General features: G+C 60.4%; 48 protein-coding genes and 2 tRNA genes (2 of these 50 running past the window's edge). 25 read left to right on the top strand and 25 right to left on the bottom strand.

All coding sequences use genetic code 11. The features are described from left to right. The 4 genes from rimM to HBO23_RS23630 all read left to right on the top strand — a co-directional run. A protein-coding gene (gene rimM, locus HBO23_RS23645) for a ribosome maturation factor RimM (protein ID WP_003175898.1) crosses the window boundary here: on the top strand, positions 1-427 show its 3' portion. 110 nt of this gene lie to the left of the window's left edge; 427 of the gene's 537 nt are visible here — the last part of the coding sequence; its start codon lies beyond the left edge, outside the window; its stop codon occupies positions 425-427. Beyond that, positions 409-1,182: a tRNA (guanosine(37)-N1)-methyltransferase TrmD gene (gene trmD / locus HBO23_RS23640; protein WP_017139725.1), complete on the top strand. Its 774-nt coding sequence runs from the start codon at positions 409-411 to the stop codon at positions 1,180-1,182. Before rimM ends, trmD begins: the two co-directional genes overlap by 19 nt. A gap of 45 nt (positions 1,183-1,227) precedes the next feature. Next, positions 1,228-1,578 (top strand): 50S ribosomal protein L19, encoded by a 351-nt coding sequence (gene rplS / locus HBO23_RS23635; RefSeq protein ID WP_003175895.1) that lies wholly within the window; start codon positions 1,228-1,230, stop codon positions 1,576-1,578. An 82-nt stretch (positions 1,579-1,660) separates the two neighbouring features. Beyond that, complete coding sequence (locus HBO23_RS23630) at positions 1,661-2,074, top strand: acyl-CoA thioesterase (protein WP_016977715.1); 414 nt, start codon at positions 1,661-1,663, stop codon at positions 2,072-2,074. Between the two features lies 1 nt (position 2,075). Here HBO23_RS23630 and HBO23_RS23625 read toward each other — a convergent pair whose 3' ends face one another. Then, the gene (locus HBO23_RS23625) at positions 2,076-3,884 is read right to left on the bottom strand and encodes a sodium:proton antiporter (RefSeq protein WP_170039929.1); all 1,809 of its coding nucleotides are present in this window, start codon (positions 3,882-3,884) and stop codon (positions 2,076-2,078) included. Between the two features lie 107 nt (positions 3,885-3,991). Here HBO23_RS23625 and xerD point away from each other — a divergent pair, with 107 nt between their 5' ends. The 6 genes from xerD to HBO23_RS23595 all read left to right on the top strand — a co-directional run bounded on the left by xerD (position 3,992) and on the right by HBO23_RS23595 (position 13,940). Beyond that, positions 3,992-4,888 carry a site-specific tyrosine recombinase XerD gene (xerD, locus tag HBO23_RS23620; RefSeq protein WP_099549352.1) on the top strand — a complete coding sequence of 299 codons (897 nt, stop codon included), beginning with the start codon at positions 3,992-3,994 and terminating at the stop codon, positions 4,886-4,888. Positions 4,889-5,028: 140 nt separating this feature from the next. Then, a complete protein-coding gene (locus tag HBO23_RS23615; RefSeq protein ID WP_017139728.1) occupies positions 5,029-5,760 on the top strand; it encodes a thioredoxin fold domain-containing protein in 732 nt (243 codons plus the stop codon). A gap of 129 nt (positions 5,761-5,889) precedes the next feature. After that, a complete protein-coding gene (locus HBO23_RS23610; RefSeq protein ID WP_017139729.1) occupies positions 5,890-7,194 on the top strand; it encodes a homoserine dehydrogenase in 1,305 nt (434 codons plus the stop codon). Positions 7,195-7,260: 66 nt separating this feature from the next. Further along, a complete protein-coding gene (gene thrC / locus HBO23_RS23605; protein ID WP_017139730.1) occupies positions 7,261-8,670 on the top strand; it encodes a threonine synthase in 1,410 nt (469 codons plus the stop codon). 111 nt (positions 8,671-8,781) lie between these two features. Next, positions 8,782-12,360, top strand: coding sequence for a transporter substrate-binding domain-containing protein (locus tag HBO23_RS23600; RefSeq protein ID WP_170039927.1), 3,579 nt, complete (start codon positions 8,782-8,784; stop codon positions 12,358-12,360). A gap of 335 nt (positions 12,361-12,695) precedes the next feature. Beyond that, on the top strand, positions 12,696-13,940 hold the full coding sequence (locus HBO23_RS23595; RefSeq protein ID WP_138449277.1) for an EAL domain-containing response regulator: 1,245 nt from the start codon (positions 12,696-12,698) through the stop codon (positions 13,938-13,940). Here HBO23_RS23595 and HBO23_RS23590 read toward each other — a convergent pair. Next, positions 13,909-14,571, bottom strand: coding sequence for a response regulator transcription factor (locus tag HBO23_RS23590; protein WP_170039925.1), 663 nt, complete (start codon positions 14,569-14,571; stop codon positions 13,909-13,911). The genes HBO23_RS23595 and HBO23_RS23590 overlap by 32 nt on opposite strands. 207 nt (positions 14,572-14,778) lie before the next feature. Here HBO23_RS23590 and HBO23_RS23585 point away from each other — a divergent pair, with 207 nt between their 5' ends. Further along, positions 14,779-15,063, top strand: coding sequence for a DUF3509 domain-containing protein (locus tag HBO23_RS23585; protein WP_026013896.1), 285 nt, complete (start codon positions 14,779-14,781; stop codon positions 15,061-15,063). 196 nt (positions 15,064-15,259) lie between these two features. Here the strand turns inward: HBO23_RS23585 and HBO23_RS23580 are convergent, their stop codons facing one another. Next, positions 15,260-16,132, bottom strand: a complete 873-nt coding sequence (locus HBO23_RS23580; protein WP_017139735.1) for a TIGR02285 family protein — start codon at positions 16,130-16,132, stop codon at positions 15,260-15,262. Continuing rightward, positions 16,132-17,331 carry a CaiB/BaiF CoA-transferase family protein gene (locus HBO23_RS23575; protein ID WP_169985191.1) on the bottom strand — a complete coding sequence of 400 codons (1,200 nt, stop codon included), beginning with the start codon at positions 17,329-17,331 and terminating at the stop codon, positions 16,132-16,134. Before HBO23_RS23575 ends, HBO23_RS23580 begins: the two co-directional genes overlap by 1 nt. Positions 17,332-17,479: 148 nt before the next feature. Here HBO23_RS23575 and HBO23_RS23570 point away from each other — a divergent pair, with 148 nt between their 5' ends. Continuing rightward, positions 17,480-18,022 carry a YaeQ family protein gene (locus HBO23_RS23570; protein WP_099549357.1) on the top strand — a complete coding sequence of 181 codons (543 nt, stop codon included), beginning with the start codon at positions 17,480-17,482 and terminating at the stop codon, positions 18,020-18,022. A gap of 209 nt (positions 18,023-18,231) precedes the next feature. Then, positions 18,232-19,941 carry a single-stranded-DNA-specific exonuclease RecJ gene (recJ, locus tag HBO23_RS23565; protein ID WP_017139738.1) on the top strand — a complete coding sequence of 570 codons (1,710 nt, stop codon included), beginning with the start codon at positions 18,232-18,234 and terminating at the stop codon, positions 19,939-19,941. Between the two features lie 164 nt (positions 19,942-20,105). Here recJ and HBO23_RS23560 read toward each other — a convergent pair whose 3' ends face one another. From HBO23_RS23560 to HBO23_RS23545, 4 genes are all read right to left on the bottom strand, one after another. Next, positions 20,106-21,392 carry an AcvB/VirJ family lysyl-phosphatidylglycerol hydrolase gene (locus HBO23_RS23560; protein WP_138452077.1) on the bottom strand — a complete coding sequence of 429 codons (1,287 nt, stop codon included), beginning with the start codon at positions 21,390-21,392 and terminating at the stop codon, positions 20,106-20,108. Continuing rightward, entirely contained in the window at positions 21,392-24,034 is a 2,643-nt protein-coding gene (mprF, locus tag HBO23_RS23555; RefSeq protein WP_017139740.1) for a bifunctional lysylphosphatidylglycerol flippase/synthetase MprF, read from the bottom strand. The genes HBO23_RS23560 and mprF overlap by 1 nt, the downstream gene beginning before the upstream one ends. A gap of 280 nt (positions 24,035-24,314) precedes the next feature. Then, positions 24,315-24,391, bottom strand: a tRNA-Met gene (locus tag HBO23_RS23550). A 207-nt stretch (positions 24,392-24,598) separates the two neighbouring features. Then, a tRNA-Met gene (locus tag HBO23_RS23545) sits at positions 24,599-24,675 on the bottom strand. A 279-nt stretch (positions 24,676-24,954) separates the two neighbouring features. Here HBO23_RS23545 and dinB point away from each other — a divergent pair. Further along, positions 24,955-26,013, top strand: a complete 1,059-nt coding sequence (dinB, locus tag HBO23_RS23540) for a DNA polymerase IV (RefSeq protein ID WP_099549358.1) — start codon at positions 24,955-24,957, stop codon at positions 26,011-26,013. A gap of 132 nt (positions 26,014-26,145) precedes the next feature. Here dinB and HBO23_RS23535 read toward each other — a convergent pair whose 3' ends face one another. The 4 genes from HBO23_RS23535 to HBO23_RS23520 all read right to left on the bottom strand — a co-directional run bounded on the left by HBO23_RS23535 (position 26,146) and on the right by HBO23_RS23520 (position 31,046). Further along, the gene (locus HBO23_RS23535; protein WP_017139742.1) at positions 26,146-27,099 is read right to left on the bottom strand and encodes a hypothetical protein; all 954 of its coding nucleotides are present in this window, start codon (positions 27,097-27,099) and stop codon (positions 26,146-26,148) included. A 20-nt stretch (positions 27,100-27,119) separates the two neighbouring features. Next, complete coding sequence (locus HBO23_RS23530; protein ID WP_017139743.1) at positions 27,120-28,835, bottom strand: proline--tRNA ligase; 1,716 nt, start codon at positions 28,833-28,835, stop codon at positions 27,120-27,122. 272 nt (positions 28,836-29,107) lie between these two features. Continuing rightward, positions 29,108-30,640: an AmpG family muropeptide MFS transporter gene (locus HBO23_RS23525; RefSeq protein ID WP_017139744.1), complete on the bottom strand. Its 1,533-nt coding sequence runs from the start codon at positions 30,638-30,640 to the stop codon at positions 29,108-29,110. A 43-nt stretch (positions 30,641-30,683) separates the two neighbouring features. After that, entirely contained in the window at positions 30,684-31,046 is a 363-nt protein-coding gene (locus tag HBO23_RS23520) for an MGMT family protein (RefSeq protein WP_026013897.1), read from the bottom strand. 148 nt (positions 31,047-31,194) lie between these two features. Here HBO23_RS23520 and HBO23_RS23515 point away from each other — a divergent pair, with 148 nt between their 5' ends. From HBO23_RS23515 to groL, 5 genes are all read left to right on the top strand, one after another. Further along, entirely contained in the window at positions 31,195-32,202 is a 1,008-nt protein-coding gene (locus HBO23_RS23515; RefSeq protein WP_017139746.1) for a DUF481 domain-containing protein, read from the top strand. A gap of 125 nt (positions 32,203-32,327) precedes the next feature. After that, entirely contained in the window at positions 32,328-33,059 is a 732-nt protein-coding gene (locus HBO23_RS23510; protein ID WP_017139747.1) for a HugZ family protein, read from the top strand. A gap of 66 nt (positions 33,060-33,125) precedes the next feature. Then, positions 33,126-33,602 (top strand): FxsA family protein, encoded by a 477-nt coding sequence (locus HBO23_RS23505; protein ID WP_016975517.1) that lies wholly within the window; start codon positions 33,126-33,128, stop codon positions 33,600-33,602. A gap of 247 nt (positions 33,603-33,849) precedes the next feature. Continuing rightward, a complete protein-coding gene (locus HBO23_RS23500) occupies positions 33,850-34,146 on the top strand; it encodes a co-chaperone GroES (protein WP_017139748.1) in 297 nt (98 codons plus the stop codon). 49 nt (positions 34,147-34,195) lie between these two features. Next, positions 34,196-35,842: a chaperonin GroEL gene (gene groL / locus HBO23_RS23495; protein WP_017139749.1), complete on the top strand. Its 1,647-nt coding sequence runs from the start codon at positions 34,196-34,198 to the stop codon at positions 35,840-35,842. Positions 35,843-36,036: 194 nt separating this feature from the next. On the opposite strand, the gene HBO23_RS23490 is transcribed toward groL, so the two are convergent. The 4 genes from HBO23_RS23490 to HBO23_RS23475 form a co-directional block, all read right to left on the bottom strand. Beyond that, positions 36,037-36,414, bottom strand: a complete 378-nt coding sequence (locus tag HBO23_RS23490) for a hypothetical protein (protein WP_138454142.1) — start codon at positions 36,412-36,414, stop codon at positions 36,037-36,039. Positions 36,415-36,735: 321 nt separating this feature from the next. Further along, positions 36,736-38,031, bottom strand: coding sequence for an ATP-binding protein (locus HBO23_RS23485; RefSeq protein WP_017139750.1), 1,296 nt, complete (start codon positions 38,029-38,031; stop codon positions 36,736-36,738). Further along, the gene (locus tag HBO23_RS23480; RefSeq protein ID WP_017139751.1) at positions 38,024-38,719 is read right to left on the bottom strand and encodes a response regulator transcription factor; all 696 of its coding nucleotides are present in this window, start codon (positions 38,717-38,719) and stop codon (positions 38,024-38,026) included. The genes HBO23_RS23485 and HBO23_RS23480 overlap by 8 nt, the downstream gene beginning before the upstream one ends. Before the next feature lie 77 nt (positions 38,720-38,796). Beyond that, positions 38,797-40,746 (bottom strand): LTA synthase family protein, encoded by a 1,950-nt coding sequence (locus HBO23_RS23475; protein WP_170039923.1) that lies wholly within the window; start codon positions 40,744-40,746, stop codon positions 38,797-38,799. 200 nt (positions 40,747-40,946) lie between these two features. On the opposite strand from HBO23_RS23475, the gene colR reads away from it, so the two are divergent. From colR to HBO23_RS23450, 5 genes are all read left to right on the top strand, one after another. Next, a complete protein-coding gene (gene colR, locus HBO23_RS23470; RefSeq protein ID WP_003175870.1) occupies positions 40,947-41,630 on the top strand; it encodes a two-component system response regulator ColR in 684 nt (227 codons plus the stop codon). Continuing rightward, complete coding sequence (locus HBO23_RS23465; RefSeq protein ID WP_017139753.1) at positions 41,620-42,900, top strand: HAMP domain-containing sensor histidine kinase; 1,281 nt, start codon at positions 41,620-41,622, stop codon at positions 42,898-42,900. Before colR ends, HBO23_RS23465 begins: the two co-directional genes overlap by 11 nt. Positions 42,901-43,089: 189 nt before the next feature. After that, positions 43,090-43,770: a class I SAM-dependent methyltransferase gene (locus tag HBO23_RS23460; protein WP_017139754.1), complete on the top strand. Its 681-nt coding sequence runs from the start codon at positions 43,090-43,092 to the stop codon at positions 43,768-43,770. Positions 43,771-43,774: 4 nt separating this feature from the next. After that, positions 43,775-44,494, top strand: coding sequence for a lipopolysaccharide kinase InaA family protein (locus HBO23_RS23455; protein ID WP_017139755.1), 720 nt, complete (start codon positions 43,775-43,777; stop codon positions 44,492-44,494). Then, on the top strand, positions 44,491-44,718 hold the full coding sequence (locus HBO23_RS23450) for a hypothetical protein (RefSeq protein ID WP_017139756.1): 228 nt from the start codon (positions 44,491-44,493) through the stop codon (positions 44,716-44,718). The genes HBO23_RS23455 and HBO23_RS23450 overlap by 4 nt, the downstream gene beginning before the upstream one ends. 56 nt (positions 44,719-44,774) lie before the next feature. On the opposite strand, the gene HBO23_RS23445 is transcribed toward HBO23_RS23450, so the two are convergent. From HBO23_RS23445 to HBO23_RS23435, 3 genes are read right to left on the bottom strand one after another with little or no spacing between them, the layout of a single operon-like run. Continuing rightward, positions 44,775-45,875, bottom strand: coding sequence for a DUF1513 domain-containing protein (locus HBO23_RS23445; protein WP_026013899.1), 1,101 nt, complete (start codon positions 45,873-45,875; stop codon positions 44,775-44,777). A 2-nt stretch (positions 45,876-45,877) separates the two neighbouring features. Continuing rightward, positions 45,878-46,942 carry an imelysin family protein gene (locus HBO23_RS23440; RefSeq protein WP_017139758.1) on the bottom strand — a complete coding sequence of 355 codons (1,065 nt, stop codon included), beginning with the start codon at positions 46,940-46,942 and terminating at the stop codon, positions 45,878-45,880. A 31-nt stretch (positions 46,943-46,973) separates the two neighbouring features. Further along, positions 46,974-48,401 (bottom strand): di-heme oxidoredictase family protein, encoded by a 1,428-nt coding sequence (locus HBO23_RS23435; RefSeq protein WP_170039921.1) that lies wholly within the window; start codon positions 48,399-48,401, stop codon positions 46,974-46,976. A gap of 139 nt (positions 48,402-48,540) precedes the next feature. Between HBO23_RS23435 and HBO23_RS23430 the strand changes: the two genes are divergently transcribed. Beyond that, entirely contained in the window at positions 48,541-49,104 is a 564-nt protein-coding gene (locus tag HBO23_RS23430; RefSeq protein WP_017139760.1) for an NAD(P)H nitroreductase, read from the top strand. A 119-nt stretch (positions 49,105-49,223) separates the two neighbouring features. Here HBO23_RS23430 and HBO23_RS23425 read toward each other — a convergent pair whose 3' ends face one another. The 6 genes from HBO23_RS23425 to HBO23_RS23400 form a co-directional block, all read right to left on the bottom strand. Then, on the bottom strand, positions 49,224-51,362 hold the full coding sequence (locus HBO23_RS23425; RefSeq protein WP_169985179.1) for a methyl-accepting chemotaxis protein: 2,139 nt from the start codon (positions 51,360-51,362) through the stop codon (positions 49,224-49,226). A 139-nt stretch (positions 51,363-51,501) separates the two neighbouring features. Next, positions 51,502-51,903 (bottom strand): YbaN family protein, encoded by a 402-nt coding sequence (locus tag HBO23_RS23420; protein WP_017139762.1) that lies wholly within the window; start codon positions 51,901-51,903, stop codon positions 51,502-51,504. A gap of 182 nt (positions 51,904-52,085) precedes the next feature. Further along, entirely contained in the window at positions 52,086-52,694 is a 609-nt protein-coding gene (locus HBO23_RS23415) for a biliverdin-producing heme oxygenase (protein ID WP_017139763.1), read from the bottom strand. Positions 52,695-52,829: 135 nt separating this feature from the next. Beyond that, positions 52,830-55,394 (bottom strand): TonB-dependent receptor, encoded by a 2,565-nt coding sequence (locus tag HBO23_RS23410; protein ID WP_170039919.1) that lies wholly within the window; start codon positions 55,392-55,394, stop codon positions 52,830-52,832. 115 nt (positions 55,395-55,509) lie between these two features. Then, on the bottom strand, positions 55,510-56,478 hold the full coding sequence (locus HBO23_RS23405) for a FecR domain-containing protein (RefSeq protein ID WP_170039917.1): 969 nt from the start codon (positions 56,476-56,478) through the stop codon (positions 55,510-55,512). Positions 56,479-56,552: 74 nt separating this feature from the next. Further along, positions 56,553-56,963, bottom strand: the 3' portion of a protein-coding gene (locus HBO23_RS23400; protein ID WP_056858662.1) for a sigma-70 family RNA polymerase sigma factor. It continues 108 nt past the right edge of the window; 411 of the gene's 519 nt are visible here — the last part of the coding sequence; its start codon lies beyond the right edge, outside the window; the stop codon is at positions 56,553-56,555.

Below are 56,963 nucleotides of genomic sequence, written 5' to 3'. Positions count from 1 at the left end.
AAACCTGTTGCAGTACAAAACCTGGACGCTCAAGCGCGAAGGTAGTGTGAAGCAGGTCGAGCTGGTCAGTGGACGCGGGAGCGATAAGTTCCTGGTCGCAAAGCTCAAGGGTCTTGATGACCGTGAAGAAGCTCGTCTTCTGGCCGGTTATGAGATCTGCGTGCCGCGCAACCTGTTCCCTGAATTGACCGACGGCGAGTACTACTGGTACCAGCTGGAAGGTCTGAAGGTTATTGATCAACTGGGGCAATTGCTCGGGAAAATCGATCATCTTCTGGAAACCGGCGCCAATGATGTAATGGTGGTCAAGCCTTGCGCTGGCAGCCTGGATGATCGCGAACGCCTGTTGCCCTATACCGAGCAATGCGTGTTGGCCGTCGACCTGGCCGCGGGCGAGATGAAGGTGGAATGGGATGCGGACTTCTAAGCGTGGCTAATTTGCGCATTGAAGTGATCAGTTTGTTTCCCGAGATGTTTTCCGCCATCAGCGAGTACGGCATCACCAGTCGGGCGGTGAAACAGGGGCTGTTGCAGCTTACCTGTTGGAACCCGCGAGACTACACGACGGATCGACATCACACTGTGGACGATCGCCCATTTGGCGGTGGCCCGGGCATGGTGATGAAGATCAAGCCCCTGGAAGATGCGTTGGTCGAGGCCAAGGCAGCAGCCGGGGAGAAGGCGAAGGTAATTTACCTGTCCCCTCAAGGCCGTCAGCTGAAACAGGCAGGCGTGCGCGAACTGGCGAATGAGGAGGCCTTAATCCTGATTGCCGGTCGCTATGAAGGCATTGACGAGCGTTTTATTGAAGCGCATGTCGATGAAGAGTGGTCGATTGGGGACTATGTCCTGTCTGGCGGCGAGCTGCCGGCGATGGTCCTGATAGATGCGGTTACACGACTGCTGCCTGGAGCTTTAGGGCATGCGGACTCCGCGGAGGAAGATTCCTTCACGGATGGTTTGCTGGATTGCCCGCACTACACCCGACCGGAGGTGTATGCGGATCAGCGTGTTCCCGACGTATTGCTAAGTGGCAATCACGCACACATCCGGCGTTGGCGTTTACAGCAGTCCCTTGGTCGGACCTATGAACGACGCGCCGATCTTCTGGAAAGCCGCTCGCTTTCTGGAGAAGAGAAGAAGCTGCTCGAGGAATACATCCTCGCGCGGGACGATAGTTAACAACGTATCGATGGTAGGTCCATTGACTTACCTTAGGAGCACAGCATGACTAACAAAATCATCCTTGCACTCGAAGCAGAGCAGATGACCAAAGAGATCCCTACCTTTGCCCCGGGCGACACTATTGTCGTTCAGGTGAAAGTGAAGGAAGGCGACCGTTCGCGTCTGCAAGCGTTCGAAGGCGTGGTAATCGCCAAGCGTAACCGTGGTGTGAACAGTGCTTTCACTGTTCGTAAAATCTCCAACGGTGTTGGCGTAGAGCGTACTTTCCAGACCTACAGCCCGCAAATCGACAGCATGGCCGTTAAGCGTCGCGGTGACGTACGTAAAGCCAAGCTGTACTACCTGCGTGACCTGTCCGGTAAAGCAGCTCGCATCAAGGAAAAACTGGCTTAAGTCCAGCTTCCCGATGCAGAAAAAAGCAGCCTACGGGCTGCTTTTTTGTGCCTGAAATTTGTCTGTTTACCGGTATTTGCCCATGACCACCCGCCTCGAAGAAATCCAGCGTCGCACCGACCTGTCCGTCACCCACGTGACCAAAGCCGTGTTCCCGCCGACCACCAACCACCACAACACCCTGTTCGGCGGCACTGCGCTGGCGTGGATGGATGAAGTGTCGTTCATCACCGCCACGCGCTTTTGCCGCTTGCCACTGGTGACCGTGTCCACCGACCGTATCGACTTCAACCACGCGATCCCGGCCGGCTCCATCGTCGAGTTGATCGGCCGCGTAATCAAAGTGGGTAACACCAGCCTCAAGGTCGAGGTTGAAGTATTCGTCGAGAGCATGAGTGCCGATGGCCGTGAAAAGGCGATCCAGGGCGTGTTCAGTTTTGTCGCGATTGATGCTGACAAACGCCCTGTGCCGGTATTGCCTGGTTTTGCCGACTGACTTATTCGGCTGTGTTGTTTTCTGGTTGAATCACGGCCAGCAAGGTCCAGCCAGCTACGGGTTTCAAGCTGCTGTCCGGGGTCACCACGTGTACCCAGCCTGCGGTATCGCGGGCAAACAGCAGCGTCGCGCGGTCACCATGCAGCGCCTGGTACTGTTCCCAGCTGAAGCCTTCGGTCAGGTTGGTGCTATACAGCTCTGCACCTTGGCCCAGCAGGCTCGCAAGTTTGGTGTAACTCAGGGGTTGGCTGCCCAGCAAATGGCCACGGTGCTCGTGGCTGGCCCGGTGCTTATCGGTGCGACGGCTTTCCTGGCTGCTGGCCAGGGCGAACAGACGATGCCCAAAATCGTGGCGAAAGCGCATGGCGGCCAAAGTGTTCAGTTCGCCCGAAGGTGAGAGCGCCAGCAAATGCCCGAGGCCGACCAGATCCAGATGCGATTCGGCATGCTGTGATGCCGGGTTGCCGAAGTAAGTGGGTAGCCCTTCCATTCGGCTGGCGCGGATGTTTTCCCAACTGGAGTCGGTCAGCAGCACTCTGCTGCCCAGTTGTTGCAAGGCTTTGCCCAGGATGCGCGCCGGGCCGTTCGCGCCGACGATCAGGAAGCCGCTGGGCGCAGGCTCGGCGACTTTCAGCAGGCGTGCCAGCGGGCGTGCCGTGGCGCTTTGCAGGACAACGGTGCCGATAATCACGGCGAATGTCAGTGGCACCAATAACAGTGCGCCTTCATGACCGGCCTCATCCAGGCGAATGGCGAAAATCGCCGACACGGCTGCGGCCACGATCCCGCGTGGTGCAATCCAGGACAACAGGGCACGTTCACGCCAGTTCAGGCCGGAACCAAAGGTCGAAAGCGCGACGTTCAAAGGTCGTGCAATAAATTGAATGATCAGTAACAGGATCAGTACGAACGGCCCCAAGGCAATCAGGGCGTTCAGGTCCAGGCGCGCGGCCAGCAGAATGAATAACCCGGAAATCAGCAGGACGCTGAGGTTTTCCTTGAAATGCAGGATGTGGCGTACGTCAACGCCCTTCATATTGGCCATCCACATGCCCATCAACGTCACGGCCAGCAGGCCGGACTCATGCATCACCGCGTTGGAGGCGATGAAAATTCCCAGAACGCCAGCCAGCGTAGCCAGGTTATGCAGGTATTCCGGCAGCCATTGCCGGCGCATGATCTGCCCCAACACCCAACCACCGGCGACTCCGAACAGGCTGCCGCACAGGATCACGCCGCCAAAGGTCAGCAGGCTGTGACTCAAGCCGTCGCCTGACGCGCGAGCGATAATAAAGCTGTAGACCACCACGGCGAGCAGCGCACCAATCGGGTCAATGACAATGCCTTCCCAGCGTAAGATATTGGCGATCGAGGCTTTTGGCCGCACGACACGTAACATGGGCACAATCACGGTAGGCCCGGTCACCAGTGTCAAAGTGCCGAAAAGCAGGGCGAGCATCCAGTCAAAACCCAGCAGCCAGTGGGTAGCCAGGGTAATGACGGCCCATGTCGACAGGGCGCCGACCGTGACAAGGCGATGCACGACGCTGCCGATCTCCTTCCATTCCGAAAGGTGCAGCGTGAGGCTGCCTTCAAACAGGATCAGTGCCACGGCCAGGGATACCAATGGCATCAGCAACGGACCGAACATTTCCTGAGGGTTCAGCCAGCCCAGCACCGGCCCTGCCAGGATTCCGCTGACCAGCAGAAACAGAATGGCGGGAAGTTTCAGGCGCCATGCCAGCCATTGGCAGGCCAACGCGGCCACGCCAATGCCACCAAATGCCAGCAGAATCTGTTGTTCGCTCATTGAAGCTTCCTGTTCCTTGAAATAGCGGGCTATGAAAGACTAGTGCCCGTTGTAACAGTTCACTAAATAATTTGCGCAAAGCCCTGTGCTGCGCTGCTTGAGTGCCCATGCCCGCCATTGACCATCCCCTGATCGACCGCTTCCTCGACGCCCTGTGGCTGGAAAAAGGCCTGTCGGACAACACCCGCCAGGCTTATCGCAGCGACTTGGCTTTGTTCAATGGCTGGTTGCAGGACAAAAACCTTGAACTGATCAATGCCGGTCGTGAGTTGATCCTCGATCACCTGGCCTGGCGCCTGGAGCAGAATTACAAGCCGCGTTCCACGGCGCGATTTCTCTCGGGCGTACGTGGGTTTTATCGCTATTTGCTGCGGGAAAAGCTGATTGCTGTCGACCCGACCCTACAAATCGACATGCCCCAGCTCGGTAGGCCATTGCCTAAATCCTTGTCGGAAGCTGACGTCGATGCCTTGCTCGCCGCCCCCGATCTGAGCGAAGCCATCGGCCAGCGCGACCGCGCCATGCTTGAGGTCTTGTATGCCTGCGGTTTGCGCGTGACCGAGCTGATCAGCCTGACCCTGGAGCAAGTCAACCTGCGCCAGGGCGTGTTGCGCGTGATGGGCAAAGGCAGCAAGGAGCGGTTGGTGCCGATGGGCGAGGAGGCGATTGTGTGGGTGGAGCGCTATATGCGTGACGCCCGCAATGAGCTGCTTGGTGGGCGACCCAGCGATGTGCTGTTCCCCAGCCTGCGCGGCGAGCAGATGACTCGCCAGACCTTCTGGCACCGTATCAAGCACCAGGCCAAGGTCGCCGGGATCGGCAAGGCGCTGTCGCCGCATACCTTGCGCCATGCATTCGCCACGCATTTGCTCAACCACGGCGCGGATTTGCGCGTGGTGCAAATGCTGCTGGGCCACAGCGACTTGTCCACAACCCAGATCTACACCCATGTGGCACGCGCACGCTTGCAGGAGATGCACGCCAAGCACCACCCGCGCGGTTGAAAGCCGCCAATTTGTCCCGCCATCGGCTGCCCTGGCGCCCAACTGTGGTAGGCTTTGCCGGTTAGCAAAGGGGACGGCCACTGCCCGCGTTTCCAAGCGGTGTTCCACAGCCGTCCCTGCATCTGCCTTCAGGAGTTCCCATGCGCTTGACCCAGATTATTGCCGCCGCAGCGATTGCGTTGGTTTCCACCTTTGTTGTCGCCGATGACGCCGCCGAACAAACCATTCGCAAGAGTTTGGCGGACCTGAAGCTCGACACCCCGATCGAAAGCATCAGCGCCAGCCCCATGGCCGGCCTGTATGAAGTCAAGCTCAAGGGCAGCCGTGTGCTGTACGCCAGTGCCGATGGCCAGTACATCGTCCAGGGCTACCTGTTCCAGCTTAAAGACGGCAAGCCGGTCAACCTGACCGAGAAGGCCGAGCGCCTGGGCGTGTCCAAGCTGATCAACGGCATTCCGGTGGCTGAGACCGTGGTTTACCCAGCCATTGGCGAGACCAAGACCCACATTACCGTGTTCACCGACACCACGTGCCCGTACTGCCACAAGCTGCACGCCGAAGTGCCTGCGCTGAACAAGGCCGGTATCGAAGTGCGCTACGTCGCGTTCCCGCGCCAGGGCCTGGGTTCGCCGGGTGACGAGCAACTGCAAGCCGTATGGTGTTCGGCCGACAAGAAATCGGCCATGGACAAAATGGTCGATGGCAAGGAAATCAAGGCGGCCAAATGTGCCAACCCGGTTTCCAAGCAGTTCGCCCTCGGCCAGTCGATTGGCGTGAACGGTACACCGGCCATCGTTTTGGCTGACGGCCAAGTGATTCCGGGCTACCAGCCGGCGCCACAAGTTGCCAAACTGGCACTGGGTGCGAAGTAAGCAGTCATCGTCGAGCCTTTGACGATCATGCCCCGTCGAACAGTCGACGGGGCATTAATTGAGAGCCGCAGTTGTGCGGCTGTTTACCACGGCCGACCTTGAGTCGGCCGTTTCATGGGGAGTTCTTCAGTGAAACCGGTCAAAGTAGGCATCTGTGGGTTAGGGACCGTCGGTGGCGGCACCTTGAACGTACTTCAGCGTAATGCTGAAGAAATTTCCCGCCGTGCAGGGCGTGGGATTGAAGTGGCGCAAATTGCCACGCGTACGCCAAAGCCTCAGTTCCAAACGACCGGTATTGCGATTACCAACGATGTCTTCGCTGTGGCCACCAACCCTGAAATCGATATCGTCATCGAGCTGGTTGGCGGTTATACCGTGGCCCGCGAGCTGGTGCTGCTGGCCATCGAAAACGGCAAGCACGTGGTCACCGCCAACAAGGCGCTGATCGCCGTACACGGCAACGAGATCTTCGCCAAGGCGCGTGAAAAGGGTGTGATTGTCGCGTTCGAAGCCGCCGTGGCCGGTGGCATCCCGGTGATCAAGGCGATCCGTGAAGGCCTGTCTGCCAACCGTATCAACTGGGTGGCCGGTATCATCAACGGCACCGGTAACTTCATCCTCACCGAAATGCGCGAGAAGGGCCGCACCTTCGAAGACGTGCTGGCCGAAGCTCAAGCCTTGGGTTACGCCGAAGCCGACCCGACCTTCGACGTGGAAGGCATCGACGCAGCGCACAAGCTGACCATTTTGGCGTCCATCGCCTTTGGCATTCCGCTACAGTTCGACAAGGCCTACACCGAAGGCATCACCAAGCTCACCACCGCCGACGTGAACTACGCCGAAGCCCTGGGCTACCGCATCAAGCACCTAGGTGTGGCGCGCAGTACCCCGGCCGGTATCGAATTGCGTGTACACCCGACGCTGATCCCGGCTGACCGCCTGATCGCTAACGTCAATGGCGTGATGAACGCCGTGATGGTCAACGGTGACGCCGCCGGCTCCACCCTGTTCTACGGCGCTGGCGCCGGCATGGAGCCGACCGCTTCGTCGGTGATCGCCGACCTGGTAGACGTGGTTCGCGCCATGACCAGCGACCCGGAAAACCGCGTGCCGCACCTGGCCTTCCAGCCGGATTCGCTGTCGGCCCACCCGATCCTGCCGATCGAAGCCTGTGAAAGCGCTTACTACCTGCGCATCCAGGCCAAGGATCACCCAGGCGTGTTGGCCCAAGTGGCCAGCATCCTCTCGGAGCGTGGCATCAACATCGAGTCGATCATGCAGAAGGAAGTCGAGGAACAAGACGGCCTGGTGCCGATGATCCTGCTGACCCACCGCGTGCTCGAGCAGCACATCAACGATGCCATTGCCGCGCTTGAAGCGTTGCAGGGCGTGGTTGGGCCGGTGGTGCGCATCCGTGTTGAACACCTGAACTAATCGTTTAGCGGCAAGGGCCCCACACGTTCGGCGGCCCTTGTTCAGAATGCTCTAGAGGAGCCAGTCATGCGTTATATCAGCACCCGCGGCCAGGCACCGGCCCTGAACTTCGAAGACGTTTTGCTCGCCGGCCTTGCCACTGACGGCGGCCTGTACGTGCCGGAAAACCTGCCACGTTTCACTCAGGAAGAGATCGCCTCGTGGGCCGGCCTGCCGTACCACGAACTGGCGTTCCGGGTGATGCGCCCGTTTGTTACCGGCAGCATTCCTGATGCGGACTTTAAAAAGATTCTGGAAGAAACGTATGGCGTGTTTTCCCACAACGCCATCGCACCCCTGCGTCAACTGAACGGCAATGAGTGGGTGCTGGAGCTGTTCCACGGCCCGACCCTGGCGTTCAAGGACTTCGCCCTGCAACTGCTCGGTCGCCTGCTCGACTACGTGCTGGAAAAACGCGGCGAGCGTGTGGTGATCATCGGTGCCACCTCCGGTGATACCGGCTCGGCGGCCATCGAAGGTTGCAAGCACTGCGAGAACGTCGACATCTTCATCCTGCACCCGTACAAGCGCGTGTCGGAGGTGCAGCGTCGCCAGATGACCACCATCTTCGGTGAGAACATCCACAACATCGCCATCGAAGGCAACTTCGATGACTGCCAGGAAATGGTCAAGAACAGCTTCGCTGACCAGAGCTTCCTCAAAGGTACGCGTTTGGTGGCGGTGAACTCGATCAACTGGGCGCGGATCATGGCCCAGATCGTCTACTACTTCCACGCCTCCCTGCAGTTGGGCGGCCCGGCGCGTTCGGTGTCGTTCTCGGTGCCGACCGGCAACTTTGGCGACATCTTCGCCGGTTACCTGGCGCGCAACATGGGCCTGCCGATCAACCAGTTGATCGTCGCCACCAACCGCAACGACATCCTGCACCGCTTCATGAGCGGCAACCAGTACGTCAAGGAAACCCTGCACGCCACGCTGTCGCCATCGATGGACATCATGGTCTCGTCGAACTTCGAACGCCTGCTGTTCGACATGCATGGTCGCAACGGCGCAGCCATTGCCGGTTTGATGGACACCTTCAAGAGCGGCGGTGGTTTCAGCGTTGATGAAGAGCGCTGGACCGAAACCCGCAAGCTGTTCGACTCCCTGGCCGTGGACGATGCGCAAACCTGCGAAACCATCGCCGAAGTCTATGCGCAGACCGGCGAGCTGCTCGACCCGCACACCGCTATCGGTGTGAAGGCCGCACGCGAATGCCGTCGCAGCCTGGACATCCCGATGGTGATTCTGGGCACCGCCCACCCGGTCAAATTCCCGGAAGCGGTGGAGAAGGCCGGCGTTGGCAAGGCGCTGGAGTTACCGCCGCACCTGGCTGACCTGTTCGAGCGCGAAGAGCGCTGCACCGTGCTGGCCAATGATCTGAAAGCTGTGCAGGCGTTTGTCAGCCAGCATGGCAATCGCGGCAAGCCACTCTGATTCATCAGTGGCTGCGCGGCAGATCAAGCCCGTCTTCGTGACGGGCTTTTTCATTCTGGCGGGCCATACTTGCGCAGGCGCTTAACCCGAAGACTCAAGGAAACCCAATCGGTGCATGCAGTAATCCAATGGACGGTGCGTTTGGCGTGTGTGCTCTTGCTTGGCCAAGTGCCAATGGGCCTGGCCGCCGTCAGCCTGCCTTTCAAACTGGTGCCGGCGTTTATCCCGCTGGAGCCGTTGCCGCTGGCGCCGGCGCAGCAGCAGTGGCTGGCAGCCCATCGGACCTTGAAGGTGGGGATTTCCATTGATGACTATCAGCCGATTGATATCACCCGCGACCGCAATCGCTACCAGGGCATCAGTGCCGATTACCTGAGCCTGGTCGGTGCGCGCCTGGGTGTGTCGATGCAGGTGCTCGGTTTTGCCGAACGCGCCCAGGCGGTCGAGGCGTTGCGCAACGGTGCCATTGACATTCTCACCAGCGCCAATGGCTATGAGCGTGATGTACCCGGTTTGCAGTTTACCCGCGACTACATGCCCGACCGGTCGGTAGTAGTACTGTGTCGCGACGATAGCCAGGGCGACGATCTGACGGGCAAGAAGCTGGTGTTGCTCGATGGCTATGCCAACGTCAAGAACGTGCATGCCGCCTACCCCGGCAGCCACATCATGCTTGCGCCCAACCTCTACAGTGGGCTGGAGGCGCTCAATCAGGGCGACGCCGATGCGTTTATCGGCAACGAAGTCATCGTGCGCGCCTACAAGTCGCTGCGGCCTTACCTGAGGTTGCAGATCAAAGAAGAAAGTCGCTTGCCCCCGATCGGCTTCGCGTTTGCCACTCGCCAGGCCGACCCGTTGCTCGGTGCCATGATGGACAGCGCGCTGGCGAGCATCGATGAGTCGGTGCAGCGCGAAATTCTCGCGCGCTGGACCACCGGACTGGGTGTCGGTTTTGGTGTTGAGCGCATTGCGCTGTCGGCCTCGGAGCGGGCGTGGGTGTTGCAGCACCCGCATGTGGTGGTGGCGGCCCAGCAAATGTCGCCTTACGTGTTCAGGGACAAGGACGACCGCTGGGTGGGCTTGAACGTTGACCTGCTCAACCGGATTTCGCGCATGACCGGTTTACAGTTTGTCTTCGAGGAGGCGCATTCCACTGCGCAAACCCTGAGCTGGCTGGAAACGGGCAGGGCGGACATGAACACCACCTTGGCCGAGAATCAGGAGCGCCAGGCGCTGCTCAACTTCAGCCACAGTTTCGGTGGCTCTGGCTGGGTGTTTGTCGAGCCTGCTGATGCGGCGCCGCTGACCGGCCTGGATCAGTTGGCCGGCAAGGTGCTGGTGCTGCCGGCACGGCATGTACTTGAGCCCTACATTCGCCAGGCGTACCCGCAGATCAACCTGCGCTTGGTCACTGATTACACCCAGGCCCGTGACTGGGTAAGACGCGGCGAAGCGGCTGCCACGCTGCAAACAGAAGTGGAAGTGCAGAGTTACCCACAGGATGGCCTGCGCATTGGCCGCAGCGTCGATGGCAAGTGGTCGGCCAACAGCCTGTCGGTGCGCAAGGACCAGCCTGAACTGTTGAGCATTCTGAACAAGGCGCTGGAAGCCTTGCCGGTCGCCGAGCTGAGCGCCTTGCGCCTGCGCTGGATCGGCGCGGTGGCGATTCCGGTGCCGGCCTGGCAGCGTGTCCCTGCCTGGGCTTACTGGACGGTGGCCATGGCGATCCTGTTTGTGCTGGTGTCGCTGGTGTGGAACAGCCGGCTCAAGCGCCAGATCCACCAGCGGCTGGAGGCTGAGCGTCGGCTCAATGACCAATTGGCCTTCAAGCGCGCCTTGCTCGACGGCATGCCCAACCCGCTATTCGTGCGCGACCTGGCCGGGCGCCTGGTGACCTGCAACAAAAGTTATGAACAGCAATTGGCAACTCGCCTTGAAAAGATCGAGGGCCTGACCTTGATGGAAAGCGCGGTGATGCCCGAACTCACCGCCGCGCGCCTGCATGCAGGCCATATGGTGCAACTGGCCACGCAACAACCGCTGTTTGTCGACCGGGAGCTGGAACTCAACGGCGGCAGCGTTCACGTGTACCAATGGACTGTGCCGTTCTTTGACGCCGAGAACCGTTTGCAGGGGTTGCTGGGTGGCTGGATCGACATCAACGAGCGCAAAGTCCTGGAGCATCAATTAATGGACGCGCGTCAGGCCGCCGACGAAGCGAACTACGCCAAAAGTGCGTTTCTCTCAACCCTGAGCCACGAGATTCGTACACCGATGAACGCCATCATCGGCTTGCTCGAACTGGAGCAGGAACGCTGCCTGGCAGCCGGCCAGCCTGTGTCCGACGCCTTGCAGGTAGCCCATCGCTCGGCACGTGAGCTGATTGCGTTGATGGGCGACAGCCTGGACCTTGCCAAGATTGAGTCGGGCCATATGCAACTGGCACCGCAATCGACTGAGCTGAAGGGCTTTTTCGAAGGTATCCAGCGCTTGTTCGAGGCCACGGCGCAAAAAAAGGGCCTGCACCTGACCCTGGCGTTTGACCCGGCAGCCCAGGGTTATTACTGGTTTGACCCGCTGCGCTTGCGCCAAGTGATGCACAACCTTTTGGGCAATGCGCTCAAGTTTACTCAGCACGGCGGGGTGCGTATCAGTGTCGATTGCCGGCACGATGAGGCCGGCGCCGAATACCTGCACCTGTGCGTGGAAGACAGCGGTCCGGGGATTGGGGCCGATCAGCAAGCGAGGATGTTCAAGCCGTTTGTGCAGATGAGCGCTTCGACCGCGGCCGAGCATGGCGGCACTGGCCTGGGTTTGAGTATCTGCCAGCAGTTGGTGGAGTTGATGGGCGGTAGCATTCACCTCAACAGTGTCGTGGGCGCAGGTACGGTGGTGTGCATCGACCTGCACCTGGCGCGGATCAGCACTGACGACGTACCGACACCCTTCGGTGCTTCATTGCCGCCTGCCGGTCGCAGCCTGTCGGTGCTGGTGGTCGATGATCTGGCGGCCAACCGTCTGGTACTGGTGCAGCAGTTGGAGTTCCTCGGCCATCAAGTGGTCGCCGTCGATTCAGCGCAGGGCGCGTTGCAGGCATGGTCGCAGCAACGCTTTGACGTGCTGGTCACCGATTGCCAGATGCCGGGCATGTCCGGCTATGAGCTGAGCCAGGCGATCCGACGGATTGAAGCCACTGAGCAGTTACCGCGTTGCGCAGTGATCGGTTGCACCGCGAATGCCATGCAGGATGAACAACAGCGTGGCAACGAAGTCGGCATGGATGAGCTGTTGGTCAAGCCGATCACGTTGCAGCGCTGGGCTCAGGTGCTGGCAGAACGGGCGGCGCCACGCTCTTTTGATATCCAGACCCTGCGCACCATGACCCAGGCTGAAGGGCCGGTGCTGCACAGCATGCTGCAAGAGTTGGCCAGGAGCCTGGACCGCGAGCATGAAGTGATGGAGGTGGCCTTGGTCGAGCAAGACATGGCGCGCTTGAATGCTGCGTTGCATCGGCTCAAGGGCATTTGCTCTCTGGTCGATGCGCTGCCGCTGGCCAAGGCGTGCATGGCCCTGGAGAGCTGCGCACGTGAGGCGCGCGGCAGCGAACTTGAGGCGCCGTGGTCAAGGTTGTCCCAGGCGTTGATGGTGTTCCGTCGCGACCTGCAACCCTACCTGGACGCTCGCATTTAGGGTCATGGCTTTCAGCTGTTTGGCTAATCCCCCTCATTCGAGGACGAACCCTTTCACTGTGGCGAGCAGGCTTGCCCTGCGTTGGGCTGCGCAGCAGCCCCAGCCCGCTACGACTGACGCACCGGATAGCCTGAATGGGGGCGGCTTCGCCACCCAACGCAGGGCAAGCCTGCTCGCCACAGGTTGCCTTTTGCCGGTTCCATTTCTCAATTGCCTTACTTGACTGCGTCAGCCCAAAGACCTTGAACGGCATAACGTTTAGGACACGTCCTATGGGGCGCCCTGCAGCTTTTGGTTACTGTGCCGGTCTTTGCCCGCTGCCGACAGAGTTGCCCATGCGTTCCCTCAAAGTGCTGATCCTTGAAGACAACCCGTTTCAACTGATGGCGCTGCACCAGATGCTCAATGCCAACGGCGTGTTCAACGTACTCACCGCCGAAACGGTCGACGCCGCGCGCCAGTCACTGGACAGTGCCGGCCCGGTGGACATTGCCATTTGCGATCTGTACCTGGAGCAGGGCGATGGCCTGGAGTTGATCCGCGAACTGGCCGAGCGCAGCCTGGCCCAGGTGCTGATCCTGCTCAGCAATGCCGAACCGGACGTGCTCGAAGGCGTGGCCAATATGGCGCGGCAACAAGGGCTGAATGTGCTGGCGTGCTTGCCCAAGCCGGCGTCGGCCAAGCTGGTCGGGCAAGTGTTGATGGACTGCCAGGCGCGCTTGCGTGCGGGGCCGCCGGTGACCTCATGGGCGCGGGTGCGTCATCTGCTCGACCTGAGCGAGCGCGAGCCGTTGCCACCCTCGGCGGACGTCAGCCAGGCCAGCATCGCGCGCTGTGGCCGGGTTTGGTATCAGCCTATCGTCAGCCAGGCCGGCGTGCTGCAACGGGTCGAGGCCCTGGCCCGTTGGCAATCTAATGAAAATGAGCTGCTGTTGCCTGACGACTTTTTGCCGGTGCTGGAGTTTGCCGGCATGGAAGAGGCCTTCACTTGGCACGTACTGGAGCAGGCACTGGGCCTGGCTGGCCAGGTCATGGGCCAGACCGGGCAACTGCTGCCTGTAGCGGTGAATATTCCCGGGCGCATGCTGGAGCGACCGCACTTTCCCCAAGTACTGCAAGGCCTGCTGCAACTGCACGGCGTGCCGGCCCATGGGCTCACCTTGGAGTTGGTGGAGACCTCACGGTTAAAAACCGACAGTGCCCACCTCACCGGGCTGCTGCGCTTGCGGATGATGGGGTGCAAGTTGTCCATTGGTGATTTCGGCGTCGGCGGCACCAGCCTGCAGAGCCTGCTGGCGTTGCCCTTCACTGAGCTAAAGATCCCTCCGGTGTTTGCCAGTGGCATGGCCGAGGATGATCGCAAGGCTGCCGTGGTGGCGGGTGCCATGAGCATGGCTGCGCACTTGGGCATTGGCGTGGTGGTGACCGGGGTGGAAAGCGCCGCCGATTACCATGCCGTCGGAGAATTGGGCGCGGCCTGGTTGCAAGGCTGTTTTATCGCGCGGCCAATGGAGGTCGAGGCGCTCAAGCAATGGATCGCGTTTCAGGCTATGCCAGTCCGTGTTCCTGCACATAGATAAACAGCGCGGCATCGTTGCCCAGGCCCAGCTTGCGCATGGCGCTGACCTTGTGCGCGCTGACCGTCTGCTTGCTGCGATGCAGTTGCGCGGCGATCTCGCCCACCGCCAACCCGGCAGCCAACAGGCGGATCACCTCCAGTTCCCGAGGTGACAGCTGTTGCTGCGACTGCAGGTGGTCGGTGCCGACTTCGCCGGCAAGGCTCAGTGCCTGGCGAATGGCGTGGGCCACATAAGGACGCCCTTGCCGCACGTGGTGAATTGCTTGCGGCAGCTCATCGGCCAAGCTGGCCTTGCTCAGCAGGCCCATGACCCCCAGTTTCAGAATGGAATGAAACAAGCCGGCGTTATTGAGCATGGTCACCACCACAATCGGCAACCCGGGATAGTACCGACGCAACTGTTCTATCAGGCGCAGCCCGTCGGCCTGAGGCTCGGCGGGCATCATGAAATCGGTCACCAGCACATCACAGGCACAGGTCTGCAGCTGTTCAATCAGGGCTTGGGGCGAATTGGCCTCGGCGACGATGCGTACCCGTTCGTCACGCTCCAACACGGCGCGCAAACCAATCAGAAAAATCGGGTGGTCGTCGGCGAGGACGATGCGCAGTGGCGCTTCAGACGCGGCTTTCAAGGCAGGCTCCCAGGATAATCCAGGGATTCTAGCCTGTTGGAGGTTGTTTTCTCTCTGTCATCTTTGCCGTGCATGCTCGGTTGACTCGGGCAGACGACGATACAAAAGGTCGAACTTTCTGCTGCGGGCACGGGTCACTTGAATGTCAGCACCTTGGTGACATTTTTGTTTTTCGAACTTTATTCGAATGATTGAGTGGTGATCGAGATGGAAAGTATCAGCCTATTGCTCGAAGAAGCACTGAGCCCTTATCAGGTTACGTTGACCACCTCGGGTGTGCAGGGCGAGTGCCTGGTGACCGTGAAGAACCCGGCTGGCGCTATTGTCGTCGAGCGGGAAGTCGATCGCGCGCAATTGACCGATAAGCGCGTGCTGGTGGATGTGGTCGATTGCCTGCTGCGCGACCTTAAAATCGCCGAAGGGCGCCTGGAACCCTCGGTTATCGCCGCCTTGCGCAACGCCGCACAGACTCGCGGCAGCGTGATCGCATGAAGAATTGTTTAATTGGCGAAACTTCCTACGCCATGCCCGGTCAGATTTTTTAACGGCAAGAGCAAACATTGTGCTCCGGTGTTTGTGGCTTGTTGTACTGGTCTTTGTAGGCCACGTTTAACCCCGAAGTGTCTCCCCACTCTTCGGGGTTTCTTTTTGCCTGGGATTTGCCTCGCTGAGGGTCAGGTCTCGGTGCTCAGGGCTCGGGAGAGTCGAGGAAGAAACTCGGGTTGTGCGACAAATACTGTTCACGCATCACTGGGTCCAGCCACGAGGCGTAGGACTGTTGCACCTGCTCCAGTGGAATCTCGCCCAATGCCTGATCGATTCGCTGCATGGCCTGGCGACCTTGCGGCGTGTTGGAGCAAGCGATATGCGTGCGTTGGTAAGGCGCTGAGCCCTTGATGGGAAAGAACAGCAGGTCGTGGGCCGCAATTCCCTGTTGCTGGGCGTGATAGCGGATTTCCGGCGGGTAACCCAGCACCGCCTCCAGCCGCCCCAGGCGCTGCATCTGCAACAGGCTGCCAAGGGCGTCATTGCCGTAATGCAGGGCCAGGGTGTGCGGGTCGGCGTGCTTTAGCTGTTCATCGACGGCGGGGCCGTAACTGCGTTCGGCAGTGGCGCCAATGCGCGCCGTATGGGATTTGAGAAAGGCTTGCAGGTCAAACTGACCCTCGACGATATAGGGCGCCATGGCCGCCTGGTGGCTGCGCTGGATCGTCACCCCATTGCTGACCGTCACGAATGCCTGGGCGGAAAATACCACGTACTGGGCGCGCTCCGGCGTCCACAGCAGCGATGGGTCACAGGTCAGGGATTGAGCACGCAACATTTGAATGCCGCGCGCGCGGTTGACGTGCATCACTTGATGACGATACTCCGGCAGGTGCTCCCTGAGCATCGGCAACAGTTGGTCGAGTGCGCCCTGGTTTTTTTGCGGGCCTTCGAAGATGGTCATTGGCGGCAGGTCGCGCAGCAGCCAGGTCAGTGTGTCCTCGGCCTGAGCCGAGAGCGACCAGCCGCCGAGCAGCGTGCTTACAAGGAGCAAGCGGACGTACGGGCGAACCATCAGATCGCGCCATCCTCACGCAAACGGGTGATGGCGGCGGCGTCGTAACCCAGCTCATTGAGCACCGTGCTGTTGTGCTCCCCTAACTGCGGCCCAACCCATTCGCAACTGCCCGGCGTCTCGGAGAGCTTGGGCACGATGCCTGGCATCTTGAAGTCCTTGCCACCTGGCAGCTGCGCCTTGAGGAACATTTCCCGGGCCAGAAACTGCGGGTCGCCGAGCATGTCTTCGGCGCTGTAGATACGGCTGGCGGGTACTTCGGCCTTGTTCAGTTGCTCGACCACTTGCTCCAGCGGCAGCGAGTTGACCCACCGATCAATCACCCCGTAAAGCTCGTCACGGCGGCTGTCACGCCCGTCATTGCTGGCCAGGGCCGGGTCATTGGCCAAATCGTCGCGGCCGATGGCGCTCATGAAGCGCTTGAAGATGGCATCGCCATTGGCGCCGATCTGCACATGCTTGCCGTCAGCACTGGTATGAATCGAGGAAGGCGTGATGCCGGGCATGATGTTGCCGGTGCGCTCGCGGATAAACCCGAACACGTCGAACTCCGGGATCATGCTTTCCATCATCGCGAAGATGGCTTCGTACAGCGCCACATCCACCACTTGGCCGAGCCCGCCGTTGACCTCACGGTGACGCAACGCCATCAGCGCGCCGATCACCGCCCACAGAGCCGCGATGGAGTCGCCGATGGAAATCCCGGTGCGCACCGGCGGGCGATCTTCAAAGCCTGTGATGTAGCGCAGACCGCCCATGGACTCGCCCACCGCGCCAAAGCCCGGCTGGTCTTTCATCGGGCCGGTCTGGCCGAAACCGGAGAGGCGCACCATCACCAGCTTGGGGTTCAGCGCGTGCAGGGTTTCCCAGCTCAAACCGAGTTTTTCCAGCACGCCGGGGCGGAAGTTTTCGATCAGGATGTCGGCGTCCGCCAGCAGCTGTTTAAGAATCGCCAGGCCATCCGGGTGCTTGAGGTTCAGGGTCAGCGACTTTTTATTGCGCGCCTGCACAAACCACCACAGCGACGTGCCTTCGTACAGCTTGCGCCACTTGCGCAGCGGGTCGCCGCCATCGGGGGATTCGACCTTGATCACCTCGGCACCGAATTCAGCGCAGATACGTGAGGCAAACGGTCCGGCGATCAGGGTGCCCAGTTCGATGACTTTCAGGCCGGAGAGCGGTTTGGCATTAAACGACATGAGGATCCTTAGCAAGCAGGGGCGGTGGTGTCATGCCTTTTAACATAGGCGAGCGGCCCAGGGATAAGCATGATGCAGCGCAGTATTCGTTCAATGGCTGCCCCATCGGTTAGACTGGCGACCTTTCCCTGTCTTTAGAAGCCCGTTCATGGCCCAGCCGTCCACGACCTACAAATTTGAACTGAACCTCACCGACCTCGATCGTTCGGTGTACGAGAGCGTCAAGCAGACCATCGCCCGCCACCCTTCGGAAACCGAAGAACGTATGACCGTGCGGCTGCTGGCCTACGCCCTTTGGTACAACGAGCAGTTGGCGTTCGGGCGTGGCCTGTCAGATGTAGACGAGCCAGCCCTGTGGGAAAAAAGCCTGGATGATCGGGTTCTGCACTGGATTGAAGTCGGCCAGCCCGACGCCGACCGCTTGACCTGGTGCTCACGCCGTACCGAGCGCACCAGCCTGCTGGCCTATGGCAGCCTGCGCGTATGGGAAGGCAAAGTGGTGCCGGTGGCCAAGAACCTCAAGAACGTCCACATCGCCGCCGTGCCGCAGGAAGTCCTCGAGACCCTGGCCAAGGACATGCCGCGCGTGATCAAGTGGGACGTGATGATCAGCGAAGGCACTATTTTCGTGACTGACGACCGTGGCCAGCATGAAGTGCAGCTGGAGTGGCTGGTCGGCGAACGCGGCTAAAAAGTAAAACTGTGAAAAGCTGGCTTCTGTGGGAGCTGGCTTGCCTGCGATAGCATCACCGCGGTATGTCTGATGGACCGAGGTGCCTGCATCGCAGGCAAGCCAGCTCCCACACAAGCCAGCTAGACAAACAGGTTCCAGCGTTGATCTGTGTTGATTGCTCAATTGTCGTTTAACCGTTGTATCTGAAGAGAAGCTTCCGTTACCCCATGCGTATCGATCCTCGCCCGTTGCCCGCTGTCCTGCCGTTTCTCGGTGAATTGCCACCGCTGTTGACCCGTCTCTACGCCGCACGCGGGGTGCAGTCGGAGGCTGAGCTGGACAAGAGCCTGGCGCGGTTGATTCCCTACCAGCAACTCAAGGGCATCGACGCGGCGGTAGACCTGCTGGTGACGGCTCTGGAGCAGCGCCAGCGCATCCTTATCGTCGGTGACTTCGACGCCGATGGCGCCACGGCCAGTACCGTGGGCACGCTGGGCCTGCGTTTGCTCGGCGCGGCGCATGTCGATTACCTGGTGCCCAACCGCTTCGAATACGGCTACGGGCTTACCCCGGAAATCGTCGCTGTGGCGCTGCAGCGCGAGCCGCAGCTGCTGATCACCGTGGATAACGGCATCTCCAGCGTTGAAGGCGTGGCGGCGGCGAAGGCCGCCGGGTTGCAAGTATTGGTCACTGACCACCACTTGCCGGGTGATGAATTGCCGGCGGCGGATGCCATTGTCAACCCGAACCAGCCTGGCTGCGAGTTCCCCAGCAAGGCGTTGGCCGGCGTGGGTGTGATCTTTTACGTGCTGATGGCCCTGCGCGCGCGGTTGCGCAGCCTGGGCTGGTACGACAACAAACCCCAGCCAAATATTGGCGAACTGCTTGATCTGGTCGCCTTGGGCAGCGTCGCTGACGTGGTGCCGCTGGATGCCAACAACCGCATTCTGGTGCATCAGGGCCTGGAGCGTATTCGTGCCGGGCGTGCGCGGCCGGGGATCAAGGCGATTCTCGAAGTGGCCAAGCGCGATGCGGCGCGTATCACCTCCACCGACCTCGGTTTTATCCTCGGGCCACGCCTCAATGCAGCCGGGCGCCTGGATGATATGAGCCTGGGCATCGAATGCCTGCTCACCAGCGACGTGGCGGCGGCGCGGGAAATGGCCGCGCAGTTGGACGGCATGAACCAGGACCGCAAATCCATCGAACAAGGCATGCAGCGCGAGGCCCTGGCCCAGCTCAAGGACTTGCCGGTGGAGTCGATGCCTTACGGCTTGTGCCTGTTCGACCCTGAATGGCACCAAGGTGTGATCGGTATTCTGGCGTCACGCATGAAAGAGCGGTATTTCCGTCCGACCATCGCCTTCGCCGACGCTGGTGATGGCCTGCTCAAGGGCTCAGGGCGTTCTGTGCAGGGTTTTCACATCCGTGATGCCCTGGCGGTGGTCGCCAGCCAGCATCCCAACCTGATCGCCAAATACGGCGGCCACGCCATGGCCGCCGGCCTGACCTTGCCCGAGGAAAACTTCCCGCTGTTTGCCGAAGCCTTTGATGCCGAAGTGCGCCGGCAGCTGTGTGAAGAAGACCTCACCGGTCGCCTGCTGACTGACGGCACGTTGGCGGTGGAAGAGTTTCACCTCGAGTTGGCGCGCGCACTGCGCCATGCCGGGCCATGGGGCCAGCACTTTCCCGAGCCGTTGTTTCACGGTGTGTTTCAGTTGGTGGAGCAACGTGTGGTTGGCGAGCGGCACCTGAAGGTGGTGCTCAAGAGCGAATGCGGGTCAGTGAAGCTCGATGGCATTGCGTTTGGTGTGGACCGTGAGGTGTGGCCGAACCCGACGGTGCGTTGGGTGGAATTGGCCTACAAGCTGGATGTGAACGAGTTTCGTGGCAATGAAACTGTGCAACTGATGATTGCGCATATCGAACCGCGCTGAGTCTGGGCCACACCACAAAACAATTGTGGGAGCTGGCTTGTTGTGGGAGCTGGCTTGCCTGCGATGCAGACGCCTCGGTCTATCAGACAGACCGAGGTGATGCTATCGCAGGCAAGCCAGCTCCCACAGAGGTGCCCACGTTCAGCTTTGTGGGCAGCCTTGGATTACTCGGCTTTGTCTTTAGCCTGGTGCTTCACAATGATATCCACCAAGCGCTGAGCCAGCGCCGGGTAGTTCTCATCAAAGTGATGCCCGCCCGGCAGCTTCACTGCCTCGCCCACAGCCGTGGTATCGGTGCAGCCACTCTCGTTGACTTCTTCAGCACCGTAGATGCACACCACTTTGTCCGCCGGCAGCTTGGCCATTTCCGGGCCGGTGGCGGCTTCTTTGCCGGCGTTGCCCAGCCAGCCTTCCACTTCGATTTCAAAGCTGCCGGTGCGTGCAAAGGCGAGCAGGATAATGGCGTCGACACGCTGCTGTTCGCTTTCCGGCATGCGGTTGTAGATCGCCGGCAGTACGTCGGCGCCGAATGAATAACCGGTCAGCACGAAGCGCTTGGTGCCCCACTTCTGGCGGTAGTGCTGCATCAGCTCGGTGAGGTCTTTGGCGCTTTGTTCCGGGGTCTTGTGCTGCCAGTAGTAGCGCAAGGTGTCGATGCCGACCACCGGGTAGCCGATCTTGGCCATTTCACCGGCCACATCGCGGTCCAGGTCACGCCAGCCGCCATCACCGGAGAGGAACAAGGTAACGGTGTCCTTGGCTTGGCCAGCCGGTACTTCGACCACCGGAATCGCCAGGCCGCCGTTGTCCGAACCGACCAATTGCTTGCGCAGTTCGTTGTTCAGTACTTGTGGGTAGTGAATGTCGTAGTCGCTGATGCTGGTAGTCGCGCGCGGTGTATCGCGTACGAAACTGGCGCTTTCATCGTCAGGGTTATCGTTCCACGCCACCAGCCAATTGCCATGGGCAGAGGTCTTCGGCAGTGGGTCCTTGCAACCTTCCTGAACCAGGGCGAAGCCGACGGAGATGGCGTTGGCCTTGTCGTCGTTCTGTGTGGCCAGCCAGCGCCAGGCGAGTGCGGCGCCAGGGCCGATGCCGCTGACCAGCGTCGCCGGGCCTTTAAGCTGGGCCAGGGCGCTTTGCAGGGCTTGTTCCTGCAACTTGCAGTCATCTTTTGGCAGGATCACTTGAACGATTTGCGCCGAGCCGCCCTGGCTCAGGGCAATCAGTTGGCTGTCGCTCAAGGTCTCATCGGCCATTACAGCCACGGCCACGCGGGCCTTGGCCGAGCCGTTAGGCGTCACACGGGTCATCACCGAACCGTCGGCCTGGGGCAGTTGTTCCAGGATCGGTTGCGGGGCAGGGCGGTTCCAGTACCAAAAGCCACCCGCCGCGATCAGCGCGAGCAGCACTACTAAGGCCAATACATACCGCCAGGAGCGTCGAATCATCAGCGTTTCACCAATCCAGTCAAGCCGCCCGCAATCAGGGCGGCGGTATCGGCCAGTGCCACCAGCGGATCAAGTCCTGCGGGCACGGCCATATAACGGGGTTCCCAGTCAGGCTGGAACTTGTCTTTGAAGCGGCGCAAACCTTGGAAGTTATACAGTTGCTCGCCGCGGCGGAACACCATCGAGCCCAGGCGTTGGGTCAGCGGCGCACCACGGCGCGGTTGCAGGCCCGACAACGGCACCATGCCGAGGCTGAAGCGGGCGTAGTCATGGTTCTTATAATGTTGAATCAGGCCAACCATCATGAATTCCATGGTCAGCTTCGGCGCGTCCGGGTGCGCACGCATCAGGTCGAGACTGGCCAGGTCATGGTTGTAGGTCTCGAGCAGGTTGGCGAAGGCTACCGGGCGCCCTTCGAAGCGAATGATCGCGATGCGAAAGTGCTTGAGGTAGTCGTCACTGAAACGTCCGAGGGAGAAGCCCTTTTCCCGCACGTTCTTGCCGGTCAGCCACGCATCGGAAATGACTTTGAGCTCATCCATCGGCGCCTGGCCCGGGTCGCAGATCTCCAGGGACAGGCCGTCCCGGGTGCCACGGTTCCAGGTGTAGCGCAGGTCCTTCATCTCTTTGCCCTTGGCTTCCAGGTCAAAGCGTTTGAGGTCGACGCGGGCTTCTTCGCCCAGCTTGATCGCGGTGAGGCCAATGTCCATGTAGTACGGCAGGTTCTCGGCGCGTACTTGATAGAACACTGGGCGCGCGTGATGGATATCGCACAGGTCGCGGAACTGCCAGATCATCTCCGCGCGGGGCTGAGTCGGGCCGATCGGGTCGTACAGGGCCACCAGGCTGCGCCCGCGACGGGCGTACATCAGGAAGGCTTCATCGTTGGGGTGGAACAGCAACGCCTTGTCGCCGGTCAGCGCCAGGCCGCCGTCGGGTTGCGAGGAGGCCATCAGGATCTTGGTGGCACGCTCCAGCTCATCCGGTGTCGGCAAGTGAATGACCGGGCGCGCAGTGCGCAACAGCCAGGTCAACGACACGATCACCAGCAACACCGCCGCACCCAGCAATGAACGCAGGCCCCGTGGGGCGTTGGCGTCCAGGGTGAACTGCCACCACAGCTGATGGCTGTACGGCACGTCTTGATAGGCAAACAGCAGCAGCCAGATCGAGGCGCCCAGCACACAGACACTGGCCACCAGGTACAGCGGCGAGAACGGCAGCTCAGTCAGGCGGCTGGCGCGGTAAAACGAGCGACGGAAGATCGCCAGCAGCACCGCCGTCATGATCATCAGGCTGGCTTCTTCCCAGTCGAAGCCTTTGAGCAGCGAGAGCAGGGCGCCGGTCAGCAGCAGCACCATGGTCAGCATCCAGGCCGCCGACAAACGTCGACGCAGGCCTTGGGCGAGCAGCAGGCACAACACGCCGATCAGGCTGGCACCGAAGTGCGAGGCATCAATCAGGCGGTGGGGAATCAGGAAGCCGATGTTTTCCAGGCGTGAGTCGATTTCCGGCGTGGCGCCGGAAAACAGCAGGACCACGCCGGACAAAAAAACCAGTACGGCCAGCACCGGCGCCGCCAGGCCCGAAGCAACCCGCAGGCTTTGCTGGGTCTGGAACAGACGCTGGGCTTCGTTGACCAACAGGAAGATACAGGCGATCAGCAGCGGCAGAACCACGTAGATCATCCGGTACAACAGCAGGGCGGCGGCCAATGGCGCGGCGCCGAGTTTATCGGCAAACGCGGCCAGCAGAATTGCCTCGAACACGCCCACGCCACCCGGCACATGGCTGAGTACACCGGCAGCCAGGGCCAGCAAATACACCAGCAGGAACGGGCCGAACGGCGGCGCTTCCGGCAGCAACATATAAAGGACGGTGGCGGCAGCGGCCACATCCAGCGCGGTGATGATCAGTTGCAGGAAGGTCAGGCGGCGGCCCGGCAGGCGCAGCGTGCGACGCCCGGCCTTGACCAGCAGGTTGTCCGGGTAAGGTTGTTCCGGCAGGCGCCGGCGATAAATACCGATGCACAGTGCGACTGACAGCAGCAATACCGCGCCGGCGATGCCACCGAGCAAACCTTGGGACAAATGCAGGTAGGTCGAGGCCGCGGGCAAGTTGCTCAAGGTGGCCAGTGCGGCCAACGGCGGCAGGGCGGTACCCAAGGCCAGGCTGGCAAACACGGTCATGTGCGCCACTTCCGAGGCACCGATGCCATGGCGTGCATATAAACGGTAGCGTACTGAACCGCCCGAAAGCATCGACAACCCAATGGCATTGCCGATGGCAAAGGCGGTGAAGCCACCCATGGCCAGGGTCTTGGCCGGCAGCTTCACGCCGGCATAACGTGCGCCGGAGAATTCGTAGCCCAATAGAATGATGAAACCTGCGACCGCGGCGGCAAATGCGCCGAGCAAGGCAGGCTTGGGCACTTCCAGGATCGAGTCGTGGAGCGCGTAAAGGTCCAGTTCCAGCAGCAAGTGTCGGCAGGCGATCAGGGCGATAGCGAACAGCAACAGGGTGACGGCCAGCCCAATGGGTTGACGGTATTTGCTCAACAGATCCAGCCATCGCAAACGGGTGGGAGTGATCGGTTGTTCCGCTGTGACGGTGTCTTGTGGTTCAGACGAGTTGGCGCGCATCAATCACCTCGTGGATTGTGCGCGACAGGATGGAGGTATCCAGCCAAGTTACCAATCCCTATGGACAAAATAATTACAAATATTAACGCTTATCGTCGGGGGCGGCGACAGCGGCCAATTGGTCGTAGAGGGTCGAGCTTGAGCACTGAGCATAGCTTGCAATGACATGGACTCTGCAAACCGAATACGGTTTCATGAAAGATGCCATACCATTGTTTCAGAAGAACTTTTTCACCGGATACAAAAAAGGCCACTCTTTCGAGTAGCCTTTTTTGATGTTTGGTTGCGGGAGCCGGATTTGAACCGACGACCTTCGGGTTATGAGCCCGACGAGCTACCAGACTGCTCCATCCCGCGTCTGTGGGCGGCATTCTACAGCCCAACGGCGAGGTGTCAACCGTTAATAGTCTGATGGGTCAAATAAGTGGAAATTAGTCACTCCACAGCCACCTTGTGCGGTAAGTGCAGGGTGGGCAACGTTTTTTCTGTCTTACAATTTTCATACAGGGCTAAAACAGGCACGCACAAAAAAGGCCACTCTTTCGAGTAGCCTTTTTTGATGTTTGGTTGCGGGAGCCGGATTTGAACCGACGACCTTCGGGTTATGAGCCCGACGAGCTACCAGACTGCTCCATCCCGCGTCTGTGTGTCGGCATTCTACAGAGGAACGCAGGTGTGTCAACCTGTGAATTGAAGAAAAGCGCTTGTGGTTCAAGCGGTTAGCTCTCCAAAGTGGGCTTCAAACGGCCTCGGGGCCAGTCTGGCCAAGGGTTTGGCTCTATTGGTGGGTAGATTTCGATTGAGAAAATAAATTCATCTGGGAAATTTCCTACCGCTCAAACGGCAGATTCAAACTACTGGTGCTATATACAGGAGTGAGTGCGATACTGGCCGCCCGTTGGATTACACCCTCTGTTTATATGACGCAGCGCAAAATCATCCACGTCGACTGTGATTGCTTCTACGCCGCCATCGAGATGCGCGACGACCCGAGCCTGGCGCAAAAGCCACTGGCGGTCGGCGGCTCGGCAGACAGGCGAGGGGTGATTGCAACCTGTAACTATGAGGCGCGGGCCTATGGCGTGCGCTCGGCCATGTCATCGCGCCACGCCTTGAAGCTGTGCCCGGACCTGACCATCGTCAAGCCGCGCATGGATGCTTATAAAGAAGCGTCGAAGGAAATCCAGACGATCTTTCGCGACTACACCGACCTGATCGAGCCGTTGTCGCTGGACGAAGCTTACCTGGATGTCTCCGACAGCCCGCATTTTGGCGGCAGTGCCACGCGCATCGCCCAGGACATCCGCCGGCGCGTCTCCAACCAGTTGCACATCACCGTGTCGGCCGGCGTGGCGCCGAACAAGTTTCTGGCCAAGATCGCCAGCGACTGGAAAAAACCCAACGGCCTGTTTGTGATCACCCCGGATCAGGTTGAAGACTTTGTGTCGCAGTTGCCAGTGAAAAAGCTGCACGGTGTCGGCAAGGTCACCGCCGACAAGCTGGCGCGCCTGGGCATCGAAGACTGCCTGCAACTGCGCGAGTGGAACAAGCTGGCGCTGGTGCGTGAATTCGGCAGTTTTGGCGAGCGGCTCTGGGGCCTGGCTCGTGGGATTGATGACCGTGTGGTGCAGAACGACAGCCGCCGACAATCGATCAGTGTGGAAAATACCTACGACGTGGACCTGCCGGATCTCTCAAGTTGCCTGGCGAAACTGCCTGAGCTGATGGAAACCCTGGCAGGGCGCATGGCGCGTATAGACAGTAGCTACCGCGCGGGCAAGCCGTTCGTTAAGGTGAAGTTTCATGACTTTACCCAGACGACGCTGGAGCAGGCCGGGGCAGGGCGGGATCTGGAGAGTTATCAACAGCTGTTGACCCAGGCGTTTAACCGGGGCGGGAAGCCGGTGCGGTTGTTGGGGATTGGGGTGCGGTTGCTGGACCTGAGCAGCGGTAACGAGCAGCTTCAATTTCCCTGGTAGAAACCGGATCAAAAAAATGTGGGAGCTGGCTTGCCTGCGATAGCGCAGTGTCAGTCACTGATGTTGTGACTAATACACCGCTATCGCAGGCAAGCCAGCTCCCACATTTTGATTTTTATCCAGCCTGAAGTCTCAGCGTGCCCCAGGATCTGCGACGAGTCTTCCCGCATCCTTGGTCAGCGCCTGCAGAAACTCCTGCTGCAACTCCGGATCATTGCGCGTCAATTCGATCAGGCTTTGTTCCAGCTCGCTGGCTTCTTCCTCCAGGCCCAGCTCCGACAGGCGCTTGACCCGGTGCACCCATTGGTTCACTTCGTCATCTTCCAAGTCGTCGTAGATCAGGCCATGGGCTTCGAGCAACTTGCCGCGCAGGGTGTTGCTGATCGCCAGGGTCGAGTCGGAATGCACATCGTCCTGGCCATCTTCCACGCTGATCTTCAAGGTGCTGACGCGGTTCAGGTCCTGCTCGGCAAATGGGCTGTCCAAAAGGTTCAGGCGCAGTACGCCATCGCGGTCGGTGGTCAGCTCATGGGTCTGCTTGCCGGCGGTAACTTGCACCGGGCGCTCGCTCCAGGGCAGGCTCGAATACTCCGTGCGCTTGTCGCGCTGCACTTCATCGATACCCGCCAGGTTCTGTTGCGCACGGCCGTGGGATTGCACGTTCATGAACGGGTTGATGCCGTCCACGCCGTAGCTCAGCCAGTCACGCGTCATGCTGGTGGGCAGGTTGCCGAGGGCGAAGATATTCACCACGTTGGCGCCCGCGCCCGCTACCAGTGCAACGGCACCCAAAGGCATCTCATAGAGTTTGCGCCAGGGCTGGTAGGGGGTGTAGCGATCGTAACGGCGGGTGACTTCGAACTCGGTGACCTCAAAGGTCTTCTGCTCGTGAATGCGAACCCGGCGTTGCGGTAGTTCCAGCACTTTGGGTTCGCCTACATCGATTTGCAGGCTGTGATCGAGCAACTTTCGCTCGACCCGCTCCTCGTGCTCGCTGCGTTGCGACATTTGATTGGCGCAGCCGCTGACCAGCAGGGCGCCGCACAAGGCGGCGCCCCCCAGGGCTCTGGTGTTTCGCTTGAACATGACTTCTCTTGATCTGGTTTTCAGCGACGAATACGCGCCTGAAGGAAAGACAGCACGTCAGCCACCGGCAACGGTTGGGCTTCGGCTTCGGTCCGGCTCTTGTATTCCAGATTGCCATCCGCCAGGCCGCGGTCACTGACCACGATACGGTGCGGGATGCCAATCAGTTCCATGTCGGCGAACTTGATGCCCGGGCTGGTTTTCTTGTCCCGGTCATCGAGCAGCACTTCAAAACCGGCAGCCGTCAGTTCGGCATACAGTTTGTCGGTGGCTTCGCGTACTTGCTCGTTGTCGTAGCGCAGCGGTACCAGGGCGATCTGGAACGGTGCCAGGGCGTCGCTCCAGATGATGCCTTTCTCGTCGTTGTTCTGCTCGATGGCAGCGGCAACCACGCGTGATACGCCAATGCCGTAGCAGCCCATGTCCAGGGTGATCGGCTTGCCGTTCTCGCCCAGCACTTCGCACTTCATCGCCTTGCTGTACTTGTTGCCCAGCTGGAAGATGTGCCCGACTTCGATGCCGCGCTTGATTTCCAGGGTGCCCTTGCCATCCGGGCTTGGGTCACCGGCCACCACGTTACGCAGGTCGGCCACGGTCGGAACCGGCAAGTCACGCTCCCAGTTCACGCCGAAGTAGTGCTTGTCATCAATGTTGGCGCCGATACCGAAGTCGCTCATCAGCTCGACCGAACGGTCGATGATGATCGGCAACGGCAGGTTCAGCGGGCCCAGCGAACCAGCACCGGCGCCAATGGCGTCGCGCAGTTCGGCATCGGTGGCCATGACCAGCGGGCTGGCCACGCCAGGTTGCTGGGCAGCCTTGATTTCGTTGAGTTCGTGGTCGCCACGGATCACCAGGGCGATCAGCTTGCCTTCTTCTTCGGCGCGCACGATCAGGGTCTTGATGGTCTTTTCAATCGGCAGATTGAATTTTTCCACCAGGGCCGCGATGGTCTTGGTCTCTGGCGTGTCCACCAGGCGCAGTTCTTCAGCCGGTGCGGCGCGGGACGTTTCCCGTGGCACGGCTTCGGCTTTCTCGATGTTCGCCGCGTAGTCGGAACCGTTGCTGAACACGATATCGTCTTCGCCGGACTCGGCCAGCACGTGGAACTCGTGGGAGCCGGCGCCGCCGATGGAGCCGTTGTCCGCTTCAACCGGACGGAACTTCAGACCCAGGCGCGTGAACACGTTGCAGTAGGCGGTGTGCATGCGGTCGTAGGTGGCCTGCAGGGACGCCTGGTCGGCGTGGAACGAGTAGGCATCCTTCATGATGAATTCGCGGCCGCGCATCAAACCGAAGCGTGGGCGAATTTCGTCACGGAACTTGGTCTGAATCTGATACAGGTTCAACGGCAGCTGCTTGTAGCTGCTCAACTCGTTGCGCATCAGGTCAGTGATCACTTCTTCATGGGTCGGGCCGGCGCAGAAATCGCGGCCATGACGGTCCTTGAAGCGCAGCAACTCAGGACCGTACTCTTCCCAGCGCCCGGATTCCTGCCACAGCTCAGCCGGTTGGGTGCTCGGCATCAACACTTCCAGAGAGCCGGCGGCGTTCATTTCTTCGCGAACGATGGCTTCGACCTTGCGCATCACCTTCAAGCCCATGGGCAGCCAGGTGTACAGGCCGGAGGCCAGTTTGCGGATCATGCCGGCGCGCAGCATCAGCTGATGGCTGATCACAACCGCGTCGGAAGGCGTTTCTTTCTGTGTGGCGAGCAAATATTGACTGGTACGCATGGTAGGCCGTTGTCGGTTGCTTGGACTTGAAATGACTTGGGATTGTACGGGCGGTTGTCGCTGGAGTACAGGCGTGAGGTCGTGGCGGTGTTTCTGGTGGAGTAGAGCGTGTGTGGGAGCTGGCTTGCTATGGAGAGGGCGCTTGCTGTGGCGAGGGAGCTTGCTCCCGTTTGACTGCGCAGCAGTCACCGGCTTTTTGGGGGCGCTTCGCACCCCAGCGCAAGCAAGCTTGCTCGCCACAACAAGCCAGCTCCCACATTGGCTGAGGTGGGTCAGTCTTCTGCGGGAGGATTCAACCGCGCCCGTCGGCTTTCCTGAAACCAGTGCAGCGCAATCAGGAACAGCGTCGGCACACCCAGCAGGCAAGTGATGATGAAGAAGTTGTGATAACCGAACTTCTCTACCATCACGCCCGAGTAGCCACCAATCAGGCGCGGCAGCAACAGCATGATCGAGCTGAGCAGCGCGTATTGGGTGGCGGAGAACTTGAGGTTGGTCAGGCTCGACAGGTAGGCGACAAACGCCGAGGTGGCCAGCCCCGAACTGAAGTTATCCAGGGAGATGGTGAAGATCAGCATCTGCAGGTCCGGGCCCATGTCGGCAAGCATCACGAACAGCAGGTTGGTGGCCGCCGAGGCAATGCCGCCGATAAACAGGATCGGCAAGATGCCGAAGCGCACAATCAACAGGCCGCCCATACCGGCGCCGAGCAGGGTCATGATCAGGCCGAAGATCTTGCTGACCCCGGCGATCTGGTCCTTGGTAAAGCCCTGGTCGATGTAGAACACGTTGGCCATCACGCCCATTACCGTGTCGGACATGCGATAGGTCGCAATCAGCCCGAGCAGCAGCAGCGCCTGCCAGCGATACCGCAGGATAAAGTCGTTAACCGGCGTGAGGACGGGTGCCAGGCCTCGTCGACCCATGGCCGAGAGGCACAGGGTGGTGAGGATGATGTACAGGATGGCGCGCAGGAACGCGCGATCTTCCATCAGCAGCTCCCACAGGCTCACGCCGTGGAACAGCACGCTGGCGAAATCGGTGTTGTACAACTGGGTGAACATCGCCGGGACCGACACCAACAGCACGATCAGCACAAAGACCGAGACAAGCTGATGCGCAAAGCTGTAGCGCCCGGCCTGCAATTGGGTGCGCAGTGGCACATCGGGTTCACGCATGAAGAAGGTGGTCAGCAGTGCCGGGATCATCAGCACGCCGAACAGCACGTAAGTACCGGTCCAGGCCGAGTGTTTATAGTTGAAGCCGGTGGAACCGAAACCTTCGGCAAAGAACAGCGCGCCGGCGGTGGCCAGCAGTGCGGCGATGCGATAGCCGGACATGTAGCTGGCAGCCAGCGCGGCCTGGCGGCTGTCGTCGGCTATTTCCAGGCGATAGGCGTCTACCGCAATGTCTTGGGTGGCGGAGGCAAAGGCTACGATAACGGCAATGGCGATCAGCCAGGACAAGTGCTTTTGCGGGTCGCAGAAACCCATGCCGATCAACCCGAGGATCACCAGCGTCTGGGCAAGTACCAGCCAGGAGCGACGTCGTCCCAGTTTGCCGAGCAGCGGCAGGCGCCATTGGTCGAGCAGCGGCGACCAGACCCATTTAAACGCATAGGCTAGGCCGATCAGGCTCGCATAGCCGATGGTCTCGCGGGCCACACCGGCCTCGCGCAACCACACAGATAGCGTCGAAAACACCAACATGTAAGGCAAGCCGGCGGCGAAGCCGAGCAACAACAGGACTAACGTCGAAGGGCTGGCATAGGCGGCGAGCGCGGCGCGCCAGGTTTTACGGGGCATGGGCTGGAGTCTGCCTCAGATTTGCGGAAACAAAGCGCGCACTCTAACCGCTGTGCTCTACCGGGCGCCAGCCATGACGCTGAATATCAACGCGATTGTTCAGGATACTGACGCCTTCACTGCGCAAACGCGCACGTTGTTCGTCGCCTGAAGCGCTGCCCACCGGCAGACTTATCCGACCACCGGCACCCAATACCCGATGCCAGGGCAGACGGGTGTCCTCCGGCAGTTGGCTGAGCGTGCGCCCGACCCAGCGGGCAGCGCGGCCCAGGCCGGCCAGGTGCGCCAACTCGCCGTAACTCACCACGCAACCTTCGGGCACTTGCGCCAGGGTCAGGTACAGGGCCGTTCGGCGCATGTCTGCGGGGCTTTGGGGGGCGTCTTCGGGTGTGTGGGGTGTGGGCATCGCCGCGTCTTTATAAAGAGGTGTTTTTGTAAGAAACGTCTGTAATCATGCCGTTGAGAATTGAACTCAATATAAATCCTTGAGTCAGTCCAAGCTATCTAACACGATAACGCCCCTTTTTCGCCATTTTCGAGCCTCGAATTCGCTTATGTTGTCCAGAACCCTGCTCTGCCTTGCTGTTCTCAGCGCCTCCACGCCCCTGCTCGCCGACACCATCTGGTTGAAGAACGGTGACCGCCTGACCGGCAAGATCAAAGTCTTCGACGGTGGCAAATTGCTGATTCAGACCAACTACGCAGGGGCCATCCCGGTGGATTGGAAGCAGGTCAAGACCCTGGAAAGCGACCAGGAACTGCTGGTCAAGCAGGACGCTTACACCGGTGAAAAGGCCAAATCCCTGAAAGCGGCGGAGGATGGCAAGGTCACCCTGACCAATGGCGAAGCGCCGAAAACCGTGGACTTGGCCAGCATCCAGCAGATCATCAAGCCAAAGCCTGTGATCGAAGACCTGGTGTGGAAGGGCAATGTCGACCTGGCGCTGGACTACAAACGCGCCGACAAGGACACCAACGACTACGACATCGACTTCAAGACCACCGCGCGTCACGGCCAGTGGCGGCATACCGCCCAGGGCGAATACAACCGCGAGTTCCAGGATGACGTGACCACCACCGACAACTGGTCGCTCGAATATGACCTGGACCGCTTCATCACCGAGCATTGGTACTGGCAGGGCCGCCTGACCTACAAGCGTGACAAGGTTGAAGACCTGTCCCGCCAGCGCACCGTGGGTACTGGCCCTGGCTACCAGTTCTGGGACGATGAGCTGGGCGCGTTCTCCCTCGGCTCGCTGGTCAACCGCACCGATTACCAGTATTCGGACGATCGCAAGAGCAACTTCTATTCCCTGGCCATGAAGTGGAGCTACAACCGCTACCTGGTGGGCAAGACTGTGGAATTCTTCACTAACGGCGAAGTGGGCAAGCCGCTGGCCGGGCCGTCCGATTACTCCCTGGATGCGGAAATGGGCCTGCGCTACAAAGTCACTGAATGGGCCTCGCTCAACCTCAAGGCCGAGCGCGACATCATTAATGGCGAATCGCAAAGCAGCTTGGACAAGACCCGTTACACCGCAGGCTTCGGCGTCGCCTGGTAAAGCAGCCCGGTAAAACCAGCAACGGACACTCTGGCAACCCGCGCCGATATTGATTACCTTGTGTTGAGATTCATTCCCATAGACGCCATAGGCTGTGGGCGGCTGAACACCCGAGGAGTCATACCGTGAGCACGCAGGTTGCCAAGAACGCCCGAGAGCTGTTGCTCAAGGAATACCGTGGAGCGCTCTCCACATTGTCCAAAGCCATGCCGGGTTTTCCCTTCGGCTCAGTGGTGCCGTACTGCCTCGACGCGCAGGGCCAGCCGATCATCCTGATCAGCCGCATCGCCCAGCACACCCACAACCTGCAGAAAGACCCCAAGTGCTCGCTGCTGGTGGGTGAGCGCGAGGCGGATGACGTGCAAGCGGTAGGGCGCCTGACCTACCTGGCCGAAGCCGAAAAGCTTGAGGATGAGGCTGCGATTGAAGCCGCCGCCGAGCGCTATTACCGCTACTTCCCGGATTCGGCCAACTACCACAAGGCCCACGATTTCGACTTCTGGGTGCTCAAACCGGTGCGTCACCGTTACATCGGCGGCTTTGGCGCGATTCACTGGGTCGACCAGCTCACCCTGGCCAACCCGTTTGCGGGCAAAGCCGAGCGCAGCATGATCGAGCACATGAACAGCGATCACACCAAGGCCATCGCCCACTATGTGGAGCTGACCGGCCTGCCGACCACCGAACCTGCGCAATTGGCCGGTATCGACGGCGAGGGCATGCACCTGCGCATCGGCCAGTCCTTGTATTGGCTGCCGTTTGCCGAGCCTTGCAACACGCCGACACAAGTGCGCGAAGCCCTGGTTTCATTGGCTCACGCTGAGGTCTGGCCGAAAAAAGAAGCCGTCAGCGCTTGAATTCACGAAACGGCGACGTCATTTAAGGTGGACTGGCAAGGCATTCTTGCGTTGAGGAACCATTTGATGCGCCCTTTTTTATTGCTCTTTCTGCTGTTCCCGGTGTTGGAGCTGTTCGTATTTGTTCAAGTCAGCAGTGCCATCGGGTTTTTCCCGGCACTGTTGCTGATTATTCTCGGCTCGATGCTCGGCGTCCTGGTGCTGCGCGTCGCCGGCCTGGCCACGGCGCTGCGTGCGCGTGAAAGCCTGAACCGCGGCGAACTGCCTGCTCAGACCATGCTTGAAGGCCTGATGATGGCCTTGGCCGGTGGCCTGTTGATCCTGCCAGGCTTTATCAGCGACGTGGTCGGCCTGGTCATGCTGCTGCCGTTCACCCGCAAGCTGCTGGCCGGCAAGATGCGCCAGCGAGCTGAAGAAGCGGCGATCCGCCAGCGCGCCTTCGCCGATGACCTGCAACCCCGTGGCGGCCCGGCGCCACGCCAGCCGTTGGGGCGTGAAGGGGATGTGATCGAAGGCGAGTTCGAACACCGCGACAGCAAATAACCGCATGACCTGCACGGCGCCTTTGGGTGCCGTGTTGCTTTTGCCGCCCGGCATTCGTAAAAAATTTCCGTCGCGGCCTCTTGTAATAAGCTTATACGCCCTTATGTAACGGTCACCGCAAGGTTTCTGGTGGCGACACCAGACAGACTTCCGCGTCTTGCTTGGCGAGGCGCGACCGGCACCGCCGGAATACAACTTGCCGGTATCGATACCGGCCGATGAAAAACACAATTAGGAGAGATCGACAATGAGCAAGCTTCGTCCTCTGCACGACCGCGTCGTAATCCGTCGCAGCGAAGAAGAAAAGAAAACCGCTGGCGGTATCGTTCTGCCAGGTTCGGCTGCTGAAAAAGCCAACCACGGTGTGATTCTCGCTGCAGGCCCGGGCAAGACGCTGGAAAACGGTCAAGTACGTGAGCTGGCCGTAAAAGTGGGTGACAAGGTTGTTTTCGGCCCTTACTCCGGCAGCAACACTGTGAAAGTCGACGGCGAAGACCTGCTGGTCATGGCTGAGAACGAGATTCTCGCCGTTCTGGAAGACTGATTCCCCGCTCATTTTCCCGTTACTACAAAGTATTTAAGGAATATCGATCATGGCTGCTAAAGAAGTTAAATTCGGCGATTCCGCCCGCAAGAAAATGCTCACCGGTATCAACATCCTGGCTGACGCGGTAAAAGCGACCCTGGGTCCTAAAGGCCGTAACGTGGTTATCGAGAAGAGCTTCGGCGCTCCGACCATCACCAAGGACGGCGTTTCGGTAGCCAAAGAAATCGAACTGGAAGACCGTTTCGAAAACATGGGCGCGCAGCTGGTCAAAGACGTTGCCTCCCGTGCCAACGATGACGCAGGCGACGGCACCACCACCGCTACCGTACTGGCTCAGGCCATCGTCAACGAAGGCTACAAGGCCGTCGCTGCCGGCATGAACCCGATGGACCTCAAGCGCGGCATCGACAAGGCGACCATCGCCATCGTTGCTGAGCTGAAAAAGCTGTCCAAGCCATGCGCCGACACCAAGGCTATCGCTCAGGTAGGCACCATCTCCGCCAACTCCGACAACTCCATCGGCGACATCATTGCCGAAGCCATGGAAAAAGTCGGTAAAGAAGGCGTGATCACCGTTGAAGAAGGCACTGGCCTGGAAAACGAACTGTCGGTTGTAGAAGGCATGCAGTTCGACCGTGGCTACCTGTCCCCGTACTTCGTCAACAAGCCTGAGACCATGGTTGCCGAGCTGGACAGCCCGCTGATCCTGCTGGTCGACAAAAAGATCTCGAACATCCGCGAAATGCTGCCAGTGCTGGAAGCCGTTGCCAAAGCCGGCCGCCCACTGCTGATCGTTTCCGAAGACGTTGAAGGCGAAGCCCTGGCGACTCTGGTTGTGAACAACATGCGTGGCATCGTTAAAGTCGCCGCCGTCAAGGCGCCAGGCTTCGGCGACCGTCGCAAGGCCATGCTGCAGGACATCGCCGTTCTGACCGGCGGTACCGTTATCTCCGAAGAGATCGGCCTGAGCCTGGAAAGCGCCACCCTGGAAAACCTGGGTAGCGCCAAGCGCGTGACCATCTCCAAAGAAAACACCATCATCGTTGACGGTGCTGGCGTTGAGCAGGATATCCAGGCTCGCATCACTCAGATCCGTGCCCAGGTTGCCGAGACTTCGTCCGACTACGACCGTGAAAAACTGCAAGAGCGTCTGGCCAAGCTGTCCGGCGGCGTTGCAGTGATCAAGGTTGGCGCCGGTTCTGAAGTTGAAATGAAAGAGAAGAAAGCCCGCGTTGAAGACGCCCTGCACGCAACCCGTGCAGCCGTTGAAGAAGGCGTGGTACCTGGCGGTGGCGTTGCGCTGATCCGCGCTCTGGAAGCACTGGCTGATCTGACCGGCGACAACGCTGACCAGAACGTCGGTATCGCTGTTCTGCGTCGCGCCGTTGAAGCGCCGCTGCGTCAGATCGCTGCCAACTCCGGCGACGAGCCAAGCGTTGTGGTCAACGAAGTCAAGAACGGCAAAGGTAACTACGGTTACAACGCTGCGACTGGCGAATACGGCGACATGATCGAAATGGGCATCCTGGACCCTACCAAGGTGACTCGTTCCGCGCTGCAAGCAGCAGCCTCGATCGGTAGCCTGATCCTGACTACCGAAGCTGCAATCGCTGACAAGCCAAAGGCTGAAGGCGCAGCTGGCGGCGGTATGCCAGACATGGGCGGCATGGGTGGCATGGGCGGCATGATGTAAGCCAGCCTTACCCAGCTATTAAAAAGCCCCGCTTGCAGTGATGCAGGCGGGGCTTTTTTGTGCAGTATTCAAAATGCAGGAGCTCCCATGTGGGAGCTGGCTTGCCTGCGATGGCATCACCTCGGTGCACCAGACATACCGAGTCGCCTGCATCGCGGGCAAGCCCGGCTCCCACATGGCTGCCTGTGTTGATCTCAACCCAATGTACGACGTCGCAACAGCTTCCTGAAGGTCATGCCCCTTGCCAGGGTTACTTGGGCAGCCGGCATAAGTGCCACGGGTTGCGGTGCAGCAGCTTGGTTGAGTGGGCCAGGGACAGGCAGGTGCGTGAGTTTCTCAACGCCGGCGGCTCGGGGCCACCTCCGAGGTGGCGGGGTGAGGAGCGCATCCTGCGCCGTTGGCCGACGTGCCGTATTGGCGGTGTGATCGCCAGCGTGTTTGTCTTCCATCCGTGGTGATGGCTTGTCCGTAACCGCCAGGCGCGAGGCCGACGCATTACCGGGCACGAACACGCCAGCAACGATGCACAGCGACAGCATCAAGGTGGGCAAATGCTTCTTACGGGGATGCATGACAGGGCTCTCCAACCGGGATTCAGTTGGCGAGGTTACGGGCGATGGGATGGCTGCGCTGTCACAGGCTGTAACAGCGCTACAACCGGCGATACCCTTCAATAAGGACGAACACTGTCACTGTGGCGAGCAGGCTTGCCCTGCGTTGGGTGGCGAAGCCGCCCCAAATCAGGCGACTCGGTGAGCCAGTTATAACGGACTGGGGCTGCTGCGCAGCCCAACGCAGGGCAAGCCTGCTCGCCACGGGTTACTTTTCTCCAGTGCGATTTCTGACTCGACTTACTTGAACGCATCAGCCCAAAGACCTTGAAAGGCATGGCTCTAAAGAGGGCGCAACGGCAGTATCAGGCTCATGCGTGCGCCGCCCAGCGGGCTGCGGGTTACCGACAACTCACCGTGGTGCCACTGGGTTGCGCGCTTGGCCAGCGCCAGGCCGAGGCCGAAGCCACTGGGTTCGTCGCCGCCCATGGCAAGCCGCACAAAAGGCTCGAAAATCTTTTCACGGTTCTCCGCCAATATACCGGGGCCATCATCGTCGACATGCAGCACCAAGTGCTGCTCACCCTGGTAGGTGGCGCTCACGCACACTCGATCACGCGCATAGGTGATGGCGTTGCTCAAGAGGTTACGCACGATCAAGTGCAGCAGGGCACGGTCGCCGATCAGTTCAAGCTGTGCAGGCTCGGTTTCCAGGCTTAATTGACGGTGGTGCCCATCCAGTAAGGCGAACTCCTGGTGCAGCCAATCACGCAGGTTGATGGGTTCGTGCTGCAAATCGGTCGGCGCGCCGGCCATTCGCGCAAAGGCCAAGCTGGCGCGAACCAGGGCTTCGAGTTCTTCGACATCGGTTTGCAAGCGCTCCTGAAGGCGTGCGCGGGTCGGCGGGTCTTCGCTCTTGCTCAGCAACGTAAGGGCGAAACGCATGCGCGCCAGCGGTGTGCGCAGTTCGTGGGAGACGGCTTGAGAGACTTCGCGATGGCGTTCGCTCATGGCGCTGATGTCCCGCGCATGCTGTTGCAAAGTCAGCAGCAACGGCGTCCATTCCTTGCCCAGGGCGGGCAGCATCACGTTTGGCGTGCGTGCCAGCGTGCCCAGGCACGTGTTGAGTGTGGCCAGGTCTTTGTTATGCCGTCGGTACGCACGCAAACCGAGGCCGAGCAACAGCAAAACCGGCAAGCCGGCGACGCAGGCGGTCATCCAGAAAATCGGAAATTTCAGCAGGTCCTTGACCTCGGCACTGCCCCACATAGGGCCGAATCGGATCACGGTTTCGTCGTCCAGCGGGAAGTAGCTGATGTCTTCGTCGCTGTTCAGTGCCGGCTGCTGGTGTTCGAGCATGACCATGGCTTCGGGCGGCAATTCGACGTCGTCATACGGGATCAGCTCTACCGGGTACTGGAAGTGCGCGCGCAGGATGTCCATGCGCGCTTCACGTTTCTCGGCAGGCAAGCCTTTGAGCTGCTCGGCCACCAAATAGCCTGGGCCGGCCATCAAACGCAAAAAACTGTCCTCGCCGACAAACACCGAGGCGTTGGTGCACAGCCACAACAGATAAAGGGTCAAGCTCGTCCAGCCCGCGCCCGCCACGGCCACCATCCAGGGGCGCAGTTTAAACATGCTGGGCCGCCTGGGGGATTTCGACAAACAGGTAGCCTTGGGCCGTGATGGTCTGGATGGTCACCGGGCAGGCCAGGGTCATCAGCTTTTTGCGCAGGCGCGACACACGCATATCAATGGAGCGGTTAAGCCCGTCGTATTCCAGGCCGCGTAAGCTTTGCAGGAGTTTCTCGCGGGTCAGTAACACGCCGCTATGGCGGGCGAAAATCGCCAGCAGTTCGAACTCGGCCACCGAGAATTGCAATGGCGTACCGTCGAGCCAGGCGAAATGGCTATTAAGGTCCAACCGAAACGCACCCCACTGATAAGACGCATTGGGCGCCTGGCGGTGACGACGCAGCAACGAGCGCACCCTGGCCAGCAACAGCAGCGGGTCGACGGGTTTGACCACGTAGTCGTCGGCGCCCACGTCGAATCCGGTTAATTGCTCGGCGTTTTCATCCAGCGCGGTCATCATCAGGATCAGCCCGGGGTAGCTGTCGCGAATCTGGCGGCACAGGGTAAAACCGTCGATGCCCGGCAACATGACATCGAGGATCAACAGTGCCGGTTTTTCATCAAGAATGCGCTGTGCGGCGCGATCACCACGGTGCTCCACGGCGACGGTAAAACCCTCCGCGCGCAGGAACTCGGCCGTCAGCGCGGCCAATGGGCGGTCATCTTCAATCAGCAACAGGGAGTCGGACATGCAAAGGCGCCATCGCCGGAGGATGGCGCAAGTGTCACGCCCTTGCCCTGTGGTAGGCAAGGGCCAGAACGCAGCTGTCAGCGTACGCTGATTGTGGGGGGCACTTCCTTCGGCCCCTTCCAGCTCAGCAATTGTTGGGTGTAGCCATAGCTGGCCGCTTGGTAGTAGGTGATTGCGCGTTGGATCAACGGATCATCACTGCCTACACGCAGCTCCTGGCTTTCACCCAGGGCTTGATCGTGGCGACGCAGGCCCTGGCGTGGGCTTAGAATGGCCAGGTCCTTGCCGTCAAACAGCCCCAGATACTGGTAGTTGCCGACCACCACGCGCGGTGGCAACGGGTTGTCCTGCAACAGGTTGCGGCCGAAGAAGGTCGACTCGTAGCTCAGGTTGATCAGGCCCAGCAAGGTCGGCGCAAGGTCGATCTGGCTGGCCAGTTGTGCGCTTTCCCGGGCTTCGATCAGCTTGGGGGCATAGATGAACAGCGGGATCTGGTAGTTGGTGATCGGCAAGTCTTCCTTGCCTGCACTGCCGGCGGTGTGGTCGGCGACGAACACGAAAATCGTGTTATCGAACCAGGGTTTCTGGCGTGCCGCGTCGAGGAACTCGCCAATAGCGTGGTCGGTGTATTTGACGGCGCCGTCACGGCCTTTACCGGACTTGATATCAATGCGCCCGTCCGGGTAGGTGTAGGGACGGTGGTTGGACGTGGTCATCAGTTGCAGCAGGAAGGGCTGCTGCTTGGCGTAGTCGGCATCCGCGAGTTTCAGGGTTTGCCGGTAGAGATCTTCATCAGCCATGCCCCACGCGTTCTTAAACGAAATTTCCGCTTCAGGCACACTGCTCTGGTCGACGACCCGATAACCGTTGCCGCTGAAAAACGCGTTCATATTGTCGAAGTAACCGCGCCCGCCGTAGACGAACACGCTGTCGTAACCGACGGCACCGAGTTGTTGGCCAAGGCTTGCGAAACCGCTTTCACGGCCAATGCGCTTGACGATCGAGCGGCCGGGCGTGGGTGGAATCGCCAAGGTGATCGCTTCCAGCCCACGGTCAGTGCGGGTGCCGGTGGCATAGAAGTTATTGAAGTACAGGCTTTGTTTACGCAGCGCATCGAGGTTGGGCGTCAGGTTGTTCTCATCGCCATTGCTGCCCATGTATTTGGCGCTGAAGCTTTCGATGGTCACCAGCACGATGTTGGGTTTACGCAATGTGCCTGGGTTGTCGATAGTGCGGCGGATATCCAGCGGGTCTGTGCCGATAAAGTGCGCATTGGGTTCACTGAGTTCTGCGCGCAACTGTTTGGCGACAACATCGGTTGGCAGGCTTTTGTAGAACTGCGTGTAATCGAGTTCGTTATTGCGAAAGGCGGCAAAAAATTGGTAGGGGCCGTTGCTCGCCAATTCGTTCATGTAGGCATTGCCGCCTTGGGCACGCGGGCTGTTCTGGCTGATCAATTGCACACTCAGACCGGCAGCTACCAACAGGCACAGGGCATTCAGCAAGCGGCCGCGCATGGCTGGGAGCGGGGCGTTCATCGCCGCATTGAACGGCTTGCGCAGGGCAAGGCTCACGACTATCGCCAGCATCGCCAACAAACTGAGCAGCTTGCCGATCGGGTAGGACTCCAGCAGGTTGTTCAACACCTCCTTGGAATACACCAGGTAGTCGACGGCAATGAAGTTGAAGCGCACACCGAATTCATCCCAGAACAACCATTCAGCGACCGCAGTGAACAGCATGGCGAACACGCTGACGGTGAGCACCGCTTGCAGGAACCAGCGATGGCCGCGGCGGCGCCACAACGCGGGCGGGCACAGCAGCAGGTACAGGCCCAGCGGCAAGGCGGCATACACCAGGAAGCTCAGGTCATAGAGCAAACCCACGCCAAACACCGGCAGCAAATTGCCACCGACTTCATCCAGATGGGTGATCAGCAGCACGCTGCGGGTCAGCAGGAAAATCACCAGCCAGGTGGCGGTGACGAGCAGCAGAAAGCGCATAGGCGCTGTTTTGAAAAACCCCATGTCCATATTCCTTATATCGATGGGCGCGATGTTCGACCTGACACTGTAATCAGTTTGTGAAGCTATAGTGAAAAACTTGTTGGAATATGTAATTGGTTGAAAACCTTTATCGACGTGACCTCAAGGTCTATCCCTGAGCCACACTTGGCCTTAAGCTGCGCGAGCCAACAAGGCCGTTACCGCGTACGGAGACACTGCCCATGCGAATTCTATTGGTTGAAGACAACCGCGATATTCTGGCCAACCTGGCCGATTACCTGGGGCTAAAAGGCTACACCGTGGACTGCGCGCAGGACGGTTTGTCGGGCCTGCACCTGGCCGCCACCGAGCATTACGACCTGATCGTGCTCGACATCATGCTGCCCGGTATCGATGGCTACACGCTGTGCAAACGTCTGCGTGAAGACGCCCGCCGCGATACGCCGGTGATCATGCTCACCGCCCGCGACCAATTGGATGACCGGCTGCAGGGCTTCAAGTCCGGCGCCGATGACTACCTGCTCAAACCCTTTGCCTTGTCCGAGCTGGCCGCGCGCATCGAAGCCGTTTTGCGCCGTGCCCAGGGCGGCGGGCGCCGTGCCCTGCAAGTCGGTGACTTGAGCTACGACCTTGATACCCTGGAAGTCACCCGCGAAGGGCGCCTGCTCAAGCTCAACCCGGTGGGCCTGAAACTGCTCGCCGTGTTGATGCAAAAAAGCCCGCACGTACTGCGCCGCGAAATCCTCGAAGAAGCCCTGTGGGGCGATGATTGCCCGGACAGCGACAGCCTGCGCAGCCACGTTCACCAATTGCGTCAGGTGATCGATAAGCCGTTCGCCAAGCCGTTGCTGCAAACGGTACACGGTGTGGGTTATCGCCTGGCCGAGGGCCGTGATGGAGTTTAAGCAAAGCCTTGCCCAGCGGATCATCATCGCCTTTGCCTTGATGAGTGCGTTGGTGGCGGGGGCCTTCGCCATGGGCATCATTGCGACCGTGCACCTGGTGGAAGAAAAACTGATTTCGGCCGGCCTGGGCGGCGACCTGCAGCGCCTGTTGCTGATGGACAGTGTCGAGGACTGGAGCCACCGGCCCGAGCCCGACCAGCTGTTTTACTTCAGCGGCGGCCCTGGGGATTTCGAGCTGCCCAAAGACCTTCGGCACCTGGAGCCGGGCTTTCACGAAGTATTCCGCGAATCGCTGTCGTACCACGCCATGGTTGAAGTGGTGGATGGCCGACGGTATGTGTTGCTGCAAGACCAAAGCGATTTCGAAGAGCGCGAGCGCGTGCTGTTTGCCGTGGTGCTGGTGGGCTTTGTGCTCAGCCTCGCACTGGCGGTTTTCCTTGGTTGGGTGCTGGCCCGCAAGGTGATGGCGCCGGTGGTGCGTCTGGCCCGCCAGGTGCGCCATCGTGACCAATTGCTTGGCTTGGCGCCGCCGCTGGCTCCGGACTACGCCGCCGATGAAGTCGGCGAGTTGGCCGTGGCTTTCGACGCCACCCTGGGCCGCCTGCGCGCGGCCTTGTCCCGTGAGCAGCTGTTCACCAGCGATGTCAGCCACGAACTGCGCACGCCGTTGATGGTACTGGCCAGTTCCTGCGAGTTGCTGTTGGAAAACCCGGCTATTGACCCGCGTGGCCGCAACCAAGTGCTGCGAATCGCCCGTGCGTGCGAAGAAATGCGCGAGCTGGTGCAAACCTTCCTCATGCTGGCGCGTGCCAAACACGATGATGCCGCCATGTCGCCGCAGGTCAACGTCACGCAGGTGGCGGAGGACTTACTCGGCATCTGGCGAGGGCCTATCGAGCAAAAGGGCCTTGAGTTGATCTATAACCCGGGCAATCCCCTGGATACCCGCTACAACACCACCTTCTTGCACGCGGTGATGGGCAACTTGCTGCGCAACGCGTTGCACTACACCGAGCAGGGCTTTATCCGCCTCACGCTGGAACCGAGCGGCTTTATCGTCGAAGACTCTGGGGTGGGCATTCCCGAGGACAAGCGTGAAGCGATGTTCGAGCCCTTTGTGCGCGGCAGCGAGAAGCGCGGAGAAGGCCTCGGCCTGGGCTTGTCGCTGGTGCAACGCATCTGCGAGAGCCAGGGCTGGAGCGTCAGCCTGAGTACTATGGAGCCCAATGGCTGCCGTTTCCATGTCGAGTTGAGCCAGGTCAAACCCTGAGTACTTTCCCTGCCGCTATCCTGCGGCAGATACCCCGCTTTTCGGCGAAGATGGCCCCATGCCACTGCTTGTATCTGTAAAGTCTTGAAATGTATGGGGTTGGACAGGACAAGTTTTTCACAACGGGTTGACCTGTTGATCACAGTTTGCTGCTTAAGGTTGTAAGCATCAGCTACTGGAGATCCGTTGATGTCTACCCCAATCAAGCTCGATTTTTCCGAAAAGTACGACGATCAGCACGCGCAGAATTATTTGCTCAAGCATCAGGACAATCTGGCTCGCCGGCTGTCCCACAAACGCGACGAGCAATTGGCGCGCGGTGCGTTGGCCCTGGCGGGTGAGCCGGGCCTGGTGCTGGACCTGCCTTGCGGTGCCGGGCGGTTCTGGCCATTGTTGGCGGAGAAGCCCAACCGTGTGATTATCGGCGCTGACAATTCGGAGTCGATGTTGAAAGTTGCCACCGTCGCCCAGCCGGCGGAGGTGGTGAAGCGGGTACGGCCTTTGCAAACGTCTGCCTTTGATATCGATTTGCCCGATAACTCGGTCGACAGTATTTTTTGCATGCGCTTGATGCACCACATTGGTGATCCGGCGCACAGGCTGGCAATACTGAAAGAATTTCAGCGGGTTACCCGCGACAGCGTGATTATTTCGTTGTGGGTGGATGGCAATTTCAAGGCGTGGAAACGCAAGCGCGCCGAAGCCAAGCGTCGCAAGAAAGGTGAGCAGGAAGGTTACCAAAACCGGTTTGTGTTACCGGCTGCTACTGTCGAGGCAGAATTTGAGCAGGCCGGTTTCCGGGTCCAGGAATCCCTGGACTTCATGCCGCTCTACGCCATGTGGCGAGTCTATGTATTGCGTAAGAGGTAACAGGATGGCAGTTGAGTGCGTATCAGGCAGTCACGTAGCTCCCGAAGAACGATTTGATTTTTTCTGGCGTCAGCAGGGCGAGTGGGTCGAGGAACCCAACCGCCGACGCGGTGGTGAAAGCGGTGTGCAGCGGGTGGTCAGCCCAAATGGCCGCTTGCTCTACAGCAAGCGTCAGACCGGTCATATCTACCGCAGTTGGCTTCACCCGTTCGGACGCCCGACCGTGTTGCGCGAACGTGACGCCCTCAAAGGCCTGCGTTCGCTGGATGTACGCGTACCGGAACTGGTGTTCTGCGGCGCACGCCGTGACCCCGAGCACCAATGGAAAGCCTTGTTGGTCACGGCGTCCTTGGACGGTTTCGACGAGATCGAAAACTGGTACGCCGCCGGCGGCCGTGAGCAGTACGGCGAGTTGCTCCATGAGCGCATGCTCAAGGAATTGGCGGGCACCCTGGCGCGCATGCACAAGGGCCGCTGGCAACATGGTTGCCTGTACATCAAGCACATTTTTGTACGAGTGACCGGCGAAGGCGACTCGGCCAACGTGGAAGTGGCGCTGCTGGATTTTGAAAAGTGCCGCCAGCGTTTGACCGCTTATCGGGCCGCTTCCCATGACATGCTGCAACTGCGTCGCCATTCGTCGTGGAACAGTACCGACTGGGAAAAACTCAGCTACTTTTACGAGACGGCGTTTGGCAGCGCTATCAAGGGCTTAACTAGATGAAGCTAGAAATAGCACGAGGTGTGTTCCTGGTCGGCGCGTTGGGCATTGCAGCCCTGGCGCTGGCTGTGTGGGAACAACCTCGCACACAGGTGCTCAGTGCGGCGCAGGGTAGCGGGCAATGCCTGCTGCCACGTGTTGCCAAGACGAGTGTGGCGGCCAAGCCGGATCATGACTTGCTGTTGTTCATGTTCGGGATGTCCCAAGGGATGAGGCCGCAGAGTTGAAAGATTCCACCCCCCCCCGACAAAAGGGCCTTGCGATGCGAGGCCCTTTTTTTGTCTCAAATTATCAGGTGCAAGTGGTTGTCCCAAAGCCCCGAGGGCAGCTCCAGCGGCTTGGCCACCAACTGCGGCTGGCGGCAATCGTAGAAGCGACAACGGCCCTGGCCTGAGGTGACGACAAAGCCATCCGCCACAGCGCCTACACCGGCGCAGTCGGGCAACGGCCCGTCCAGGCGCAGCGCACCGCTGTCCATGTCCCAGATAAAAAACCTGTTACCCCGCGGCGCTGTGAGTGCGACCAGACGCAGTTCGCTGTGCACGGCGACGCTGGCGGTGTAATGCCCCATGGCTTGCAGTTGCTCATCGGCCACCGGGAACGCCACGAACGGCTGCCCTGGGCGCTTGATCGCGAGCAACTCGGAGCGCTCCTGGGACGGCCCCATGAACTGCTGCCCGGTGAGGATTGTGCCATCGCTGGCAATCCCCATATGCCGCACGCTGTTCATCTGTTGGTCCAGGGTTTCCTTGCTGATCAGGCTGCCGTCGCGGTGCATCAGCACCAGGCTCGGTTCCATGGCGTTGAGGTTCATCTCCACACGACTTTCGGCTTCGGTGCGAATGCCGCCGTTGGCCACCACCAGGGTTTCGCCGTCGGGCATCCATGACACTTGATGCGGGCCGATGCCATGGGTGGAGATTTCGCCACTGTGCACCAGCCGCTCGCCCTCGAACCTGTACACACCGAGCAGGCCACGGCCGGGGTCGGAGGTGTCGTTCTCGGTGGCGTACAGCCAGTCGCCGCTGTTGTGGATCACCGCGTGGCCATAGAAATGGCGATTGGCATTGGAGGTGATGGTTTGCAGCAGCGTGCCAGTACGCAGGTCGATCAGGTAACTCTCGGTGCCCGGGCGACGGGCGACGAACAGCGCAATCGGCAGTATCGGGTGGTTGATGATGTCATGGCAGCGCTGGCCGACCTGGGTGGCAAACACTTGCGTGCCGTCCAGGCGAAAACCCACGGCATAGTGCTTGCCGTCCGCATCATCGCGTGCCGACAGCAGCAGCGGTGCCTGCTTCTTTTGTTTGAACAGCGTCCAGCCACCCAAAGTGAGTGCACTGAGCAGCACACTGCCAACCGCCAAAGCCTGTCGCCTGAGCATCATCAGTCACCGTCGTTGGCGTTAAAGCCCAGTTGAATGCCCAGCGCCTTGGCCAAATCACCTTCGTGCAGGCGGTGGACCACGTTGAGGCTGTCATAGATGTCATTGAGCTGTTGGCGCCCGGCATCGTCGGCCAGCAATTCGTTGAGCGTGCGCTGGTTGCTGGCGAACAGCTTGAGCGAGGCTGCATAAGCGGCGTCGATCTTGTCGGCCAATGGCTTCTGCTCGGACGGCAGCAGGCCGCGCAGGCCCTTGTTGTCGACGCCGACCCACACGGTCTGCGCCGCCGCCAGGCTGGCTTGCAGGCTTTGCAGGGACGACTGGCTGCGCCAGGCATCGGCCTGGAAGGGTTGCGGGATGCCCTTGGTCTGGCGGCCCATCGGCGTGCCGAGTTTTTTCTTCAAGGTATCCAGTGCGGTGACTTGCACGCGCAGCAGGTCAGCGATGGCTTCGTGGGAATCGGCGTAGCGCTGGTTCGGGAACTTGGTCATCTGCGCGAGCATGCCATCGGTGCTGTTCCAGCTTGCCAGGATCTCTTCGGCCAGGGTTTTCTGACGCTCACCAATGGCCACCAGCAGTGGGCAGTAACGGGCTTTCTGGGCTTCGTCGGCGACGTCGGTCTTGGCGTCGTAGAGGATGTATTCGTAGGCCGACAGGCCTTGCACCACCACGCTGGACTTGGCCAGGGCCGCGCCGTCGATCTGCGGCTGGGCGCTGACCAGTTGTTCGACTTGTCGGCCCACAAGGTTTTTCTTGTCCGGCCAGAACTGCACTTGCCACGAACGGTTGCCCTCGGCCAGCGGGCCGATCAGCAGCGGCTGCAGCTCAGCCCAGGCTTTTTGCGCATGCAGGAAGTCGGCGCGGGCGGTCTCCAGGCTTTCCTTGCCCTGGCAGTAGGCGAGGGCGCTGACGGCCAGTTGGCGGTCGGCTTCAACCCAGCGGCTGTAGGTGGGCAGGATCACTTGCTTGGCGATGGCCGCCGAGGTCACCGCTTGCGGGTCCTGGGGCGAGCAGGCGCCGAGGGCGAGGGCGGCAAGGCTGGTGAATAGCAACTTGGGACGGAACATGTCGAGCTCCCTACTGTAATTGTGGCAATGCTTATAAAGAGTTCAGGAACGCCATCAACGCAGCACGCTGCTCGGCATTAAAGGACAACACATGCTGCTGCGCCGCTTGTGCTTCACCGCCATGCCAGAGCACGGCTTCGAGCAGGTTACGGGCGCGGCCATCATGCAAAAACTGGGTGTGACCACTTACGGCCTGCGTCAGGCCAATGCCCCACAACGGCGGCGTACGCCAGTCGCGGCCGCCGGCCTTGAACTCGCTGCGGTGGTCGGCCAGGCCTTCGCCCATGTCGTGCAACAGCAGGTCGCTGTAAGGGCGAATCACCTGGTTGGCCAATTCAGGTTCGGCGGCTGTGGCCGCCGTGGTGAACGTCGGCTTATGGCAACCCTGGCAACCGGCCTGGTAGAACAGGTTTTTGCCGGCGAGCACCTGCGGCGTGTTGACGCCGCGGCGTGCCGGCACGGCGAGGTTGCGGGTGTAGAACAGCACCAGGCGCAGGATGTTATCGCTGACTTCCGGCTCGCCCTCGGGGCCATTGCCATTGGGCGCCTGTTTGCAGGCGACTTGGGCGTCGGTGCAGTCATCAAAGGGTCTCAGGGACGTGGTGAGGCCCATATCACCAGAAAACGCGTGAACATTTTGTTGATTGAGGTTGGGTTGCCCGGCTTTCCAGCCAAAACGCCCGAGTACGGTTTGGTGCTGCGCGTCATCCCAGACCCAATTGGCGCGACCGACGAGGGCTTCCTTGTCGGCGGTTTTCGCGTCGGTGTTGCGCAAGATGTCGGCATCGCTGATGGCTTCGAGCAGGCCCAGGCCGATCATCGGTGGCGCAATCCGCGCCGAGAAAAGTGTTTCGGCGTGCATCGGGCCGTAGCCCAGCTGGGTGATTTGCAGATTTGGCTTGCGCAACTCGACCACGCTGCCGTCCTTGAAGGTCACGTTGACGGGCGTGTAGTCGACCCGCACTTTGCCTTCAGGCGCCACGCCTGGCACGGCCATGTCCTGCAGTTGCCCACCGTAGACCGGCTCGGGCACCACGCCGATCTGCTCGATGAGCCGGGCATCGGCGGGCGCAGGCGGGATCGACAGGCGCACCAGCATCGACACCGCATTCGGTGCGTCGGGCAGCGGCGGATGGCCACGGCCGTCCTTGATATGGCAGTTCTGGCAAGCATTGGTGTTGAACAACGGGCCCAGACCGTCACGCGCGGTGGTGGTGGACGGCGCAATCACCCAGGGGCTGCGAAAGAAGCTGTTGCCGACGCTGAAATCCAGGCGACGGGTGGGCGCCAGGTTGGCCGAAGGCAGGGAAAACGCGTTCTGGTCGCGCTTGTTCACCGTCGTCGCGCCGCCCGCTCGTGATTCACCCGGCTCTGCCTTGGTAAACCTGGGGGCGTCGTCGCAGGCGGTCAGGCTCAAGGCCATCAATGCTGCGCACAGACGAAGAGGCGAACGGACCATCGGGTTTCCTGCGACTAAGGCGAAAAAGAGGGTCGCAAAGTCTAACAGGGCAGGGCGGATTGAATAAGAGCAATTATCGTTTGGTGGTATTTGATTCATTCCCGCTAGAATGACCGCACATTTTTTCTGGAGGTGGCCAATGCAGGCTCTCGACGCTTTGCTCAACCGTGTTTCCGTGCCGCGTTTGCTGGAGCCGGCGCCGACCCAGGAGCAGCGCGATGTGCTGTTCGCCGCCGCCATGCGCGCGCCCGACCATGGTCAACTGCGCCCATGGCGCTTTCTCACCGTAGAAGGCGCCGCCCGTGAGCAGATGGGCACGCTGCTGGCCGAAGCCGCACGCCTGCAGGACGCCGACGCGCCGCAAGCCGCTATCGACAAGGCCCAGAACGGCCCGCTGCGTGCGCCGTTGGTGGTGGTGGTGATTGCGCGTCTGCAAGAGCACTTTAAAGTGCCTAAATCCGAGCAACTGCTGGCGGCTGCGTGTGCGGCACACGGTATTTTGCTGGCGGCTTATGCGCAGGGGATCGGGGCGGTGTGGCGCACCGGTGAGTTGTCGTACTCGGCCCATGTGGCTAAAGGCTTGGGGCTGACGGCGGATGAGGAAGTGATTGGCTTCCTCTATTTGGGCACGCCGCAGAACCCGCCGCGTACAGCGGCTAAAGAAGATTTAGCGGCGTTTGTTCAGGCCTGGACCGGCGTCTAATTGTGGGAGCTGGCTTGCCTGCGATAACGGCCTGTCAGTCATGGATGTACTGACTGACCCACCGCCATCGCAGGCAAGCCAGCTCCCACAGGGGATCTTCATTGTTTTGAAGATCGGGTTTATACCTTGAACTGATCCATTAACTTCATCTGCTGGGTTGCCAGCGCATTCAGTTGGCTGCTGATGGCCGCTGACTCGGTGGCCTGGCCGGTGAGGGTTTCGGTCACGGTGCGGATCGCCGAAACGTTGCGGTTGACCTCTTCGGCCACGGCGCTCTGTTGTTCGGCGGCGCTGGCGATCTGCAGGTTCATGTCGCTGATCACTGTTACCGCGTCACTGATCTTGCCCAGCGCCTGCACCGCTTGATGGATCTGCCCGGCATTGCTCTGGGCCTGGTGCTGGCTGGAATGCATGGTCGCCACCACGCCACGGGTGCCGCTCTGGATGCGCTCGATCACCAGGCGAATTTCCTCTACTGAGTCCTGGGTACGTTTGGCCAGGTTGCGCACCTCGTCGGCCACTACCGCAAACCCACGCCCGCTTTCCCCTGCGCGTGCGGCTTCGATGGCGGCGTTCAGCGCCAGCAGGTTGGTTTGCTCGGCAATGCTGCGGATCACTTCGAGCACCGAACCAATCTGCTCGCTGTTGACCGCCAACGCTTCCACTTCGGTCACGGCCTTGCTGACTTCTTCGGCCAGGGTAGTGATGTCGCGGGTGCTCTGCTCGATGATCGACATGCCGTCGCGCGCCGATTGGTCCGCGCCACGGGCGGCGCTGGCAGCGTTGGAGGCGCTGTTGGCCACATCATGGGCGGTGGCGCTCATTTCATTGGAGGCAGTGGCCACCTGATCGATTTCGCGGAACTGCACCTGCATGCCTTCGCTGGTCTGGCGGGCAATGGCTGAGGACTGGTCCGCCGTGCCACGCGCTTCAGTGATGCTCTGCTTGATCTGCGCAATGGTCGGTTGCAGCTTGTCGAGGAAGCGGTTGAACCAGTTTGCCAACTCGCCCAGTTCGTCCTTCTTGGCGTAGGTCAGGCGCTGCGTGAGGTCGCCTTCGCCGCTGGCGATGTTCTTGAGCATGGCCGCAACGGTGTTGATCGGGCGGGTCACGCCGGTGGCGGTCAACCAGATCAGCAGCAGGCCGAGCAGGGCCGCGGCGGCGCCGACCAGCAAGGCTTTGAGCGTGCCCGAGGCTTGGGCTTTGTCGAGCACGTCTTGCAGTTTCAAGGTGTCGGCCAGCATCACGTTCTTGGGCAGTTTGATCACAACGCCCCAGGCCTTGGCGTCGGCAATCGGCTTGACCGGGTACACGGCGCGGATCGTGTCATCTTGCTCACGGATCGTGCGTGTATCGTTGGCCAGCAGTTGCACGATTTCCTTGCCTTCCGCGCCGATGGTGTCGATCAGGTTTTTGCCGACTTTGTCCGGCTGGCCGCTGTAGGCCGCAATCAAACCGGTGCTGGACAGAATCTCCAGGTGCGCCGCGCCGTCGAACAGTTCTTTTTGCGCCGCGTCCGTCATCGCCTGCAGCGTATTGAGCGCCAGGTCGATACCGACCACACCAATGACTTTGCCGTCTACGATCAGCGGCAGCGAAATAGTGGTCATCAGCACCTGCTTGCCGGCCACTTCATCGGAATACGGGTCGAGCAGGCACACCGAGCGCGTGTCTCGTGGGCAGGTGTACCAGATGTTGTAGGGCGTGCCGCTGAGGTTGAGAGTCGTTTTGGTCAGGTCATCCTCGACCATCACGGTGTTCAGGCCTTCGCCGCCAGCGCGGCTCCAGTAGCTGGAGAAACGGCCTTTTTCATTGGAGACGCGGGTTTTGTCGTTGACGAAGTCGCTGTCTTTGCCATCCAGGCCATTGGGTTCGAATGACAGCCAGATGCCCAGTACCTTGCTGTTGCGCTCAAAGGCGGTTTTGACACTCTGGTTGAGCTCTTCTCGCAATGCGCCGGGCTCCAGCGCTCGTTTGTTGGCGAGGGCACGCAGGTCTTTGACGTGATCGGCCAGCGCGGTGACCACCACGAGGTTTTCGCCAAAGGTTTTCTGTAACTGCACTGCTTGTTCGGCGGCCTTGGCTTGCAGCAGGTGTTGAACGCTTTGGGTGAGCATTCGCGAGCTTGAATCGCTGATCAAATGGTCATTCTGACCGGTCTCGTACAGGTTGATACTGATGATCAGCGCTATCACCCCCAGCAGACAAAGGCCGGACAACAGCACGATTTTCAAGCGGATGGAGAGGGTGTCGAACATAGGTTCACTCGCGATTGGACTCGTTGAAAGGCAAGCAGGGCGAGCCAAGTCCATTCGGCGCTATGTCCGGAACATCGGCGTAACGGGATGTTTCATGAGGGAAAGGCGATGAGCGGTAGGAAAAGGACTACGCGCCGCGTTATACGGGGGCTGCAAGCCGTTCCGGGCGTGACCAGATCCACAGGTTGCCCAGGCTCATGCCGGCAATCGCCAGGTAGATCGGCCAGCCGTGATCGAGCATCACCAACATCAACACGGCGCACAGCAGCATGCTCACGGTGGCGCTGACTTTGGCGCGGCGCGCGATGATCTTGCCATTGCGCCAGTTGAACAGAATCGGTCCGAACAGCCGGTGGTTTTCCAGCCAGGCGCTCAGGCGCGGCGAGCTTTTAGTCGCCGCCCAGGCGGCCAGCAGGATGAATTCGGTGGTGGGCAAACCCGGTATGACAATCGCCACCAACCCAATGCCCAGGCTGACGTAGGCCAGCAGGCCGAAGAGCAGCTGGGCGATTTTTGAGGTGGATTGGGTTTTGCCGGTCATGCTGAAGTTTATCTGTTGAGGGGTTACACATTATTCGAACTGAAATCCGCTCAAATGTGGGAGCTGGCTTGTGTGGGAGCTGGCTTGCCTGCGATAGCATCGACTCGGTCTGACAGGTAGACCGAGGTGAGCGCATCGCAGGCAAGCCAGCTCCCACACAAGCCAGCGCCCATCGTGGCCTGTTACGCCAGTTCAGGGGCGCTAGCGTACGCCTGTTCCAGCAGCACGGTGAAGCGCACAAACGCATCGATTGCACCTTTCTCCACCGCCGCTTCTTCTTCGGCGCTGAACGCCAGGCCGTCGAGGGTGCGGGTGAAGCGCTTCCAGCCTTCAGCGCGGCCACCGGCCGGCTCGCCCAAGTGACGGGCACCGAAGGTTTCGCTCAGGCCCAGGCCCACGGCGCGCTTGATCAAGAATGCAGCGCCCAGCTTGGAGCCTTCGGACACGAACAACCAGCCCAGGGCTTCGGCTTTGCTCGGGTTTTTCACGGCGCCGGCAACCGGTGCTGGCACGTCGGTTTCCAGGTCGGCCAGGTCTAGTTTGGCGGCGTCGGCGCGGCAGCGCTCAGCCAGGTCCGGGACGATCTTGATCAGCTCGGGGTCGTTGTACAGCGCCACCAGTTCCGACTGGAACAGGTACTGCGCCACCACAAAACGGGCGAAGTTGGCTGGGGTTTCAAACGGCGCGTGGGCTTTGACCAGCGCGTCGAGCTTGGTGTGTGGCGCGTGGGTGATCTGGTTCAGGCGCTGGGAGCGCAGGCTTGGGCGTTCTGCGGTAGGAGAAGCGGTCATCGAAAAAATCCTTGAGAAGGGGAGCGCCTGGGTGCCCTAAAGAGAGCTGTTATCAACTAGACGAACAAGAAGACGCGGCACAGTAAAAAAACCTCACCTCGCCGCTGATAAAGGGCGGCAAGGTGAGGGCGGCTGTCAGATGTCCCAGATCAGGTTGATCGCGAAGTTGCGACCCGGCTGGGTCAGGCGGTCGAGGTTGGCCGGCGCGGTCACGCCGGCTTCGCCGACGCCGTCGTAGCTGCGCACGTCATCCCAGTTCCAGTACTTCTTGTCGGTGAGGTTGTAGAGGCCGCCGTTGATGGTCACGTCGTTGGTGACTTTGTAGAAACCGGTGAGGTCGACGATGCCAAAACCTGGGGTCTTGAACGGAGCGCTGGTGCTGCCATCCGGCGCGTGGAAGGTGGTGCTGTCGACACGGTTCTGTTTTTTCACCAGCGTCCAGCTGACCAGCGCGCCGTATTGCTCCTGCTCGTAGCCCAGGCCGAATACGCCTTTAAGCGGGTTGACGCTGTTGAGCGGCTCGCCGTTGTCGTCGTTGCGGCCGTAGGTGTAGCCCACCGAACCTTGGGTGTAGAGGCCTTGCGGCGCACCGAACGCGTCGAGGTTCAGGCGGCCTTTGGCCTCAATCCCCTTGATGGTGGCGTGCTTGATGTTGTTGGCTTCGAAGGTTTGGATGTCGCCGCCGGCGACCGAGGCGTCTTCGTCGATAAAGTCGCGGTACTTGTTGTAGAACACCGCGATGTCGAAGGAGCCTTCATCGAACTGGCCACGAATCCCGGTCTCGATGCCCTTGCTGGTTTCCGGCTTGAGGTTCGGGTTTGGCTCGACGGTGTAGCCCAGGTTGAGGTTTTCAAAACGGCCATACAGCGCTTTGGCCGACGGGGTGCGGAAGCCCTCGGCGTACTGGCCGAACCAGGTGTATTGATCGGTCAGCGCGTAGGTCAGGCCGAATTTTGGCGTGACGCGGTGCCAGGTTTTTTCTTTGTCGCTGACCGGGTAGGCGCCGTTGGGGTTGACGGTGTTGAGGAATTCCTGGGTCAGCTTGGGCTTGAGCCGGGTGTAGTCGTAACGTACGGCGGGCAGGAAGGTCCATTTGTCCCAGCTGATCTGGTCCTGGGCGAACAGCGAGTAAGTGTTGATGGTCGGGTCCGGGAAGTCGCTGGACTTTTTCACGCTGTCGCCGGCAGACGGGCTGGGCGCGCCGATCGCCGTGCAACCTGAGCCGACGGCGAGGCAGTAGGCCGAGCCTTCGCGCGAACCGCTGACTTTTTGCTGCTTGAGGGTGGTGCCATAGGTGACCTGGTGATCGGTTTCACCGAGGCTGAACGCCTTGTCCAGCTGTGCGTCGAACACCCACTGTTTTTCTTCGTACAGGGTGTCGCGGGTGCGCATGACGCGGCGCGATGGCTGGTAGATTTCAGCGGTGCTCTGGTCAGTCTTGGCGATCTGGTAGTTGAGGCTGGTCTTGATCTGATCGGCTATCGGCGAGTCGAGGGCAAAGCGGTTTTCGATGCCGAAGCGTTCACGGGTGATGGTGTCGTTACCCGAACGCCCACGGTAGAAATTAAAGCCACGCCCGCCGACGAAGGGGCCGCCCACGGCGTTCTTCAGATTGACGTCGCGATCATCCTTGAACTTCTCGTAGGTCAATCCAAGCCGATTGTCATCGCCATAATTCCAACCCATTTTCGCCAGGATATTGGTGGTGCGCGCATCTTCCGGGTTAGCGCCGGTACGGGCCAGGCCGGTGGCGTTGTTGCCGTCGTAGGACTCCATTTCATGGCCATTGCGCTGGCTCAGGTGCAGCAAACCGTCGAAGTCCTGCACGCGGCCGGCGACGGTGCCGGAGGTCAGCCAGCTGTCGTCGGCGGAGCTGTAGCCGGTTTTGAGGCGGGCGCCGACGTCCTGGCCGGGCTTGATGATGTCGTCCGGGTCGAGGGTGAAGTAGCTCACCGCGCCGCCGATGGCGCTGCTGCCGTACAGTGCCGAGGCTGGGCCGCGCAGGATCTCGACGCGCTTGACGATTTCCGGGTCGACGTAGTTACGGCGGGTTTTGGCGTACGGGCCGTTGAAGAAGTTGTCCGGCACTTCCACGCCGTCCACTTGAGTGAGGATACGGTCGCCGTCGATGCCGCGAATGTTGTAGCCAGCGTTGCTGGCGCGGGTGCCTGCGCCGCCGACCGACACGTTGGGCTCGTAACGCACCAGTTCACGGATGGTGTTCACGTTCTGGCGGTCCAGCTCCTCACGCGCATGCACAGTAACGGTGCTTGGCACGCTGTTGACGTCCTGCTCACTGCGGGTGGCGCTGATGGTCACCTGCTGCAGATTGAGCGTGCTGCCGGCCGGGCGCTTTTCCAGCACGATGTTGTTATTGCCCAGTTTGCGGTAGCTCAAGTTGGTGCCCAGCAACAACCGGTCCAGGGCTTTTTCCGGCGAGAGTGCGCCGCGCACGCCGGGGGACGACACACCCTGGCCAAGCTCTGCCGGCAGGCCGACTTGCCAGCCGGTAACGCTGGTAAAGGCATTCAACGCCGACACCAAGGGCTGCTGTTCAATACTGAAACTGTAATTGCCGTGGCTGCGCGCGGCCGGTTCGGCGGCAGTGGCGGCCATCACCGGCGCGCTGGCCAGCAGGATGGCGGCGGTGAGCAAGGACAGGACGGGCGAAGAGGACCGGCGGTTGAAACGAGAGGACATCGAGAGCGCTCCGGGGATACGAATCTTATAGTTGCGAGCTGATCAAATAGGAATCAGTTGCATTGGCTATAACGAGACGAACCGCCGGTTACTATCGAGTAAAAATAATTCTCATTTAGTTCAAGATGACCAGCGCCGGGTACTCCGAGAGCTTGGCCGAGGTGATGTGCGCCAGAGAGCGCACCACATCCAGCGGTTGGTCGAGGCGGTAATTGCCGGTGACGGCCACGCTTGCGAGCTGGTCGTTGGTGTTGACGATCCAGCCGGGGTAATAGCGACGCAACTCGGCGAGCACTTCGCTCATCGGGCAGTTTTCGAATACCAGGCGGCCCTGGACCCACGCCAAGTCTTTACTCGCATCCAGTTTGGCCGGTTGGCCGAAGCCTTTGGGGCCGATGCGGATACTCTCTCCGGCGCTCAAGCGCACGCGGGCATCGTCAAAGGTGTTGCTCAAGTCCACATCGCCGCGCTGCACCTGCACCTGGGCTTCGCCATTGAGGTAGCGCACGGCGAAGTCGGTGTCGCGCACGCTGGCGCGCACGGGGCCGGCGTCAATCTCCAGCGGCAGGCCACGGCTGGGCGCCACCTCAAAGAAAGCTTCGCCCTGGAACAGTCGGGCGACGCGCTGGTGGTCCTTGATGCTGCTGGAAAATGCCGAATTGGTGTTCAGTAACACTTTGGAGCCGTCATCCAATTGCAGGCGCTGGCGTTCACCGACCACGGTGAGGTGGTCGGCCTGCAGGCGCACGGGCAGGTTGCTGAAGCTGAACAGACCGATCAGCAGCACAGCGGCGGTGGCCAGGGGTTTCCAATGCGGCTTGATACGCCGCCACGCGCTGGGTTTGCGCGGCACTGCCAGGGCCACGGCGGCGCTGTGAACCGGCGCGCCGCCCCAGGCGGCCTGGGCCTTGCTGAAGGCGAGCAGGTGCGCCGGGTCGCTGGCCAGCCAGCCATCAAACTCGGCTTGCTGCCCGGGTTGCGGGCATTGCAAGGCAATCAGCCAATCGAGGGCTTGGTCCATGGCCGTGTCTTGCAGCACCTCATGAGCCAGCTCATGGGGGCGCAGCTTATTCGGGTCCGTCACGGTGTTCCTCGGGTCTTCGCCACGTTCTATTCATCGTTCCTACAGCCTGGGTCGACACCTCTGTCGGGTGAAGCTTAAGGCTGATCCAGCCGTTCGGCCACTCCTACACAGATAGCCATGATCAATTTCAGTTCCTTTTGCACCGTGCTCAAGGACACTTGCAACTGATCGGCAATCTCCTGGTAGCTGCAACCGTGCAGGCGGCTGAGGATGAAAATCTGCTGCTGGCGCGCGCTCAACTGGCCGAGGCTGACGCTCAGGTGTTCGAGCAATTGCTCGGCCTGGGTGGCGTCCTCGGGCGTGCTGATCGGCGCGGCGACGCTCTGCAGTACGTCCAGCGGCACATCTTCTTGCAGTGTGCGGGCCTGGATGCGGCGCGAGCGCAGATGGTCCAGCGCCAGGTTGCGCGCGGTTTGATAGACGAAGGGTTCAAGGTGATCGATCGGCCGCTCGCTGAGCGCCCGCGTGACGCGCAGGTAGGTTTC

It is taken from the genome of Pseudomonas sp. WS 5532, assembly GCF_012985445.1.
GTDB classification, from domain to species: domain Bacteria; phylum Pseudomonadota; class Gammaproteobacteria; order Pseudomonadales; family Pseudomonadaceae; genus Aquipseudomonas; species Aquipseudomonas edaphica.
This window is presented reverse-complemented; position numbering and strand designations above follow the sequence as displayed.

Excerpts from the sequence above, each read along its gene's own strand:
- trmD (WP_017139725.1), top strand. The coding sequence starts at position 409 with ATGGGATGCGGACTTCTAAGCGTGGCTAATTTGCGCATTGAAGTGATC.
- rplS (WP_003175895.1), top strand. The coding sequence starts at position 1,228 with ATGACTAACAAAATCATCCTTGCACTCGAAGCAGAGCAGATGACCAAA.
- HBO23_RS23630 (WP_016977715.1), top strand. The coding sequence starts at position 1,661 with ATGACCACCCGCCTCGAAGAAATCCAGCGTCGCACCGACCTGTCCGTC.
- HBO23_RS23625 (WP_170039929.1), bottom strand. The coding sequence starts at position 3,884 with ATGAGCGAACAACAGATTCTGCTGGCATTTGGTGGCATTGGCGTGGCC.
- xerD (WP_099549352.1), top strand. The coding sequence starts at position 3,992 with ATGCCCGCCATTGACCATCCCCTGATCGACCGCTTCCTCGACGCCCTG.
- HBO23_RS23615 (WP_017139728.1), top strand. The coding sequence starts at position 5,029 with ATGCGCTTGACCCAGATTATTGCCGCCGCAGCGATTGCGTTGGTTTCC.
- thrC (WP_017139730.1), top strand. The coding sequence starts at position 7,261 with ATGCGTTATATCAGCACCCGCGGCCAGGCACCGGCCCTGAACTTCGAA.
- HBO23_RS23595 (WP_138449277.1), top strand. The coding sequence starts at position 12,696 with ATGCGTTCCCTCAAAGTGCTGATCCTTGAAGACAACCCGTTTCAACTG.
- HBO23_RS23585 (WP_026013896.1), top strand. The coding sequence starts at position 14,779 with ATGGAAAGTATCAGCCTATTGCTCGAAGAAGCACTGAGCCCTTATCAG.
- HBO23_RS23580 (WP_017139735.1), bottom strand. The coding sequence starts at position 16,132 with ATGGTTCGCCCGTACGTCCGCTTGCTCCTTGTAAGCACGCTGCTCGGC.
- HBO23_RS23575 (WP_169985191.1), bottom strand. The coding sequence starts at position 17,331 with ATGTCGTTTAATGCCAAACCGCTCTCCGGCCTGAAAGTCATCGAACTG.
- HBO23_RS23570 (WP_099549357.1), top strand. The coding sequence starts at position 17,480 with ATGGCCCAGCCGTCCACGACCTACAAATTTGAACTGAACCTCACCGAC.
- recJ (WP_017139738.1), top strand. The coding sequence starts at position 18,232 with ATGCGTATCGATCCTCGCCCGTTGCCCGCTGTCCTGCCGTTTCTCGGT.
- HBO23_RS23560 (WP_138452077.1), bottom strand. The coding sequence starts at position 21,392 with ATGATTCGACGCTCCTGGCGGTATGTATTGGCCTTAGTAGTGCTGCTC.
- mprF (WP_017139740.1), bottom strand. The coding sequence starts at position 24,034 with ATGCGCGCCAACTCGTCTGAACCACAAGACACCGTCACAGCGGAACAA.
- dinB (WP_099549358.1), top strand. The coding sequence starts at position 24,955 with ATGACGCAGCGCAAAATCATCCACGTCGACTGTGATTGCTTCTACGCC.
- HBO23_RS23535 (WP_017139742.1), bottom strand. The coding sequence starts at position 27,099 with ATGTTCAAGCGAAACACCAGAGCCCTGGGGGGCGCCGCCTTGTGCGGC.
- HBO23_RS23530 (WP_017139743.1), bottom strand. The coding sequence starts at position 28,835 with ATGCGTACCAGTCAATATTTGCTCGCCACACAGAAAGAAACGCCTTCC.
- HBO23_RS23525 (WP_017139744.1), bottom strand. The coding sequence starts at position 30,640 with ATGCCCCGTAAAACCTGGCGCGCCGCGCTCGCCGCCTATGCCAGCCCT.
- HBO23_RS23520 (WP_026013897.1), bottom strand. The coding sequence starts at position 31,046 with ATGCCCACACCCCACACACCCGAAGACGCCCCCCAAAGCCCCGCAGAC.
- HBO23_RS23515 (WP_017139746.1), top strand. The coding sequence starts at position 31,195 with ATGTTGTCCAGAACCCTGCTCTGCCTTGCTGTTCTCAGCGCCTCCACG.
- HBO23_RS23505 (WP_016975517.1), top strand. The coding sequence starts at position 33,126 with ATGCGCCCTTTTTTATTGCTCTTTCTGCTGTTCCCGGTGTTGGAGCTG.
- HBO23_RS23500 (WP_017139748.1), top strand. The coding sequence starts at position 33,850 with ATGAGCAAGCTTCGTCCTCTGCACGACCGCGTCGTAATCCGTCGCAGC.
- groL (WP_017139749.1), top strand. The coding sequence starts at position 34,196 with ATGGCTGCTAAAGAAGTTAAATTCGGCGATTCCGCCCGCAAGAAAATG.
- HBO23_RS23490 (WP_138454142.1), bottom strand. The coding sequence starts at position 36,414 with ATGCATCCCCGTAAGAAGCATTTGCCCACCTTGATGCTGTCGCTGTGC.
- HBO23_RS23485 (WP_017139750.1), bottom strand. The coding sequence starts at position 38,031 with ATGTTTAAACTGCGCCCCTGGATGGTGGCCGTGGCGGGCGCGGGCTGG.
- HBO23_RS23480 (WP_017139751.1), bottom strand. The coding sequence starts at position 38,719 with ATGTCCGACTCCCTGTTGCTGATTGAAGATGACCGCCCATTGGCCGCG.
- HBO23_RS23475 (WP_170039923.1), bottom strand. The coding sequence starts at position 40,746 with ATGGGGTTTTTCAAAACAGCGCCTATGCGCTTTCTGCTGCTCGTCACC.
- colR (WP_003175870.1), top strand. The coding sequence starts at position 40,947 with ATGCGAATTCTATTGGTTGAAGACAACCGCGATATTCTGGCCAACCTG.
- HBO23_RS23465 (WP_017139753.1), top strand. The coding sequence starts at position 41,620 with ATGGAGTTTAAGCAAAGCCTTGCCCAGCGGATCATCATCGCCTTTGCC.
- HBO23_RS23460 (WP_017139754.1), top strand. The coding sequence starts at position 43,090 with ATGTCTACCCCAATCAAGCTCGATTTTTCCGAAAAGTACGACGATCAG.
- HBO23_RS23455 (WP_017139755.1), top strand. The coding sequence starts at position 43,775 with ATGGCAGTTGAGTGCGTATCAGGCAGTCACGTAGCTCCCGAAGAACGA.
- HBO23_RS23450 (WP_017139756.1), top strand. The coding sequence starts at position 44,491 with ATGAAGCTAGAAATAGCACGAGGTGTGTTCCTGGTCGGCGCGTTGGGC.
- HBO23_RS23445 (WP_026013899.1), bottom strand. The coding sequence starts at position 45,875 with ATGCTCAGGCGACAGGCTTTGGCGGTTGGCAGTGTGCTGCTCAGTGCA.
- HBO23_RS23440 (WP_017139758.1), bottom strand. The coding sequence starts at position 46,942 with ATGTTCCGTCCCAAGTTGCTATTCACCAGCCTTGCCGCCCTCGCCCTC.
- HBO23_RS23435 (WP_170039921.1), bottom strand. The coding sequence starts at position 48,401 with ATGGTCCGTTCGCCTCTTCGTCTGTGCGCAGCATTGATGGCCTTGAGC.
- HBO23_RS23430 (WP_017139760.1), top strand. The coding sequence starts at position 48,541 with ATGCAGGCTCTCGACGCTTTGCTCAACCGTGTTTCCGTGCCGCGTTTG.
- HBO23_RS23425 (WP_169985179.1), bottom strand. The coding sequence starts at position 51,362 with ATGTTCGACACCCTCTCCATCCGCTTGAAAATCGTGCTGTTGTCCGGC.
- HBO23_RS23420 (WP_017139762.1), bottom strand. The coding sequence starts at position 51,903 with ATGACCGGCAAAACCCAATCCACCTCAAAAATCGCCCAGCTGCTCTTC.
- HBO23_RS23415 (WP_017139763.1), bottom strand. The coding sequence starts at position 52,694 with ATGACCGCTTCTCCTACCGCAGAACGCCCAAGCCTGCGCTCCCAGCGC.
- HBO23_RS23410 (WP_170039919.1), bottom strand. The coding sequence starts at position 55,394 with ATGTCCTCTCGTTTCAACCGCCGGTCCTCTTCGCCCGTCCTGTCCTTG.